Source organism: Salinisphaera hydrothermalis C41B8, assembly GCF_000732535.1.
In the GTDB taxonomy this organism is placed as follows: Bacteria; Pseudomonadota; Gammaproteobacteria; order Nevskiales; family Salinisphaeraceae; genus Salinisphaera; species Salinisphaera hydrothermalis.
This window is the reverse complement of sequence record NZ_APNK01000001.1, coordinates 230687-285034: the sequence shown is the minus strand read 5'-3', so window position 1 is coordinate 285034 and position 54348 is coordinate 230687. Positions and strand designations below refer to the sequence as shown.

The 54348-nt window shown below is 64.2% G+C and carries 62 protein-coding genes (2 of these 62 only partly in view); 31 read left to right on the top strand and 31 right to left on the bottom strand.

The annotated features are described in order from the left end of the window. The 4 genes from def to C41B8_RS01240 form a co-directional block, all read left to right on the top strand. Positions 1–439 carry the 3' portion of a peptide deformylase gene (gene def, locus C41B8_RS01255; protein WP_037332929.1) on the top strand. Its footprint begins 77 nt before the window's first position, so only the last 439 of its 516 coding nucleotides appear in the window; the start codon falls outside the window, past its left edge; its stop codon occupies positions 437–439. 4 nt (positions 440–443) lie between these two features. Beyond that, a complete protein-coding gene (gene fmt / locus C41B8_RS01250; RefSeq protein ID WP_037332928.1) occupies positions 444–1370 on the top strand; it encodes a methionyl-tRNA formyltransferase in 927 nt (308 codons plus the stop codon). Continuing rightward, positions 1363–2655: a 16S rRNA (cytosine(967)-C(5))-methyltransferase RsmB gene (gene rsmB / locus C41B8_RS01245; protein WP_037332926.1), complete on the top strand. Its 1293-nt coding sequence runs from the start codon at positions 1363–1365 to the stop codon at positions 2653–2655. Before fmt ends, rsmB begins: the two co-directional genes overlap by 8 nt. An 86-nt stretch (positions 2656–2741) precedes the next feature. Next, complete coding sequence (locus C41B8_RS01240) at positions 2742–3308, top strand: type 1 glutamine amidotransferase domain-containing protein (RefSeq protein ID WP_037332925.1); 567 nt, start codon at positions 2742–2744, stop codon at positions 3306–3308. Positions 3309–3385: 77 nt separating this feature from the next. On the opposite strand, the gene C41B8_RS01235 is transcribed toward C41B8_RS01240, so the two are convergent. The 10 genes from C41B8_RS01235 to trkA all read right to left on the bottom strand — a co-directional run bounded on the left by C41B8_RS01235 (position 3386) and on the right by trkA (position 12026). Continuing rightward, the gene (locus C41B8_RS01235; protein WP_037332924.1) at positions 3386–4102 is read right to left on the bottom strand and encodes an SIMPL domain-containing protein; all 717 of its coding nucleotides are present in this window, start codon (positions 4100–4102) and stop codon (positions 3386–3388) included. A gap of 339 nt (positions 4103–4441) precedes the next feature. Further along, positions 4442–5227, bottom strand: coding sequence for an imidazole glycerol phosphate synthase subunit HisF (hisF, locus tag C41B8_RS01230; RefSeq protein ID WP_037332922.1), 786 nt, complete (start codon positions 5225–5227; stop codon positions 4442–4444). 1 nt (position 5228) lies between these two features. After that, positions 5229–5969, bottom strand: a complete 741-nt coding sequence (gene hisA, locus C41B8_RS01225; RefSeq protein WP_037332921.1) for a 1-(5-phosphoribosyl)-5-[(5-phosphoribosylamino)methylideneamino]imidazole-4-carboxamide isomerase — start codon at positions 5967–5969, stop codon at positions 5229–5231. 58 nt (positions 5970–6027) lie between these two features. Further along, on the bottom strand, positions 6028–6672 hold the full coding sequence (gene hisH, locus C41B8_RS01220; protein WP_037332920.1) for an imidazole glycerol phosphate synthase subunit HisH: 645 nt from the start codon (positions 6670–6672) through the stop codon (positions 6028–6030). Positions 6673–6690: 18 nt separating this feature from the next. After that, on the bottom strand, positions 6691–7284 hold the full coding sequence (gene hisB / locus C41B8_RS01215; RefSeq protein WP_037332919.1) for an imidazoleglycerol-phosphate dehydratase HisB: 594 nt from the start codon (positions 7282–7284) through the stop codon (positions 6691–6693). Between the two features lie 100 nt (positions 7285–7384). Then, on the bottom strand, positions 7385–7822 hold the full coding sequence (dtd, locus tag C41B8_RS01210; protein WP_037332917.1) for a D-aminoacyl-tRNA deacylase: 438 nt from the start codon (positions 7820–7822) through the stop codon (positions 7385–7387). Between the two features lie 20 nt (positions 7823–7842). After that, on the bottom strand, positions 7843–8793 hold the full coding sequence (locus C41B8_RS01205; protein ID WP_037332915.1) for a homoserine kinase: 951 nt from the start codon (positions 8791–8793) through the stop codon (positions 7843–7845). A gap of 10 nt (positions 8794–8803) precedes the next feature. Then, on the bottom strand, positions 8804–9115 hold the full coding sequence (locus tag C41B8_RS01200) for a tetratricopeptide repeat protein (RefSeq protein ID WP_232225960.1): 312 nt from the start codon (positions 9113–9115) through the stop codon (positions 8804–8806). 44 nt (positions 9116–9159) lie between these two features. After that, positions 9160–10569 carry a TrkH family potassium uptake protein gene (locus C41B8_RS01195; RefSeq protein WP_232225967.1) on the bottom strand — a complete coding sequence of 470 codons (1410 nt, stop codon included), beginning with the start codon at positions 10567–10569 and terminating at the stop codon, positions 9160–9162. 77 nt (positions 10570–10646) lie between these two features. Beyond that, on the bottom strand, positions 10647–12026 hold the full coding sequence (gene trkA / locus C41B8_RS01190; RefSeq protein ID WP_037333159.1) for a Trk system potassium transporter TrkA: 1380 nt from the start codon (positions 12024–12026) through the stop codon (positions 10647–10649). 127 nt (positions 12027–12153) lie between these two features. Here trkA and hisI point away from each other — a divergent pair, with 127 nt between their 5' ends. The 15 genes from hisI to C41B8_RS01115 all read left to right on the top strand — a co-directional run bounded on the left by hisI (position 12154) and on the right by C41B8_RS01115 (position 23911). Continuing rightward, positions 12154–12561 carry a phosphoribosyl-AMP cyclohydrolase gene (gene hisI, locus C41B8_RS01185; RefSeq protein WP_037332911.1) on the top strand — a complete coding sequence of 136 codons (408 nt, stop codon included), beginning with the start codon at positions 12154–12156 and terminating at the stop codon, positions 12559–12561. Beyond that, the gene (locus C41B8_RS01180) at positions 12554–12922 is read left to right on the top strand and encodes a phosphoribosyl-ATP diphosphatase (RefSeq protein ID WP_037332910.1); all 369 of its coding nucleotides are present in this window, start codon (positions 12554–12556) and stop codon (positions 12920–12922) included. Before hisI ends, C41B8_RS01180 begins: the two co-directional genes overlap by 8 nt. A gap of 15 nt (positions 12923–12937) precedes the next feature. Then, positions 12938–13213 carry a twin-arginine translocase TatA/TatE family subunit gene (gene tatA / locus C41B8_RS01175; RefSeq protein WP_037332907.1) on the top strand — a complete coding sequence of 92 codons (276 nt, stop codon included), beginning with the start codon at positions 12938–12940 and terminating at the stop codon, positions 13211–13213. A gap of 12 nt (positions 13214–13225) precedes the next feature. Then, on the top strand, positions 13226–13663 hold the full coding sequence (gene tatB, locus C41B8_RS01170; protein WP_051882645.1) for a Sec-independent protein translocase protein TatB: 438 nt from the start codon (positions 13226–13228) through the stop codon (positions 13661–13663). A gap of 11 nt (positions 13664–13674) precedes the next feature. Beyond that, entirely contained in the window at positions 13675–14418 is a 744-nt protein-coding gene (gene tatC, locus C41B8_RS01165) for a twin-arginine translocase subunit TatC (protein WP_353213895.1), read from the top strand. A 370-nt stretch (positions 14419–14788) separates the two neighbouring features. After that, a complete protein-coding gene (locus C41B8_RS01160; RefSeq protein ID WP_037332905.1) occupies positions 14789–15532 on the top strand; it encodes an EF-hand domain-containing protein in 744 nt (247 codons plus the stop codon). A 166-nt stretch (positions 15533–15698) separates the two neighbouring features. Then, positions 15699–16574 carry an urease accessory protein UreD gene (locus C41B8_RS01155; RefSeq protein ID WP_051882643.1) on the top strand — a complete coding sequence of 292 codons (876 nt, stop codon included), beginning with the start codon at positions 15699–15701 and terminating at the stop codon, positions 16572–16574. Between the two features lie 173 nt (positions 16575–16747). Beyond that, positions 16748–17050: an urease subunit gamma gene (gene ureA / locus C41B8_RS01150; protein WP_037332901.1), complete on the top strand. Its 303-nt coding sequence runs from the start codon at positions 16748–16750 to the stop codon at positions 17048–17050. A gap of 7 nt (positions 17051–17057) precedes the next feature. Beyond that, positions 17058–17378 (top strand): urease subunit beta, encoded by a 321-nt coding sequence (locus C41B8_RS01145; RefSeq protein WP_037332899.1) that lies wholly within the window; start codon positions 17058–17060, stop codon positions 17376–17378. Next, the gene (gene ureC / locus C41B8_RS01140; RefSeq protein ID WP_037332897.1) at positions 17375–19078 is read left to right on the top strand and encodes an urease subunit alpha; all 1704 of its coding nucleotides are present in this window, start codon (positions 17375–17377) and stop codon (positions 19076–19078) included. The genes C41B8_RS01145 and ureC overlap by 4 nt, the downstream gene beginning before the upstream one ends. A 40-nt stretch (positions 19079–19118) precedes the next feature. Then, on the top strand, positions 19119–19667 hold the full coding sequence (gene ureE / locus C41B8_RS01135) for an urease accessory protein UreE (protein ID WP_051882641.1): 549 nt from the start codon (positions 19119–19121) through the stop codon (positions 19665–19667). Then, positions 19660–20355: an urease accessory protein UreF gene (locus C41B8_RS01130; protein WP_037332895.1), complete on the top strand. Its 696-nt coding sequence runs from the start codon at positions 19660–19662 to the stop codon at positions 20353–20355. Before ureE ends, C41B8_RS01130 begins: the two co-directional genes overlap by 8 nt. 23 nt (positions 20356–20378) lie before the next feature. Further along, positions 20379–20990 carry an urease accessory protein UreG gene (gene ureG, locus C41B8_RS01125; RefSeq protein ID WP_037332892.1) on the top strand — a complete coding sequence of 204 codons (612 nt, stop codon included), beginning with the start codon at positions 20379–20381 and terminating at the stop codon, positions 20988–20990. Positions 20991–21163: 173 nt separating this feature from the next. After that, entirely contained in the window at positions 21164–22786 is a 1623-nt protein-coding gene (locus C41B8_RS01120; RefSeq protein WP_051882700.1) for a purine-cytosine permease family protein, read from the top strand. A 105-nt stretch (positions 22787–22891) separates the two neighbouring features. Continuing rightward, complete coding sequence (locus tag C41B8_RS01115) at positions 22892–23911, top strand: HoxN/HupN/NixA family nickel/cobalt transporter (protein WP_198024987.1); 1020 nt, start codon at positions 22892–22894, stop codon at positions 23909–23911. A 61-nt stretch (positions 23912–23972) separates the two neighbouring features. Here the strand turns inward: C41B8_RS01115 and C41B8_RS01110 are convergent, their stop codons facing one another. From C41B8_RS01110 to C41B8_RS01100, 3 genes are all read right to left on the bottom strand, one after another. Continuing rightward, positions 23973–25082, bottom strand: coding sequence for an alkene reductase (locus tag C41B8_RS01110; RefSeq protein ID WP_037332890.1), 1110 nt, complete (start codon positions 25080–25082; stop codon positions 23973–23975). A 67-nt stretch (positions 25083–25149) separates the two neighbouring features. Further along, positions 25150–25605, bottom strand: a complete 456-nt coding sequence (locus C41B8_RS01105; RefSeq protein WP_037332888.1) for a plastocyanin/azurin family copper-binding protein — start codon at positions 25603–25605, stop codon at positions 25150–25152. Between the two features lie 111 nt (positions 25606–25716). Next, positions 25717–26841 carry a zinc-dependent alcohol dehydrogenase family protein gene (locus C41B8_RS01100; RefSeq protein WP_037333146.1) on the bottom strand — a complete coding sequence of 375 codons (1125 nt, stop codon included), beginning with the start codon at positions 26839–26841 and terminating at the stop codon, positions 25717–25719. 180 nt (positions 26842–27021) lie between these two features. Between C41B8_RS01100 and C41B8_RS01095 the strand changes: the two genes are divergently transcribed. Further along, positions 27022–27594, top strand: a complete 573-nt coding sequence (locus C41B8_RS01095) for a phosphoribosyltransferase family protein (protein WP_037332887.1) — start codon at positions 27022–27024, stop codon at positions 27592–27594. 363 nt (positions 27595–27957) lie between these two features. Here the strand turns inward: C41B8_RS01095 and C41B8_RS01090 are convergent, their stop codons facing one another. After that, positions 27958–28629 carry a dienelactone hydrolase family protein gene (locus tag C41B8_RS01090; RefSeq protein ID WP_037332886.1) on the bottom strand — a complete coding sequence of 224 codons (672 nt, stop codon included), beginning with the start codon at positions 28627–28629 and terminating at the stop codon, positions 27958–27960. Positions 28630–29001: 372 nt separating this feature from the next. On the opposite strand from C41B8_RS01090, the gene C41B8_RS20995 reads away from it, so the two are divergent. Next, positions 29002–29514, top strand: coding sequence for a pilin (locus C41B8_RS20995; RefSeq protein WP_084188358.1), 513 nt, complete (start codon positions 29002–29004; stop codon positions 29512–29514). A gap of 371 nt (positions 29515–29885) precedes the next feature. Then, positions 29886–30125, top strand: coding sequence for a hypothetical protein (locus C41B8_RS01080; RefSeq protein ID WP_037332884.1), 240 nt, complete (start codon positions 29886–29888; stop codon positions 30123–30125). A 31-nt stretch (positions 30126–30156) separates the two neighbouring features. Here C41B8_RS01080 and C41B8_RS01075 read toward each other — a convergent pair whose 3' ends face one another. Next, positions 30157–30573 (bottom strand): RNA-binding S4 domain-containing protein, encoded by a 417-nt coding sequence (locus tag C41B8_RS01075; RefSeq protein ID WP_037333143.1) that lies wholly within the window; start codon positions 30571–30573, stop codon positions 30157–30159. Between C41B8_RS01075 and C41B8_RS21085 the strand changes: the two genes are divergently transcribed. Further along, positions 30561–30893, top strand: coding sequence for a DUF3634 family protein (locus tag C41B8_RS21085; protein WP_156962362.1), 333 nt, complete (start codon positions 30561–30563; stop codon positions 30891–30893). The genes C41B8_RS01075 and C41B8_RS21085 overlap by 13 nt on opposite strands. A 54-nt stretch (positions 30894–30947) precedes the next feature. After that, a complete protein-coding gene (locus tag C41B8_RS01070; RefSeq protein ID WP_037332882.1) occupies positions 30948–31613 on the top strand; it encodes a glutathione S-transferase in 666 nt (221 codons plus the stop codon). A gap of 73 nt (positions 31614–31686) precedes the next feature. Here the strand turns inward: C41B8_RS01070 and C41B8_RS01065 are convergent, their stop codons facing one another. The 6 genes from C41B8_RS01065 to hemB form a co-directional block, all read right to left on the bottom strand. After that, a complete protein-coding gene (locus C41B8_RS01065; protein WP_037332879.1) occupies positions 31687–32229 on the bottom strand; it encodes a hypothetical protein in 543 nt (180 codons plus the stop codon). Positions 32230–32347: 118 nt separating this feature from the next. Continuing rightward, entirely contained in the window at positions 32348–33061 is a 714-nt protein-coding gene (nfi, locus tag C41B8_RS01060; RefSeq protein ID WP_084188371.1) for a deoxyribonuclease V, read from the bottom strand. A 132-nt stretch (positions 33062–33193) separates the two neighbouring features. Then, positions 33194–33679 carry a manganese-binding transcriptional regulator MntR gene (gene mntR, locus C41B8_RS01055; RefSeq protein ID WP_051882638.1) on the bottom strand — a complete coding sequence of 162 codons (486 nt, stop codon included), beginning with the start codon at positions 33677–33679 and terminating at the stop codon, positions 33194–33196. 20 nt (positions 33680–33699) lie between these two features. Beyond that, on the bottom strand, positions 33700–34542 hold the full coding sequence (gene aroE / locus C41B8_RS01050) for a shikimate dehydrogenase (protein WP_037332878.1): 843 nt from the start codon (positions 34540–34542) through the stop codon (positions 33700–33702). A gap of 65 nt (positions 34543–34607) precedes the next feature. After that, positions 34608–35687: a lipopolysaccharide heptosyltransferase II gene (gene waaF / locus C41B8_RS01045; RefSeq protein ID WP_051882636.1), complete on the bottom strand. Its 1080-nt coding sequence runs from the start codon at positions 35685–35687 to the stop codon at positions 34608–34610. Between the two features lie 7 nt (positions 35688–35694). Then, on the bottom strand, positions 35695–36696 hold the full coding sequence (gene hemB / locus C41B8_RS01040) for a porphobilinogen synthase (protein WP_037333136.1): 1002 nt from the start codon (positions 36694–36696) through the stop codon (positions 35695–35697). 247 nt (positions 36697–36943) lie between these two features. Between hemB and C41B8_RS01035 the strand changes: the two genes are divergently transcribed. Next, entirely contained in the window at positions 36944–37510 is a 567-nt protein-coding gene (locus tag C41B8_RS01035) for a sigma-70 family RNA polymerase sigma factor (protein WP_037332876.1), read from the top strand. Beyond that, the gene (locus C41B8_RS01030; protein WP_037332874.1) at positions 37507–38259 is read left to right on the top strand and encodes an anti-sigma factor; all 753 of its coding nucleotides are present in this window, start codon (positions 37507–37509) and stop codon (positions 38257–38259) included. The genes C41B8_RS01035 and C41B8_RS01030 overlap by 4 nt, the downstream gene beginning before the upstream one ends. Before the next feature lie 258 nt (positions 38260–38517). Here the strand turns inward: C41B8_RS01030 and C41B8_RS01025 are convergent, their stop codons facing one another. Continuing rightward, complete coding sequence (locus tag C41B8_RS01025) at positions 38518–39366, bottom strand: DUF547 domain-containing protein (protein ID WP_037332872.1); 849 nt, start codon at positions 39364–39366, stop codon at positions 38518–38520. A gap of 164 nt (positions 39367–39530) precedes the next feature. Beyond that, positions 39531–40505, bottom strand: coding sequence for a malate dehydrogenase (locus C41B8_RS01020; protein WP_037332871.1), 975 nt, complete (start codon positions 40503–40505; stop codon positions 39531–39533). Between the two features lie 235 nt (positions 40506–40740). Here C41B8_RS01020 and C41B8_RS01015 point away from each other — a divergent pair, with 235 nt between their 5' ends. The 4 genes from C41B8_RS01015 to C41B8_RS01000 are packed head-to-tail and all read left to right on the top strand — an operon-like array spanning position 40741 to position 45311. Then, positions 40741–41997 (top strand): NAD(P)/FAD-dependent oxidoreductase, encoded by a 1257-nt coding sequence (locus C41B8_RS01015; RefSeq protein WP_037332867.1) that lies wholly within the window; start codon positions 40741–40743, stop codon positions 41995–41997. Next, entirely contained in the window at positions 41994–42758 is a 765-nt protein-coding gene (locus tag C41B8_RS01010; RefSeq protein ID WP_037332865.1) for a DUF1365 domain-containing protein, read from the top strand. The genes C41B8_RS01015 and C41B8_RS01010 overlap by 4 nt, the downstream gene beginning before the upstream one ends. A gap of 10 nt (positions 42759–42768) precedes the next feature. Then, on the top strand, positions 42769–43989 hold the full coding sequence (locus C41B8_RS01005) for an SAM-dependent methyltransferase (protein WP_037332862.1): 1221 nt from the start codon (positions 42769–42771) through the stop codon (positions 43987–43989). Further along, on the top strand, positions 43986–45311 hold the full coding sequence (locus tag C41B8_RS01000; protein ID WP_037332860.1) for an MFS transporter: 1326 nt from the start codon (positions 43986–43988) through the stop codon (positions 45309–45311). The genes C41B8_RS01005 and C41B8_RS01000 overlap by 4 nt, the downstream gene beginning before the upstream one ends. 12 nt (positions 45312–45323) lie before the next feature. Here the strand turns inward: C41B8_RS01000 and C41B8_RS00995 are convergent, their stop codons facing one another. The 8 genes from C41B8_RS00995 to C41B8_RS00960 all read right to left on the bottom strand — a co-directional run bounded on the left by C41B8_RS00995 (position 45324) and on the right by C41B8_RS00960 (position 53703). After that, positions 45324–46073, bottom strand: coding sequence for an SDR family NAD(P)-dependent oxidoreductase (locus tag C41B8_RS00995; RefSeq protein ID WP_037332859.1), 750 nt, complete (start codon positions 46071–46073; stop codon positions 45324–45326). Continuing rightward, positions 46066–47001 (bottom strand): acyltransferase, encoded by a 936-nt coding sequence (locus C41B8_RS00990; protein WP_037333134.1) that lies wholly within the window; start codon positions 46999–47001, stop codon positions 46066–46068. The genes C41B8_RS00995 and C41B8_RS00990 overlap by 8 nt, the downstream gene beginning before the upstream one ends. A gap of 5 nt (positions 47002–47006) precedes the next feature. Further along, the gene (gene hemE, locus C41B8_RS00985; protein ID WP_037332857.1) at positions 47007–48050 is read right to left on the bottom strand and encodes a uroporphyrinogen decarboxylase; all 1044 of its coding nucleotides are present in this window, start codon (positions 48048–48050) and stop codon (positions 47007–47009) included. A 206-nt stretch (positions 48051–48256) separates the two neighbouring features. Beyond that, positions 48257–49822 (bottom strand): aldehyde dehydrogenase (NADP(+)), encoded by a 1566-nt coding sequence (locus C41B8_RS00980; protein WP_037332855.1) that lies wholly within the window; start codon positions 49820–49822, stop codon positions 48257–48259. A 149-nt stretch (positions 49823–49971) separates the two neighbouring features. Beyond that, positions 49972–50775, bottom strand: coding sequence for an NAD-dependent epimerase/dehydratase family protein (locus C41B8_RS00975; protein WP_037332853.1), 804 nt, complete (start codon positions 50773–50775; stop codon positions 49972–49974). A 25-nt stretch (positions 50776–50800) separates the two neighbouring features. Next, positions 50801–52081, bottom strand: coding sequence for a TRAP transporter large permease (locus C41B8_RS00970; protein WP_037332849.1), 1281 nt, complete (start codon positions 52079–52081; stop codon positions 50801–50803). Continuing rightward, on the bottom strand, positions 52081–52698 hold the full coding sequence (locus C41B8_RS00965) for a TRAP transporter small permease (RefSeq protein ID WP_084188357.1): 618 nt from the start codon (positions 52696–52698) through the stop codon (positions 52081–52083). Before C41B8_RS00965 ends, C41B8_RS00970 begins: the two co-directional genes overlap by 1 nt. Before the next feature lie 9 nt (positions 52699–52707). Beyond that, the gene (locus tag C41B8_RS00960; protein WP_037332847.1) at positions 52708–53703 is read right to left on the bottom strand and encodes a TRAP transporter substrate-binding protein; all 996 of its coding nucleotides are present in this window, start codon (positions 53701–53703) and stop codon (positions 52708–52710) included. A 167-nt stretch (positions 53704–53870) separates the two neighbouring features. On the opposite strand from C41B8_RS00960, the gene C41B8_RS00955 reads away from it, so the two are divergent. Continuing rightward, positions 53871–54348, top strand: the 5' portion of a protein-coding gene (locus tag C41B8_RS00955; RefSeq protein ID WP_198024985.1) for a FadR/GntR family transcriptional regulator. The gene runs 263 nt beyond the window's last position; only the first 478 of its 741 coding nucleotides appear in the window; the start codon lies at positions 53871–53873; its stop codon lies beyond the right edge, outside the window.

The following is a 54348-nucleotide window of genomic DNA, read 5'->3' as shown; positions in this document are numbered from 1 at the left end:
GGCGCTGTCGCGTTTCATCGACGACATGTTCGACACCATGTACGACGCGCCGGGCGTCGGCCTTGCCTCGACCCAGGTGGGCGATACGCGGCGTGTGGCGGTCATGGACTGCTCCGAGGACAAGAGCGAACGCATCGTGATGTGCAATCCGCGCATCCTGTGGGCCGAAGAAGACGAAGTGGTCGACGAAGGCTGTCTTTCGGTGCCGGATCACTACGACCGCGTCACCCGCGCCACGCGCCTGCGCTTCGCCGCCCAGGACCGCGACGGCACGGAATACGAAATGGACGCCGAAGGCCTACTGGCGCAGTGCGTGCAGCATGAGCTCGCTCATCTCGACGGCGGGCTTTATATCGACAAGCTCTCGCGGCTCAAGCGCGAGCGCATCCGACGCAAGCTGGCCAAAGCCGCCAAGCGCGACAGCGCCAAGGCCGACTGACGCGATGCGCATTGTTTTTGCCGGCACCCCTGAATTCGCGCTGCCCACGCTGCAGGCCATCGCCGACAGCGGCCACGAGCTGGTGGGCGTGTTCACCCAGCCGGATCGCCCGGCCGGCCGCGGCCGCAAGCTCAAACCGTCGCCGGTCAAGGCCGCCGCACTCGATCTTGGGTTGCCGGTATTTCAACCGGAAAAGCTCAAGAAGAACGCCGAGGCGCTGGAGCAGCTCGCCGCGCTCGAGCCGGACGTGATGGTGGTGGTCGCCTACGGGCTGATCCTGCCGAAAGCTGTGCTCGAGCTGCCGACCTACGGCTGTTTGAACGTGCATGCATCGTTGCTGCCGCGCTGGCGCGGAGCGGCACCAATCGCCCGCGCGATCGAGGCCGGTGACGCCGAAACCGGCGTGACCATCATGCAGATGGATGTCGGCCTGGACACCGGCGACATGCTGGCCGTGCGTCGATGGCCGATCGACGAAACCACGACCGCCGGCGCGCTGCATGACGCACTGGCCGCGCAGGGCGGGGCCGCGCTGGTCGAGGTGCTGGATGCGCTACCCGACGGTCTCAAGCCCGAACCTCAGGACGACGCGAAGGCGACCTATGCCGCCATGCTCGACAAGGCCGAGGCTGCGGTGGATTGGTCGCAGCCGGCGATGCGTATCGCTCGGCTGGTGCGGGCTTTTTCGCCGTGGCCGGTGGTGCATGCCGAGCTCGACGGCGATCGCGTGCGCTTCTGGCAGGCCGTAAGCCGGAACACATCGGCAGCGGCTGAGCCCGGCACGGTGGTTGCGGCCGGGCGCGACGGCATCGATATCGCCACGGTCGACGGCATCCTGCGCGTCACTGAGCTGCAGCTGCCAGGCAAACGCCGCATGAGTGCGGCCGATGCGGCCAACGGGCGCGACTGGATCGGGACCCGTTTTGGCTGAGTCGGCGGGAACGGCAGCCCGGGTCCACGCCACGCGCGCGGTCGCCGCAGTGATCGATCAGGGACGCAGCCTGGACGCCGCTATGGCCGTCTGGCCGCGTGAGTTGTCGGGCGCCGATCGATCGCTGGCGCGGCTGCTGGCCTACGGCACGCTGCGGGATCATCGCCGGCTGGGGGCGCTGTTGGCGCCGAAGCTCAAAAAGAAACCGCAGCCGTTGCTGGATGCGTTGCTGCGCGTCGGGCTCTACCAGCTCGAGGCCACACGCGTGCCGCCGCACGCGGCCGTGCACGCGACCGTGGCCGCGACGCAGAAACTCAAACTCGCCAAGGCCCGCGGGATGGTCAACGCTGTATTGCGAGGCCATCAACGTGAGCCGGTGCGGCTGGACGATGCCAGCGACGCCGTGGCGCAGAGCTATCCCGACTGGCTGGCGACGATGATCGCCGAGGACTGGGGCGAATACGCGCCGGCGGTCCTCGCTGCCGGCAACGCGCGCGCGCCCATGCATACGCGCGTGAATCGCCGACGCGCGACGCCGGCGGCACTGCGCGAGCGCTGGGCCGAGGCCGGCGTGGCGGCGTCGCCGATCGAGCACTGCGCCGATGGTCTGACTCTGGACGAGCCGGTCGCCGCCGAACGTCTGCCCGGTTTCACCGAGGGTGAGGTCTCGATTCAGGATGGCGCGGCCCAGCTCGCCGCCGATCTGGTTGGGCCCGTCGACGGCCAGCGCGTGCTCGATGCCTGTGCCGCGCCCGGCAACAAGAGCGCCCATTTGCTGGAGCGGGCCGATATTGCATTGACTGCGCTCGACATCGATACCGAGCGCGTAGCAACGCTCGAATCGACGCTGGCAAGGCTGGGACTTACCGCAACGGTTCAGGTCGGTGACGCGGGCGCGCCGGATGCGTGGTGGGGCGGTGAACCGTTCGATCGTATTCTGCTCGATGCCCCCTGCAGCGGCACGGGCGTGATCCGGCGCCATCCCGACATCAAATGGCTACGGCGAGCCTCCGATATCGCCACGGCGGCCGCGCGTCAACGCGCACTGCTGGCCGCCCTCTGGCCGTTGCTCGCGCCCGGTGGCCGACTGGTTTATGCCACCTGTTCGATCCTGCGTGCCGAAGGTGTGGATGTGGTGGCCGATTTCCTGAGCGCGACCGCGGATGCCCGGGCCGTCCCGATCCTGGCTGAATGGGGACGCCCCGAAGCCGTCGGCCGGCGCATCGCACCGGGCGACCAGGGTTTCGACGGTTTTTATTACGCGGTACTGGAACATACCGGGTAACCTGCGTAACTCTACTGATTGGCAACGTTTCGGGTAGGCGCCATGGTCTGCCGGGTAATGCATTCGCATGCCCCAAGGAGCAACCCATGGCAGGCCAACTTAACGGCAAGAAGATTGCTTTTCTCGCGGCGGACGGTTTCGAACAGATCGAACTGACCCGTCCGCGTAAGGACATCACCGACGCCGGTGCCGAAGTACATCTGATTTCGCTGGAATCCGGCGAAATCCAGGGCATGAACGGCGATATCAACAAGGCGGACACTTTCAAGGTCGATAAGACGATCGACGAGGTTTCGGCCTCGGATTATCACGGTCTGGTACTGCCGGGCGGCGTGGTTAATCCCGACAATCTGCGCACGAACGACAAGGCGGTCGCCTTTGTTCGTGATTTCTTCGCCCAACACAAACCGGTGGCCGCGATCTGTCACGCCCCGATCGTGCTCATTGAAGCACGCGTGCTGGATGGCCGAACCGTCACCTCGTTCCCGTCGATCAAGACGGATCTGCAGAATGCGGGCGCGACCTGGGTCGACCAAGAAGTCGTTTGCGACGAAGCGCTGGTCACCAGCCGTACGCCGGATGATCTGGATGCCTTCTGCGCGAAGGCGATCGAGGAATTCGCCGAGGGTCGGCACGAAGACCAGACGGTCTGATATTAATCTTCCGATCGAGTGATCGATCGTTGAAAAACCCGGGCTACGCCCGGGTTTTTTTTCGTGTAAATCCGCGTTTAGTTGTCGAGCGCATAGTCGATGGTCGTCACGACCCGCACTTTCTTGATCTCCGGGGTATAGCTGTCGAGATCGGAAATCGAGAAATAGCCTTGCGAGGCCTGCCGGATGGCGCCGACGTGGCTACCCGAGTCCTTGGCGAACTGGCGTGCGGCCGCGCGCGCATTCGCGGTCGCCTCGGCGATCATGCGCGGTTTGATCCGGTTGAGATCGGTGAACAGGAACTCGGTGCGATAGTTGTAGTTGGGAGACAGCAGTACGCCGCGCCCGATCAGTTCGCCCACACGCGGCATGGCTTTCTTTACGGCCTGGATCTTCGGCGTGCGCACCAGCATTGTGGCCTCGGCCTTGTAGCGATCGTCGGCGCTGCCACGCTGGCTCGCCGGGAGGTTCGCCCACTCGTCGCTCACTTGCGGCGAGGTGAGCGTGATTTCCTTGTCGACGAAGCCGGCGGCGTGCAGGAATTGACGCACGGTCTGGGCCTGGGCGTCGATTTTTTGCTGGGCTGCGCCGAGCGAACTGCTGTTGGTGGAGAAATGTAGCGGCCAGAGCGCGAGATTCGCGGGCACATCGCGTTCGGCCAGACCCTTGACCGTCACACTGTGGTTGGCCGCCTGCCAAGTTCGAGCGGCGGCCTGGAGGTAGTGTCCGCCGCCGACCAGGCCCACAATCAGGCACACGCCGAGAATAATAGCCGGGATCGTGTTATCGCGCATGAGATTCACTCCGATCTCATAGTCGGCATGACGCCGGCTGCACGTCTGGTATGACTACTGTAGGGCGTGTCGAGGTTTCGCGCGAGTATCGCGATGATTGTCGATGGGCGGTGCCGCGGCAGCACGGGCCCGTAAAGCATTTCGCCGCGGTTCTATGACGATGCGGCGCCGGGCACACGCCGGCCACGCGGGCCGTGGCGCGATCGCGCTATCGGCCACGCCTAAAAAACGAATGGCGGGTCGAGGGGAAGCCGTTCGGCGCCTCGACGCCGAGGCGCCCGCGGGCTGCCCGGCATGACACGGGCAGTGCAGATTGAACCGGGGGCGACAGAGACGGCGTCAGCGCAGAGCGGCGTCGCGCACGAGAATGCCGCGCTCCGCCAGATAGCTCTTGGCCTGTTGGATCGTGTAGGTGCCGAAATGGAAGATCGATGCCGCCAGCACGGCATCGGCATGGCCAGCCGACAGGCCGTCGTAGAGGTCTTCCAGGTCACCCACGCCGCCCGAAGCGATCACAGGGACCGGCACGGCATCCGAGACGGCCCGGGTAAGCTGGATATCGAAGCCCGACTTGGTGCCATCGCGGTCCATGCTGGTCAGCAACACTTCGCCGGCGCCCAGCGAGACCAGTTTCTTGGCCCAGCCGATGGCTTCGATGCCGGTGGACTTGCGGCCGCCGTGGGTGAAGATTTCGTAGCGTGGTTCTTCGTCCTTCTTGGCCGCGTTCTTCACGTCCAGGGCGACCACGATGCACTGGCTGCCGTAGCGATAGGCGGCCTCGGCCACGAATTCGGGATTGCCGATGGCGGCGGTGTTGATCGAGACCTTGTCCGCACCGGCCGACAGCAGCCGGCGGACGTCTGAGAGCGTACGCACGCCGCCACCGACGGTCAGCGGGATGAAGACTTCGCCGGCGACCTGCTCGACTACGTCCATGAGCGTGCCGCGATCCTCGGTGGATGCCGTGATGTCGAGAAAGACGAGCTCGTCGGCGCCTTGCTGGTCGTAGCGGCGGGCGATCTCGACCGGATCCCCAGCGTCGGCGATATCGAGGAACTTCACGCCCTTGACGACGCGCCCCTTGTCGATATCCAGGCAGGGAATGATGCGCTTGGCCAGGGACAAATCAGCCTCCCTTGCGCTCGTTGACGCGCTTGCGAGCAGCGGCGAGATCGAGCGTGCCTTCGTAGATCGCACGGCCGATCACCGCGCCGGCCACGCCGTCGGATTCGACTTCGAGCAGAGCATCGATATCGGCCATGTCGGTCACGCCGCCCGAAGCGATCACGGGGATCGTCAGCTCGGCGGCCAGTGCGCGCGTGGCTTCGACGTTGAGGCCCTGCATCATGCCGTCGCGGCTGATGTCGGTATGGATGATGGCGACCACGCCGTCTTCCTCGAACTGCTGGGCAAGATCGGCCACGGTGTGGTTCGACAGCTTGGACCAGCCGTCAGTGGCGACCATGCCATCGCGCGCGTCCAGCCCCACGATGATATGGCCGGGGAATTCAACGCCGACGTCGGCCACGAAGTGCGGTTCGGAGACGGCGCGGGTGCCGAGAATCACGAATTCGACGCCGCGTTCCAGGTAGGTCTCGATTGCGGCTTCATCGCGGATGCCGCCGCCGACCTGCACCGGAATCCGCCCGGCGGCGTCGACGATCTCGCCGATGACGCGATCGTTGACCGGGTAGCCGGCTTTGGCGCCGTCGAGGTCGACCACGTGGATACGATCGGCGCCTTCGTCGATCCAGCGCTGCGCCACGGCCACGGGATTATCACCGAATACCGTGACGTCGTGCATGTCGCCTTGACGCAGGCGGACGCACTGGCCGTCCTTGATGTCGATGGCAGGGATGAGTAGCACGCCGTTTCTCCTCGCTTTATTGACGGCAGATAACCGGACCGGGCGGCCGACGAAATCGTCAGGCCGCGCCGTTCCACTCCAGGAAGTTGGCAAGCAGCTGCAGCCCCGCGGACTGGCTCTTTTCGGGATGGAATTGAACGGCGAACACATTGTCGCGCAGAACCACCGACGTGAAGCGCACGCCATAGTCGGTGGTGCCGGCAATGTGCTTGGGATCGTCGGGCACGACATAGTAGCTGTGCACGAAATAGAACCAGGAATCGGGCGCAATATCCTTCCACAACGGATGGTGGCGCTCCTGATGGACCTGGTTCCAGCCCATATGCGGGATCTTGCGGCGCGAGCCGTCGGCCATGACCTCGGTTTCGGCGAACTTCACCGTGTCGCCCGGGAACGCGCCCAGACAATCCACGCCGCCGGACTCCTCCGAATGCGCCATGAGCGCCTCGATGCCGAGACATACGCCCATCAGTGGCGTCTTGCCGAGCACGCTGCGGATCATGTCGTCGAGTTCCAGGCGCTGGAGTTCATCCATGCAATGGCCGATCGCGCCCACGCCCGGTAGAACCAGCCGGTCCATGCGTGCGAGCGCGTCGGGGTCGAAGCTGACCTCGATCTGTTCGTCCGAAGCGACGTAGCGTAAAGCCTTGGCAATCGAGTGCAGATTGCCCATGCCGTAGTCGATGATGCCGACGGTTGCCATAAAACGACGAGTTGAGTTCTAGAGACTGCCCTTGGTGGAGGGCAGAGCGTCGAGAGCGCGTTCATCGCGGGCCACGGCGGCGCGCAGCGCCCGGCCGAAGGCCTTGAACAGCGTTTCCGCGATGTGATGAGCGTTATCGCCGGCCAGCGTATCCATATGCAGCGTCAATGCCGCGCCGCTGGCCACGCCCTGAAAAAATTCGCGCACCAGTTCGGTATCGAAGGTGCCGATCTTCTCCGCCGTGAACGGCACGCGGAAATGCAGGCCGGGGCGCCCGGAGAAATCCAGCACCACGCGCGATAGCGCTTCGTCGAGCGGCACATAGGCATGGCCGTAGCGCATGATGCCCTTCTTGTCGCCGACGGCTTGCTTGAGCGCCGCGCCGAGACAGATGCCGACATCCTCCACCGTGTGGTGGTCGTCGATATAGAGATCGCCCTTTGCGCGCACATCCAAATCCACCAGCCCGTGCCGGGCCAGTTGATGCAGCATGTGCTCGAAGAAGCCGATGCCGGTATCGGCGTCGAACTTGCCGGTGCCGTCCAGATCCAGGCTGAGCTGGATATCGGTTTCGGCAGTGCAGCGTTCGATCGTGGCGCGACGCGCTGTCATGGTCTCGCGGTGTACTCGGAATGCCCCTCAGGACGGTCGATCATACGCCGTTGATCACGCCGATGCGAGAGGGGGCGGGCAGGCCGGCGGATCACGGCGATCAGGCCGTTAGCCAGAACGTCACGGGGCCGTCGTTGACCAGTGAGACCTGCATATCAGCGCCGAATCGTCCGGTGGCGATGCGCGGATGGCGCGCCGCCAGCGCGTCGGCGAAATGCACGAACAACGGTTCGGCACGTTCGGGCCGGCACGCGGTGGAAAATCCCGGTCGGTTGCCGCGGCGGGTATCCGCGGCCAGCGTGAACTGCGGTACCGCCAGCACGGCCTTGTCCGCGGTGATCGCGCCCAGATTCATGCGCCCGGCGTCGTCGGCGAAGATGCGATAGGCGAGCACGCGTTCGGCCAGGCGCTCGGCGCGGGCCTCGGTGTCGTCCGGTTCGGCGGCCACCAGCGCAAGCACGCCGGCATCGATGGCCGCAATGCGCTCGCCGGCGACTGTAACCGAGGCCTGGGTGACCCGCTGAATGAGCGCGATCATCAGGTGTTCTCCGCGGCTCTTTACGGCGCCAGCGCCGGCGGATCGGCACGATGCGCCAGCAGCAGTCGTTTGAACGGGGCCGGGTCTTTGATGTGGACGACTTCGCCGCTCATCGGGAAATACGCATCAATCAGGCGCGAGGCCCAGAAACGCAGGGCGGCGGCGCGCAACATGGCCGGCCAGGCCGCGACTTCGGCGGCGTCGGGTGTACGGCGACGGGTATAGGCGGTCATGAACGCCTGCCAGTGAGTCGGGCAGTAGTGCTCGTCGTCGTCGAACGCCCAGTCGTTGCAGATGACGGCCAGATCGAACAATAGATAGTCGTGGCAGGCGTAGTAGAAATCGATCAGCCCCGAGACGCGGTTCTGGTCGAACAGCACGTTGTCCCGGAACAGGTCGGCATGGATGACGGCGGCAGGCAACTCGGCGTACAGATCCCCGGCTGCGGCCTGCTGGAATGCGATCTCGTCGGCGAGAACGGCATGCTCCTCGGCCGGCATCATGCCCTCGAGGCGCTCGGCGGCGGCGCTGATCCAGTCGAGATCGCGGGCGTTACGCTGAGCCGGCGTGAAACTGGCTACGGCCCGGTGCATTTCGGCGACCACGCCGCCGAGCGAGCGGCAGTGTTGCGCGTCGGGCGTTTCCACGCTGGCGCCATTCAGCCGATACACCAGCGCCGCAGGACGGCCACGCACACGGCTGAGAAAACCGCCATCGTTGCGCGCGACCGGATGCGCACAGGGCACGCCATGGCCGGCCAGATGATCCATGAGCTGCATGAAGAACGGCAGCTCGGCTTCATCGACCTGCTCGAACAGCGTGAGCACCCAGCGTCCGAGGCTGGTGTCGACGAAATAGTTGGTGTTGGTGATGCCGGCGGAGATGCCAGCGAAATCCTCGAGTTCGCCGACCGCATAGTCGGCGAGCAAGGCGCGCAGGTCGTCGGCTTCGACGCGGGTATAGACAGACACGAGCGACGCTCTAGGACGCGCGCCGCGCGCGTTTGAGAAACACCTGCATCTCCTTGGCGGCCTGATTGTCGCCGCGCTGTTGGGCGATCTCGATGCCGCGGGTCAGGGTATCGATGGCAGCGTCGGTCTGCCCGGTTTCAAGCAGCACGCGGCCGTAGAGCCTCCAGGCCGCGGAATACTGCGGGTCTTGTTCGACCGCCGCCGCCAGATGGACGAGCGCGGTCTCGTCATCGCCGTTTTTGTGCAATAGCTCGCCGAGCGTGAAGCGCGCCAATGGCGTATCGCGGCCGGCGTCGATCATGGCCTGAAGTTGATCCTGCATCGTCATGGCGGCGATTGTACCGAAACGGCGCGTGCGGCTGTCAGTCAGCGCCGCCAGAATGCCGGGGTGAGAATCACCAGCAGCGTGAACACTTCCAGGCGCCCGAGCAACATGGACATGCATAGCACCCACTTGGCGAGTTTGGGAATGCCGGCCATGTTGGAGGCGACCGCGCCCAGCCCTGGGCCCACGTTGTTGATTGTCGCGGCCACGGCCGAGAACGAGGTCAGCTCGTTGAGTCCGGTCGACAGCAGGATGAGAAACATCACCGCGAATACGGTCACATAGACCGAAAAGAAGCCCCAGACCGCATGCACCACCCGATCGGGGATGACCTTGCCGCCCATCTTGATGGGGATTTCGGCGTTGGGATGCACCAGGCGGCTGATCTCGCGCGTGCCCTGCTTGGCCAACAGGATGAAGCGGACGACTTTCATCCCGCCAGTGGTCGATCCGGCACAGCCGCCGATGAAACTGCCGAGCAGCAGAAACATGGGCAGGAAGCTCGGCCAGATGGTGTAGTCCGTGGTCGTGAAGCCGGTTGTGGTGCCGATCGATAAGACCTGGAACAAAGCCTTGATGACGGCGTCGGGGGCATCGACGTAGGTGCCCGAGGCCAGCAGGACGATCGTGGTCACGGCGGTGGCGGCCACGACCATGATCAGGAATGTGCGGGTTTCCGAGTCGCGCCAGTAGTTCAACGGGTTGGCACTGCGCCAGACCGAGAAATGCATGCCGAAGCTGATAGCGCCGATCAGCATCGACACGATCGCGGCCAGCTCGATAACCGGGCTGTCGTGATAGCCCAGCGAAAGATCGTGGTTGGAAAAACCGCCGGTGGCGATGGCCGAGAAGGCATCGCTGATCGCATCGAACGGCGTCGTACCGGCGGCCCAGAACAGCAATGCACAAAACGCCGTGAGCGAGACGTACAGATACCAGAGCGCTTTGGCCGTCTCGCGAATGCGCGGGGTGAGTTTGGAATCCTTGATCGGGCCCGGCGTTTCCGCGCGATACAGCTGCATACCGCCTACGCCCAGCATGGGTAGTACGGCGACCGCCAGCACGATGATGCCCATGCCGCCCATCCAGTGCAGCAGTACGCGCCAGAACAGAATGGCGTGGGGCAGGGTGTCGAGCCCGGTGAGTACGGTGGCCCCGGTCGTGGTCAGCCCCGACACCGATTCGAAGGTCGCGTCGGTAAAGCTCATGTCGGGGCGGGTGGCCAGCCACAGCGGGATGGCGCCGAACAGGCTCAGCACCATCCAGAACAACACGACCACCAGAAAGCCGTCGCGGATCTTGAGTTCACGCTGTACGTGGCGAGTCGGCAGCCACGCGGCCAGGCCGGTCGCCAGCGTGATGAAAAAGCCGATAATGAAGGCTTCCATCTCGCCGTCGCCGTAGATTAACGCGACCACCACCGGCGCCAGCATCGACACCGAGAAGATCATCAACAGCAGGCCGAGCACCCGCTGTACGACGGCATAGTAATAATTCAGGCGGCCCCGGACGATTGCAGACAACGACATCAGACGTACGACACGCCAACCTGGAAGAGTTGTTCGACCTCGGCCGTGTATTTCTTGTCGATGATGAAGATCATCACGTGATCGCCGGACTCGATCACCGTGTCGTGATGCGCGATCAGCACATCGTCGCCACGGGCGATGGCGCCTATCGAGGCGCCGGGGGGGAGCTTGATTTCGTCGATGCGACGGCCGACCACGCGAGAATTCGAGCGCTCGCCATGGGCGATCGCCTCGATGGCCTCGGCCGCGCCGCGGCGCAGCGTATGGGCGCGTACGACGTCGCCGCGCCGCACATGGGCCAGCAGCGCCGAAATCGTCGACTGCTTGGGCGAGATGGCGATATCGATCTGGGTGCCGGACGATTCGATCAGATCAACGTAGGCCAGCCGGTTGATCAACGACATCGCCTTGCGCGCGCCCAGACGCTTGGCCAGCATCGCCGACAAAATGTTGGCTTCATCGTCGTCGGTCACCGAGCAGAACACATCGACCGATTCGATGTTCTCCTCGCGCAACAGCGCCTCGTTGGCGGCGTCGCCCTTGAGCACGATCGATCGGTTCACGCGTTCGGACAGCCAGCCGGCGCGCTCGGGATTATGCTCGATCACCTTGACCTGGCACTGGTTTTCCAGCGCCAGCGCCAGACGGGTACCGATATTGCCGCCGCCGGCCAGCATCACGCGTTTGACCGGCCGGTCGATCTTGCGCAGCTCGCCGATCACTTGCTTGATGTCGCGGCGCGCGGCGACGAAAAACACCTCGTCGTCGGCCTCGACGATGGTGTCGCCCTGCGGAATCAGCGGTTTGCCGCGGCGATAGATCGCAACGACGCGAGTATCGACGTTCGGGATGTGCTGGCGCAGCGCGCGCAGTTCGTTGCCGACCAGGGGGCCGCCGTAATAGGCCTTCACGCCGACGACCTGCACCCGGCCCTCGGCGAAATCGACCACCTGCAAGGCGCCGGGATACTGAATCAGGCGCTTGATGTAGTCGGTGACGAGCTGTTCCGGGCTGATCGACATGTCGATCGGGATGGCGTCCTGATGGAACAGCCGCTCCTCAACCAGGTATTCCGCGGAACGAATGCGCGCGATCTTGGTCGGGGTATGAAACAGCGTATAGGCGATCTGGCAGGCGACCATGTTGATTTCGTCGACCGCGGTCACCGCGATGATCATGTCCGCGTCGTTGGCGCCGGCATCGCGCAACACGGCCGGATGCGCGGCATAGCCGTGTACGGCCCGGATATCGAGCCGGTCCTGCAGTGGTCGCAGCAATGATTCGTTGGTATCGACGACCGTGACGTCGTTCGATTCATGGGCGAGATTTTCGGCCAGCGTCGCGCCGACTTCGCCCGCCCCCAGGATGATGATCTTCATGCGCGGCAACAGTAGATCGCGCCCGCATGCGTTGCAATAGTGACGTCCTGCGAAGTTGCCCGGTCGCTGGGTTGTCTCGTCTGCGAACGGTAGGATACGGGCCCATGCCATCACAACGGAGTTCGCCATGAGTTCGAGCGAGGCCATAGATTGGCTCGCGGCCGTCGATTGGGACGATCGGGGGCTGGTGCCGGTGATTACGCAGTCCGTGGAGACCGGGCGCGTGTTGACTCTGGCCTGGATGAATCGGGAATCGCTCGCGGCCACGGTGGAATCGGGGTACGCCACCTACTGGTCGCGTTCGCGCGCGACGTTATGGCGCAAGGGCGAGACCTCCGGCAATCTTCAGCGTATTGTCGAAATCGCGCTCGACTGCGACAACGATGCGCTGTTGTTGCGCGTTGAGCAGATTGGTGGCGTCGCCTGCCACACCGGGCGCGAATCCTGTTTCTTCCAGATACTGGACGGCGATACCTGGGTCACCCGGGATCCCGTGCTCAAGGATCCCCAGCGAATGTATGGTCTGCATGAGTAAATCAGCCCCGAATTCAGCCCCGGCCGACAGCGACGTTTTCACCGCGCTGGATGCCGCCTTGGCCAAACGTCGAATGTCTGATCCCGCGCATAGTTACACCGCCTCGCTGTATGCTGGTGGTGTGGCCGCGATCAGCGAGAAGATCGACGAGGAAGCGGCCGAGGTCATAGAGGCCGCCCGCGGTGACGACGATTCGCATGTCGTGCACGAAGTGGCCGACCTATGGTTTCACTGCATGGTTCTGCTCCAGTCGAGAGGGCTGGATTCCACGGCGGTACGCGATGAATTGGCCCGGCGTTTCGGCGTATCAGGGCACGAGGAGAAAGCCGCCCGTGGAGGACACGGCGGGGACAACGCCTAACACGAAGAGGTTTATATGCTTTCCGGTATCAGTATTTGGCAGCTGCTCATCCTTCTGGTCATTGTGCTGCTCGTCTTCGGCTCGAAGCGGCTGCGCAATCTCGGACCGGATCTCGGCTCCGCGCTCAAGGGCTTCCGTTCCGCGATGAAGGACGACGACGACAGCAAGAGCGACGACAAGCACGATCCGAAGGTCGTGGATCACGCCAAGCGTGAAGACGGATCGAGCCACGGCGAACACCGTAGTCACGACACCGGTGCCGATAACGACACCGCCGGCCGTCGCGACTAAAGCGAGTACGCCATGTTCGACATCGGTTTCTGGGAACTGGCGGTTCTCGGCGTAATCGGGCTGATCGTGCTCGGTCCCGAGCGTTTGCCGGTGGTCGCCCGCACGCTCGGTCGCTGGGCCGGGCGCGCCCGACATTATGTCAACGCCTTGACGACAGAGCTCGAAAACGAGATTGCCGCCGAGGATATTCGCAAGGACGTGCGGCGCGCGCGCGAGCAGATCGAGTCCGAGACGCGGGAGTTTCGCGAGAGCACGGAACAGGCCGTCAGCCCGTTGATGGAGCCGATCGAGGGCGAAAGCGAACGGGCCGCGCCCGCCGGCCCGGACGACAGCGGAGGCGCACCGAGGGAGGCCAGCGAGTCCGATTCGATCGCCGCATCCGAGGCCCTCGATTCGAGCGCCGAGTCCGGCGCGCCGACAACGCATAGAAACGACGAGAATCGCCCGTGAGCGACAAAGAAATCGACGACAACGAACAGCCCTTGATGGCGCACCTGCTCGAGTTGCGCACCCGGGTGATACGCATCGCACTCGGCATCGTTGTCGTTTTTCTGCCCTGTTTCTATTTCTCGCGTTCGCTGTTCACCTACTTGTCGGGTCCGTTGCTCGTACACATGCCGAATCATTCCAGCCTTATCGCGACTGGGGTGACGGCGCCATTTCTGGTGCCGATGAAGCTCTCGCTCATGGTCGCGTTCGCGGTCTCGCTGCCGTGGACGCTGTATCAGGTGTGGATGTTCATCGCGCCCGGTCTGTATATGGCCGAACGTCGGCTGGTGACGCCTCTTCTGGTGTCCAGCACGCTGCTGTTCTATCTCGGCATGACGTTCGCTTATTACGTCATCTTCCCGATCGTGTTCGGCTTCTTTGTCTCGGTGGCGCCGGCCGGCGTGACGGTGATGACCGACATCTCGAACTACCTGGACTTCGTCCTGAAAATGTTCATGGCCTTCGGTATTGCGTTCGAGCTACCGGTGGCAATTTTCCTGATCGTTTGGGCCGGGTTCGTGACGCCGAAGCAGCTGGGCAGCTATCGGCCGTATGTGCTGGTCGCTGCGTTCGCTGCCGGTATGCTGCTGACGCCGCCGGACGTCATTTCGCAGACCCTGTTGGCGGTGCCGATTTACCTGCTCTATGAAGTCGGGCTGTTCACGGCGCGGATGTTTGCGCCCGGGGCGCGAGAGCGAGAACAGGAATCCAGCTGACGGGTGCTCGTTGCGGGCGCTTCGGTTAGGGCCTGTTAACCCTTCCGCGTGCGCCGCGCCGGCGATCATTTTTTGCAAGAGCAAGGCATAGGTCGCGTACCGCAGTCATTCTGCCGTAGCGAACGACAATGCCGGATTGCGGAAAAATGACCGCCGTCCGGTCGGGTTGCGCCCAAAAACCGGCCATGCGGCGTTGCACGGCTTGACCTTGGAATGACCAAGGCCGGCGCCATGCGCCTTGCTTGGCCGGTTTTTGGGCGGCAACGCGGTCACGGGGTCAAGGGCGAAGTGTTAACAGGCCCTAATTCAGTCTTAATTCATTGGCTGCGCGTAGGTTCGGGATGTTTCTTACAACCAAGTAGGACACCCTATGTTCAAGAAAACCGCTATTGCTTTGGGTCTGGCTATGGCGACCGGCGCAGCGTTTGCCGGTTCCGGCATGAGTGCGTCCGGCCAAGCCGGCGCGACGGCTGGCAATGGGCAGGCGAACATGTCCACAAGTGGTTCGTTGACGGCCGAGTTTCACAAGCTCGATACCAATAACGATGGTGTGCTGAGCCCCAGCGAAGCCCAGGCCAACCCGCGGGTGGCCAAACTCTACGACTCGATGGACACCAACGCGTCGATCAAGACCGATCCGCACGCCAAGAAAGGTGATGAAAGCGCGGGTGGCATTACGCTCAATCAGTTCAAGGCGGGCATGCAGGCCGCGAGCCGCGGCGCCGTGGGCCCGGCCGTATCGGGCGGCGAAACGTACACCGTGATGAAAAACGGCAGTAAGCGCGTGATATCGAACTCCGCGCAGAAGGCCGGCAATGCGATGCAGCGCACGCAGCAAGACATGCGTTCGGCCGGCCAGTCGATGCGCAACTCGGCATCGCAGATGAGCCAGAGCGCGCATGATCGTATGTCCGGTATGCAGAACAACATGCAGAATCAGGCCTCGCAGACGCAGCACAACATGCAGAGTCAGGCCGATCGTATGCGCAACAATGCATCGCAGACGATGCGGCGGGGCGACAACACGATGTCCGCCGGCGGCGGCATGAAGGCCAATGGCTCGATGCAGACGCAGACGCAGATGTCGTCGCAACCGCAGAAAAACAACCCGTAAGAGCCAGCGATCGAGGTGGGCGGCTGGCTTGATACCGGCGCCCGCGATCGACGCTGAATCGATCGGGATACCGCCCGCCAGCGCCGGACTCCGACCAGAGGAGTCTGGGTTGGCGGGCGGTTTCTTTTTGTGTAGAAGATGACGAGCCAACCCATGCCCGGAGCTCGTGATCGTCTCAACCGTCGATATTCAACCGGACAGCCCTTCGCTCGAGTTCGGGTGGCGCGCGCGGCTGGACCTGACCATCGCGCGGCGTGGCGAGCGCAGCGTGGCCGTGAGACGGCGCCATGTCGGGCCGGTGTATATCCAGCGCCCGCTGTATCCCGAGCTTGACGGTACCGCGCATGTGATGCTCCTGCATCCGCCCGGGGGTGTCGTTCAGGGCGACGAGATCGTGTTCAGCGTTGCCGTCGAACCCGGCGCCCAAGCCCTGATTACCACGCCCTCGGCGGCCAAACTCTATCGCTCGCCCGATCGAGCCAGCCGACAGAGCGTGCAGTTGTGTGTGGGCCGTGGCAGCAGCCTTGAATGGCTTCCGCAGGAAGCGATTGTTTTTGACGGGGCCCGTGCACAGACGTCGCTCGATCTCGATCTGGCGGCGGACGCGCGGGCGATCGCCTGGGATGTCTGGATGCTCGGGCGGCCGGCCTCCGGCGAGTCGTTCCAGCACGGCCGCTACGACGGACGCTTGAACGTACGCCTCGACGGACGACTGCTATGGCACGAGCGCACCGGCGTGCCCGGCGCTGGCGACTCGCCCATGCTGGATGCCACCTGGGGGATGGGTGGGGCGCGCGCAATGGGCACGCTCGTTGCTTATCGGCCAGAAGGGTTCGACGAAGCCACGGTGACCGATGTTCGAAGCGTGCTTGCGGTCTACGATCTTGCCGTCGGCGTTTCGGCGGTCGATGGTTTGCTGGTGGTTCGCGTGACCGCCCGTGAAGCACATGAAATACAGCCGCCGCTGCGCAACTTATGGGTATGGTTGCGGCCTTTGGTCTACGACAAATCGGCCGTTGCGCCCCGCATTTGGGCGACTTAGGCTCTGCTGCGCGGTTATTCCCCGCATTGAGCTATCGCCCGGCGCGTGTCGGCAGGCCGAGTATCGGCCGCCAGCGCGTGGTTTGCCGTGGCCGGCTCGCCCCGTTGTGCCGCGATTGTCAGATCAGGCGGGTTCGGAGTCTCACCGATCCGCCGCCAAACCCGGAATGCGTCATGGATCTCACGCCTCGTGAAAAAGACAAGTTGCTTATCTTCTCGGCCGGGCTGCTGGCGGAGCGACGGCGCGAGCGTGGTCTGAAGCTCAACTATCCCGAAGCCATGGCATTTATCGCGTCGGCACTGATGGAAGGCGCCCGCGAGGGGCGGTCGGTTGCTGAGATGATGGACTACGGCCGGACATTGCTCTCGCGCGACGACGTCATGGAAGGCGTGCCGGAGATGCTGACCGAGGTTCAGGTCGAGGCAACATTCATCGACGGCACCAAGCTCGTTACCGTCCACGATCCGATTGTCTGAGGTAGCCATGATTCCAGGCGAGATACTGCCCGCCGAGGGCGAAATCGAGATCAATGCCGGCCGCGAGCGGCATGAGATCGAGGTTTCCAATACCGGCGATCGGCCGATTCAGGTCGGTTCCCACTATCATTTTGCCGAGACCAATCCGGCGTTGTCGTTCGATCGGGCCGCGGCTCGCGGTTGGCGGCTCGACGTGCCGGCCGGGACCGCCGTGCGCTTTGAGCCGGGGGCTACGCGTCGGGTGACGCTGGTGCCGTATGTCGGCCGGCGCACGATCTATGGTTTTCATGGCGAGGTCATGGGGCCCTTGTCGGAGGATTCGGCATGACACGTATGGACCGCACGGCTTACGCCGAGATGTTCGGGCCCGCGGCGGGCGACCGCGTGCGGCTCGGCGATACCGCCCTGGTCATCCAGATCGAGTCCGATAACGGCCATTACGGCGACGAAGTGAAGTTCGGCGGCGGCAAGGTCGTGCGTGACGGCATGGGGCAGAGCCAGCACGGGAACGATGTCGCCGCCGATACGGTGATCACCAATGTGGTGATCCTCGACTGGTGGGGCATCGTGAAGGCCGATGTCGGCATCTCGGCCGGCCGTATATCCGGCATCGGCAAGGCCGGCAATCCGGACGTCATGGACGGCGTCGAGATCGTGATCGGGCCGGGCACGGAAATCATCGCCGGCGAGGGCCAGATTCTGACCGCCGGCGGCATCGACGCGCATATTCATTTCGTCTGCCCGCAGCAGATCGAGGAAGCGCTGGCCTCGGGCGTGACCACCATGATCGGCGGCGGTACGGGTCCGGCGACTGGGACCAAGGCCACGACGGCCACCCCGGGCCCCTGGCACATGCATCGCATGCTCGAAGCCGCCGATGCATTTCCCATGAACCTCGGTTTCCTCGGCAAGGGCAATGCCAGTCTGCCCGGCCCGTTGCACGAGCAGGTTCTCGCCGGCGCCTGCGGGCTGAAGCTGCACGAGGACTGGGGCACGACGCCGGCCGCCATCGACAACTGTCTGACCGTGGCCGACGAAACCGATGTCCAGGTGGCCATTCATACCGACACCCTCAACGAATCCGGCTTCGTCGAAGATACCTTCGCCGCCTTCAAGGACCGGGTGATTCATACCTATCACACCGAGGGCGCGGGCGGCGGCCATGCGCCGGACATCATCACCGCGGCCGGCAAACCCAACGTGCTGCCCTCGAGCACCAATCCGACGCGGCCGTATACGGCCAACACGGTCGACGAGCATCTCGACATGCTCATGGTCTGTCATCACCTGAGCCCGTCGATCGCCGAGGATGTGGCGTTCGCCGATTCGCGCATCCGGCGTGAAACCATCGCCGCCGAAGACATCCTCCATGATCTCGGCGCGTTCTCCATGATCGCTTCCGATTCCCAGGCCATGGGCCGCGTGGGCGAAGTCATCACCCGGACATGGCAGACCGCCCACAAGATGCGCGTCCAGCGCGGGCCCGCCCCGGGCGATTCCGAAAGGGCGGACAACGAACGCGTCAAGCGTTATATCGCCAAATACACCATCAACCCGGCGATCACGCACGGCATCGCGCACGAGGTGGGCTCGGTCGAGGTGGGCAAGCTGGCGGATCTCGTACTGTGGAAGCCGGCGTTTTTTGGCACCAAGCCGGCGACGATCATCAAGGGCGGCGCGATCGCCATGGCGCCGATGGGCGATCCGAACGCCTCGATTCCCACGCCCCAGCCGGTACACTACCGACCGATGTTCGGCGCCTATGGCCGCTCGCGCACCGCGACATCGGTGACGTTCACCTCGGCGGCCGCACTGGCGGCCGGCATCGGCGAACAGCTCGGCCTGCGCAAGCGGCTGGTCGCGGTGACCGGCACCCGGCAATTGTCCAAGGCCGATATGCGCAACAACGACGCCTTGCCCCATATCGAGGTCGACCCCCAGACCTACGATGTCCGGGCCGACGGCGAACTGCTGGTCTGTGAACCGGCGGCGGAACTGCCGCTGGCACAGCGTTATTTTCTGTTCTAGTTCGACGCTCGGCGTCGACCTCATAGCTCTCCATAACGACATGATTCGACTCGTTCACAAACATCACGACGGCGCCGTCCAGATCAATGCCACGGCCGTTCTGGACTTCGACGCCCGCCAGAAGTCGCGTCAGCGCATCGTGCTCGATAGCGGGGGCGCGGCGGGCGTCGTGCTGGCGCGCGGCACGACGCTGTCCGATGGCGACGTGCTCACCGACGCCGACCGACTTTTTTTCGTGCGGATCGTCGCCGCCGCCGAGTCGCTGTCGTACGTGCATTGCGTCGATCGCCTGCTGCTGAACCGCATCTGTTACCACCTCGGGAATCGGCATGTGCCGCTGCAGGTCCATGCCGATGCGGTCGCCTATCGGCACGACCATGTGCTGGACGCCATGGTGACCGGTCTCGGCGGTCGGCCGCAGTTCTGTCAATGCGCTTTTCATCCCGAGCCCGGCGCCTACGATCAGCACGGTCACGGTCACGGTCACGGTCACGGTCACGAGCACGAGCACGAGCACGAGCACGAGCACGAGCACGAGCACGCGGCGGCGCCGCTGCCGGACGGGAGCCTGACTCGCGCCCATGGCTGAAGCCGACGAGGCGCTCGCGCTGCAGCGATTGCTGCAACTCGCCAGCCCATCGCTGCCGGTCGGTGCTTTCGCGTATTCCGAAGGGCTGGAAGCCGCGGTCGAGCGCGGCTGGCTGCGCCATGAGCGCGATGTACGCGACTGGCTCGCGGCCAGTCTGGAGGCGACGCTCGTACCGCTCGATCTGGCGATCTATGGCCGGTTGCATGTGGCTTGGGAAGCCGGGGATATCGGGTGCGTGCAGGATTGGAGCCGATATCTGCTGACCTCGCGCGAGACCGCCGAACGCCGGGCTCAGGAACGTCATCTCGGACACGCGCTCGCCACTTTGCTCGACGGTATGGGCGAGGCGGGCGCTGCCGATTGGCGCATCGGCGGGGCGCAGGCCGATGATGTGTCGTTCGCAGCCCTCTGGGCTCTGGCGGCCACACGCTGGCGGATCGATGCCCGCAGTGCGGCGTCGGGGCTGGCATGGGCCTGGCTAGAAAACCAAGTGTTGGCGGCCGTGAAACTCGTGCCGCTGGGGCAGACGCGCGGCCAGATCCTGTTGTTCGAACTGGCACAGCATGTGCCGGCGGCGGTCGCGCGCGCCTTTGAGCTGACCGATAAGGAGTTGGGCGGATCGCTGCCCGGCGTCACTCTGGCCAGCACCGCTCACGAAACGATGTATTCACGGCTCTACCGGTCGTGATCGATCACCTGCAAGAGGTAAGTATGGACAAGCAATCGCCGCTGCGCGTCGGTATCGGTGGCCCGGTGGGATCCGGCAAGACGGCACTGACCGATGCGTTGTGCAAGGCCATGCGCGACAAGTATTCGATTGCCGTCGTGACCAACGATATCTATACCCGCGAGGACGCCGATTTCCTGATTCGCAGCGGCGCCTTGCCGGAAGAACGGATTCGCGGCGTGGAGACGGGAGGCTGCCCGCATACCGCGATTCGCGAGGATGCCTCGGCCAATCTGGCCGCCATCGACGAACTGACCGCGACGTTCGACGATCTCGACGTAATCCTGATCGAAAGCGGCGGCGATAACCTGGCCGCGACGTTCTCGCCGGAACTGTCGGATCTGACTCTTTATGTCATCGACGTCTCGGCCGGCGACAAGATCCCGCGCAAGGGCGGTCCGGGCATCACGCGTTCGGATCTGCTGGTGATCAACAAGACCGATCTGGCGCCATATGTCGGGGCCTCGCTCGACGTTATGGATCGGGACGCCAAGATGATGCGCGGCGATCGTCCAACGCTGTTCACCAACCTGCGTGCCGGCGATGGGCTGACTGACATCATGGCGTTCATCGAACGCGAAGGCGTGCTGGCATAGCGGGGATCAACGCTCCGCTCTGGTGCAAATGCACCGGGTCGGGGCGTCTGACGCGTTGTTGAGCGCTTGCGCAAGCACAGGGCCCGCCCCCGGTGCACGTCGATACAGGGCTGGCTGGTAGCTGGCATCAACATTGCTCTGAACACCACTCGAGTTTCCAACCGGTGATCGATGTGGCCAGTACGAGCGAAACGCTGTTCCGTCCCGAGGACGATGCCTCCGGCGCAAAGAACGAGACGCTGGAGGACTACACCCTGCGTTATGCGCCGCATTCCTTTCGGCGCTGGGGGCCGATGACGGTGGCCATCACGGCACTCGGCGGGATTGCCTATCTGGCCGATTTCTCGATCGGCGCGAGTATCGCGATCAGCTACGGCACGGCAAATGCCATTCTGGCGATCCTGTTTGCGGCCGCGCTCATCTTCATCACCGGCCTGCCGGTGGCGTATTACGCGGCGCGCTACAACATCGATCTGGATCTGATCACGCGCGGCGCCGGTTTCGGCTACTACGGCTCGGTGCTCACCGCGATCATCTTTGCGTCGTTTACTTTCATCTTCTTCGCCCTCGAAGGCTCGATCATGGCCCAGGGCTTGCTCGTCGGCCTCGGCATCCCGCTCTGGCTGGGTTACCTGATCGCCACGATGATCGTGCTGCCGCTGGTGATCTACGGCATGAAGGCACTGTCGAAACTCCAGCTCTGGACTACGCCGTTCTGGCTGGTCCTGATGGCGGCGCCGGTCATCTATCTGGTCTCGGCCAAGCCGCAGGTGGTGGGTGACTGGCTGCAATATACCGGCACGCAAGGCTACGGCGGTGTCAGTCTCGCAGCGGTCATGTTGGGCGCCGGTGTCGTGCTCGCCTTGATGGGCCAGATCGGCGAGCAGATCGATTATCTGCGCTTCATGCCGGCGAAAACGGCCGACAACCGTCGCCAGTGGTGGACGGCGGTGCTGGCGGCCGGGCCGGGCTGGGTCGTGCTCGGCGCGATCAAACAGATGATCGGCGCGCTGCTGGCGTTCTATCTGCTGTCGAAGGTCGCGGGCTCCGCCGCCACCGAGCCGGTCCGCCAGTTCGTCTCGATCTTTTCCGACATGGTGCCGATGTGGCTGGCACTGGCGTTGTCCGTGGTGCTGGTCGTGATCAGCCAGATCAAGATCAACGTCACCAATGCCTATTCGGGGTCGCTCGCCTGGACCAATGCCTTCACCCGCATCACGCGGCATTACCCGGGGCGCGTGGTGTTCGTGGTGGTCAACGTTAGTATCGCGCTGGCGCTCATGGAAGGCGATATGTTCGCCGTACTGAACAACATTCTGGGCTTTTACTCCAATTGCGCGATCGCGTGGGTGGTCGTCGTAGCCACGGATATCGTGATCAACAAGTACATGCTGGGTATTTCGCCCAAGCTACCGGAGTTCCGGCGTGGCATGCTGTACCCGATCAATCCGGTCGGCACGGTATCGTTCATCCTCGCCGCGGGACTGGCCATTGCGGCCTACTTCGGCGTGCTGGGCGCGTTTCTGTCGTCCTATCCGCCGTTGATCGCGGTGGCGGTCGGCGTGGTGTGTCCTCCGATTCTGGCGATCGCTACGCGCGGGCGGTTCTATCTGCGAAAGAGCGAAGACGGCGTCAATGCGCCGCGCTTCACCGAGGACGGCACGCCGTCCAGCGCGATATACGCCTGCACGGCCTGCAACGCCGATTTCGAACGGCCCGACGTGCTGTATTCGGCCCACCACAACGGGGTGGTCTGCTCCTTGTGTCGTGCCGTGGAGCCGCTCGGGGCGAGTTAGCGTGCACTAGCCATTGCACCGGGTGATCTGCGTAAAGAGCGCAGCCAAGGCGCTCGTCGCACGTTACGGTTGGACGGAGGGTTTCGATGTACAGGGATGTCCGGTTTGAAGCATGAACTTGACGCCGGGCGTCGCGGTGCGTCGGTTCGCGGTGTGGTTGTCGCGGTCGCGCTGCTGCATCTCGCCGGATTCGCGGTGTTGGCACTGGCCGCGACCCAGGGCGTGCTGTTGTTCGGTCTGGCCGGATTGGCCTATCTGTTCGGCTTGCGGCATGCCTTCGATATCGACCATATCGCCGCCATCGACAACGTCACGCGCAAGCTCGTGCGCGATGGTCGCCGCGCGACATCGGTGGGATTCGCATTCTCGCTCGGGCATTCGACCGTCGTGTTCCTGTTGTGTTTGCTGACGGCGCTATTTGCCCGCCAGGTCAACGCACATATGGGGGATATTGCCGGCCTGGGCGGGGTGATCGGCACCATCGTGTCGGCCACGTTTCTCGGCCTGATCGGCGTGCTCAATCTCCAGGTCCTGCGGGGCCTGTGGCGCCAGCGCCGAATGCCGGCTTCCGATCGCGATGCAACGGTCGAGGCGTTGCTGGCTCGGCGTGGTGTCATGTCGCGATGGATCGGCCGCGGCTATCGCTGGGTCGACGCCGGATGGAAGATGTATCCCGTGGGCGTGGCCTTTGGCCTGGGCTTCGATACGGCCACAGAGGTCGCGTTGCTGGGCCTGTCTGCCACGGCGGCACAAAACACGCTGTGGTCGCCCTGGATGATCATGGCGCTGCCGTTGCTGTTCGCCGCCGGTATGACGCTGATGGACTCCGCCAACGGCTATTTCATGCAACGGGCTTATGGCTGGGGGCAGGCCGGGGCCGGCCGGCGCCTGGGCTTCAATATTGCGGTCACCGCGTTTTCCGTGACGGTTGCGCTGTTGGTAAGTCTGCTGGAATGGGGCGAGCTGATCGTCGACCAATGGGCGCCAGGCGGTTGGCTCGCCCGTAGCTTGGCCTTGTTGCCCAGTGGATTGATGGGCGCGGCCGTGGTGCTGGTTTTCTTGCTGGCGTGGGCGCTGTGGTATCGCCGGCATCGACGTGCCCCGAGCGTGATGCCGACGGGGTGACCCGGTCCGGCGACGCGATTAGACGCGCCGCCGGGTCCGTTGTCGATCAGCCCCAGGCCCGTTACTGAGCCTGTTCGAGGGTCGGGTAATCGGTATAGCCGTGCTCGTCGCCGCCATAGAAGGTCGACGGGTCCGGCTCGTTCAGCGCCGCATCCCGAGCGAAGCGGGCCACGAGGTCCGGATTGGCGATGTAGGGCCGGCCGAAGGCGGCACCGTCGCCGTAATCGTCCTCGATCAGCTTTTCGGCACGCTCGGCCGTGTAGTGGCCACAGTAGATCAGCGCGCCGCTGGCGAAGCGCTGGCGCATCGCGGCCCGGAAATCGTCGGTGAGCTTGATATCGCCGCCGGCCCAGTCCGGTTCGTTGATGTGCAGATAGGCCAGGCCGCGTTGTTCGAGCTGCTCGGCCAGATGGAAGGCCATGGCTTTGGGCTCGTCGTCGGTCAGGCCGAAGATCTCGATGAACGGGGAAATGCGGATACCGACCCGATCGGCGCCCATCACCTCGACCACGGCATCGACGACTTCGAGCGTCAGCCGTGCACGGTTTTCCACCGAACCGCCGTAGGCGTCCGTGCGTTTATTGGCGCCGGTGGCCATGAACTGCTGCAGTAGATAGGCGTTGGCGGCATGCACTTCCACCATGTCGAAGCCGGCCCGCTTGGCACGGATCGCTGCCTGGCGGTATTCGTCGATGACGTCCGGAATTTCTTTGGTTTCCAGGGCGCGCGGGGTCGATGTCGGATGATTCCCCGAGCTGCCGTCCTCGAACTCGACGTAGCATTCCGCGCCTTCGGCCTTGAGCGCGCTGGGCGCGACCGGCTTGCGGCCGTCCGGATGCACCATTCCATGGCCGATGCGGCCGACGTGCCAGAGCTGCAGGCACATGCGCCCACCGGCGTCGTGCACCGCGTCGACCACCTTCGACCAGCCGGCCTCCTGTTCGTCGGTGAAAATGCCCGGGGTATAGACATAGCCACGGGCCGATTCGGAGATGTTGGTGGCCTCCGAGATGATCAGCCCGGCATTGGCGCGCTGGGCATAATAGGTCTGCTGCATCTCGCCCGGTACCAGATCGGGGCAGCGGGCGCGCGTGAGCGGCGCCATGACAACGCGATTAGGCAGTTCCAGCGAGCCGAAGCGAATCGGTGAAAGCAGTTTGTCGTAAGGCATGAATATCCTTGATGAACACTAACGCGTTTGATTTGACGGCGTTTTTCGCAAAATCAACGGGGCGCGATCAATTCGTGCTCGATACAGTCAGCGTGCCTTTCATGCCGGCCCGGAAATGGCCCGGGAACGTACAGATGTATTCATAGTCGCCGGTCTTTTTCGGCGCGGTGAAGGTCACCGTGTCGCTATGGCCGCCGCCGACCATGGCGGTATGCGCAATGATGCGATTGCTCATGGATTTCGGAATGTAATCGTTGTTCGCGGCGCTTCGGGCCGCGTTGTCGAAGGCGCCGGCATCGGTGCCTTGCTTGAGCAACACCCAGTTGTGCGACATGGCCGAGGCCGGCAGATGCGATTTGTTCACCAGCTTGATCGTGACTTTCTGGCCAGGCGCAACGGTGATGTGGTCCTGAGAGAAACGCAGATCATTGCGTCCCACAATGGTGAAGCTCTGGGCCGGGGCCGCGACGGCGGTCGCGGCGACGAACAGCAGAACACTGGCGACAATCAGACGACGAAACATCGAGAACTCCTTTGAGGGCCGATTAGCCCGGCCCGTCGAGCGCATGAGGATCGGACATCGCAATGGGCGCGACGTTCCGGCGCGGTGTCCGGAACTTATACGAACGAGCGCTCAGAATTGGATCACCTGTCGAATGGCTTCGCCCGCGGCCAGACGCTCGAAGCCGAGGTTGATCTCGTCGAGCGTCAGACGATGGGTGAGCAGCCGATCGACCGGCAGCCGGCCTGCCTGATAGAGCGCGATATAGTCCGGGATATCGAGCTTGGGCACGTGGCCGCCGAGGTAGGAGCCGAGCAGGCGGCGCTCCTGTGCCACCAGCGTCAGCGCCGGCAGCGACATGCGCGAATCGGGATGCTGCAGGCCGGCGGTGACGGTCGTGCCGCCCTTGCCGGTAGCGGCAAAGGCGAATTCGAGCGCCTTGTCGACGCCGGCGAACTCCGCGGCCAGATCCACGCCCCCACCGGTGAGATCACGAATCTGTTCGAGCGCGTGTTCGTCGCGGGTATCGACGGTCGCGGTGGCGCCCAGCGAGCGCGCGGTTTCCAGCTTGTCCGGCGCGATGTCGGCCGCGATGATCTGCGATGCGCCGCCGGCGATGGCCCCCAGTACGGCCGACAGCCCGACACCGCCCAGGCCAACCACCAGCACACTCTGACCGAGCCGCATCCGTGCGGTCTGCAACACGGCCCCGACGCCGGTCAGCACCGCACAACCGAAGACCGCGGCGATATCGAAATCCAGCGATTTGTCGATCCGGATCAGCGACTCGGTGGCGACCACGGCATATTCGGCGAAACCGGAGACACCGAGATGGTGATGCACTTCATGGCCGTTCTGCGACAGCCGGCGTCCGCCCGACAGCATCACGCCGGCGTTGTTCGCCTCGGCCCCGGGCGTGCAGAGTGCGGCGCGGCCGTCGGCACAGTACGGGCAATGGCCGCAGCTGGGCACGAAGGCACACACGACATGATCGCCGATCGCGAAATCGGTCACGCCTTCGCCGAGTTCCACGATCTCGCCGGCGGCCTCGTGGCCTAGCACCATCGGCGTGGGCCGCGGGCGATTGCCATCGATGCTCGACAGGTCGGAATGACACAGCCCGGCGGCATGCATTTTGACCAGGACTTCGCCCCGAGCCGGGCCGGCCAGCTCCACGGTCTCGATCGACAACGGTTTGGATTCGGAATACGGGCGTTTCGGACCCATTTCGTGCAGTACGGCGGCACGGGTTTGCATAGCGACCTCGCGAGCTGCGCCGGCGGCGCGGGCATAGGCACGTGCCGCCGCGTTGGTATAAATCAATCGGAGCCAGACTACATGAGCCCGGCATGCAGCGCCGAGACACAGCGGATTTAGATTTGTCGCCCCGCCTGTTGCACAATGCAGCGCTGACTCCAATCCAGCTCGCTCGAACCGATGGAAGCCACGCAACGCACCTATCCCGTCGAAATCGCCGGACTCAAGCGCGACCTGCCCCTGTTCCAGGTGGCGTCGGGCGTCCGCATCGCCGTGCTCAACGTGCTGGGCGACACCGCGTTGGTGCAGGCGGCCGCGAGCGGGCTGGCCAATCGGCTGGCGGCACTCGACTACAGCGTGCTGGTGACCGCGGAAGCCAAATCGATTCCGTTGGTGCATGCGTTGTCGGTGGCAACGGCGCGTCCCTATGTGGTGCTGCGTAAGAGCTACAAGCCTTATATGGGTGATGCGCTGTCGGCGACGACGCGGTCGATTACCACCGGCGACGAGCAGACGCTGTATCTGGATGCCAAGGATCGAGAGCTGGTGTCCGAGGCGCGCATCGTGCTGGTCGACGACGTGATCAGCTCCGGTTCCACGCTGGAAGCAATGCGCAAGATCATGGGTCATGCCGGGGCCATCATCGCCGGCGAGGCCGCCATCATGACCGAAGGCGATCGCAGCGACTGGTCCGATGTCATCGCGCTCGGTCATCTGCCGATCTTCGACGGCAGCGAGGCGGCCGTCGACTGACGTCATCGGGCCAGTGACCCGACCGGCGGGCTAGGGCGTGTTGAGGTTTCGTGCGAGCGCCGCGTTGGCGTCCGCAAATCGTGTCCGGCAAGGCGCGAGCCGCCGTGTCGTGGCGCGTCACGATCCAGGCTCGCAACGCCGCCGGGCGGGATTTGCGGCCCAACCCGAAGGGACAAGCGCCCTTAAATTAACGACACGACGGCAATACAGCGTTGTAGCTCTCTCGCGTAGAACGACTACGCCACGTTCGCTACGCCTCGTCTTGCCGCAAAACAGCGCTTGGCGCGGGCTCGCCCGAAACCTCAACACGCCCTAACACGCTATAAAAAAGGGCGGCCCTGAGGCCGCCCTGATGACTGAACTTCAGCCCTTCAGATGGCGCTCGAAAAACGCCATGCTGCGCTGCCAGGCCAGCTTGCTGGCTTCGGGATCGTAGTAGTCCCATTCTTCGTTGCCGAACGCGTGCTGGGCATCGTAGCGATAGCATTCGTGCTCGACGTTGCCGGCTTCGAGTTTCTTCTCGAAGGCATCGGCCTGTTCGATCGGAAAGAACGTGTCCTGCGTGGCGAAATGACACTGCAGCGGCACGTCGATCGCGCTGGCATCCCCGGCCTCGTCCGGCGGAATGCCGTACCACGACACGGCCACGTCGGTTTCCGGCACGTGCATGGCCGCCAGCACGGCCAGAACGCCACCCATGCAGAAACCGATCACGCCGACCGACTCGCTATCGGCCTTGAGATATTGGACGGCGCCGCGCACGTCCTGCGTGGCCGCGTCGGTGAAATCCAGATCGTCCATCTTGTGTTCGGCTTCGGCCGCGTCCAGGGCCTTCTCGCCGCGATACAGATCGGGAATCAGGACGCGATAGCCGGCGTCCGTCCACTGTTTGCCGACCCGCTTGATCTGGTCGTTCAGGCCCCACCATTCCTGGATCACGACGATCCCGGGCGCGTTCGATTGGCCCTCCGGCTCGGCGTAAAAGCCCGGCGCCTTGGCGCCGTCCGGTCGGGTGAATTCGATCTGTTGACCCATCAATAATCCTCGTTGTCGTTCAGTGCACTCATCCTAGGGCGTGTTGAGGTTTCGTGCGAGCGCTGCGTTGGCGTCCGCAAATCGTGTCCGGCAAGGCGTGAGTCGCCGGCTCTGGGTGTGCTGCGGCTCAGAGTCGCAACGCCGCCGCGCGGGACCAACCCGAGCCGTGCGCGCGGCAATACGGGCATATGCCGCCGCGCCAGCGCTCTGACATGGGCCCCGAGTGCAGCATCCAAGTCAAAAAACGGCGACAGGTCAGCTGGATGAATCATATCGATCGATCGTGACGTGGATTGTTGCGGGCGCGTGTTTTGACAGGACGTGCGATAGCCGGCAAAAAAACGGATTCCGGGGAAGCGCACGGGACAAACTATGCAGGGCGGAGCGGTTGAGCGGCCACGCCGGAGCCAAGTCGCGGGCGAAAGCGGCTTCACGTTGATCGAGCTGATGATCGTCGTCGCGATCATCGGCATCCTGGCGTCGATTGCCGTACCGTTGTATCGCCACTACGAGACGCGCGCCAAGGTCAGCGAGGGCCTGATACTCGCCCAGCCGCTCAAACAGGCCGTGGCCGAGTACTACAGCACGCATGGGCACCTACCGAAGAGCAATTCCTGGAACGGCGTGCTGGCGGAGCTGAACATGCCCAGCGGCAACGACGGGGCGGCGAGCGGCCGTTACGTCCAGCGTATCTGGTGGCACAACGATCCGGACGCACCCGGGATTTATATCAAGTACAGCGGCGGCTCGATCCAGGACCGGGTGGTCTATCTGAATGCCGATTTCGGTTCAGGCGCGATCCGTTGGGATTGTACGGCCCCGGCAGAGGACGACAGCACCAATCCGGGCGTGCCCGCGGACGATCTGCCTGCCAGCTGTCGTTGAGGGCGGGTCCTGCCATGTTGTATCGCGATCGCTTGATCGAACTCTCCGACCGAAGTCTGACGATCAAGCACTACTACTTTCCCCTAGGGCGTGTTGAGGTTTGGTGCGAGTCCGCGCCAAGCGCTGTTTTGCGGCAAGACGAGGCGTAGTGCGCGCGGTGCAGTCACTCTGCATAAGCGTGCTACAACGCTGGATTGCCGCAAAACAGCGCTTGTCCCTTCGGGTTGGGCCGCAAATCCCGCCCGGCGGCGTTGCGAGTCTGGGTCGTGGCACGCCACGACGCGGCGGCTCGCGCCTTGCCGGACACGATTTGAGGACGCCAACGCGGCGCTCGCACGAAACCTCCACACGCCCTGGCAACCGCCAAGATCGTGCCGCTGAACGATATCGTGCGCGTGCAGGCGTTCAAGCCTGGTTTTGGCCATGGTCGCTTCCGGCTCTGGGGGACGGGCGCACCCGATGTGTGGTTCGCGTGCGACTGGCGACGTCCGGCGCGCGATTGCTTGTTCCGAGTCAGGCTCCGCAGCCAGCGCATCGAACCGGCCTTCAGCGCCGAGCGGCCCGAGCAATTGAAATCCATTCTGGCCGCCCGGGGGTTGCTGGCGACCTGACGCCGGCCGCGCGCGGGCCCGGAGATGGTTCTTAATCGCCATGCTTGAAGCGGCGTAGCTGGCGGCGCTGTTTCTTATCCGGTCGCGTCGTGGGGCGCGGCATCGAGATCCTCGCGGCACGCCGTTCGGCAGCCCGCTCGGCGCGTCGTTCACGGCTGGCCTCGGTTTCGCTATACAGCGTCTCAGCCTGGGTGGCCGGGCCGCGCTTGTCCGACACGTCGACGATATCGATCTCGAAAACGACTTCGCCCTTGGTGATCCGCAGCTGTTGCCCGGCGCGCACGTTGGCGCTGGGTTTGGCCTTGTGTCCGTCGATCTCGACCTTGCCGCCCTTGACCGCGGTCGACGCCAGGCTGCGCGTCTTGAAAAAACGTGCGGCCCAGAGCCATTTGTCGACCCGAACGGCAGGGGCGGCCGTGGATTCCGACTTGCGTGATGCCTGATTCATGTCGAGACTTTGACAGGCCATGCCCTTCAGGCCAAGACGTGCTCGATCGATTTCGTCTCTATTACCGGCTCGCCGTCGAGGGTGACGGCCGTGTGACCACTCGGGTGGGGCGGCCTCCTGCGGGCTTCGTGTCCGCTGTGGCTGATATCGTGCGCCTGCACGGTATCGAACGGGGCACGATCGAATGCCGGGGCGGCGGATCGGCAGCGCGACTGCGGTTCAGCGGGGGATTCCCGGAGCGCGGCCGACAGGCCATCCGCAATGTCTGGAAACCGCCAGTTGGCCCGGGCCCTGGTGGCGGGCGGCGCGCGACCGGCTGACGCATCGCGATTGTCGGGTTATGGTCAAAGTCTTCACCATCAATCCGACCGGCCATGATTACGGTCCATCATCTTGCCGATTCGCGTTCCCAGCGCGTGTTGTGGTTGCTCGAAGAACTGGAGATTCCCTACGAGGTCGAGCGTTACGCTCGGGATCCCAAGACGATGCTGGCGCCAGAGGCCCTCAAGCGCGTGCATCCCCTCGGGAAATCGCCGGTGATCACGGATGCGCATCGCACGGTGGCCGAGACCGGGCTGATCGTCGATTACATCGTGCGCGAGCACGGCGGTGGCCGCCTCGCCCCAGCCCCGGGGAGTGAGGAGTACTTGCGCTATCAGTACTGGCTGCACTACGCCGAGGGCTCGCTCATGCCGCCGTTGTTGCTGCAATTCGTATTCGATACCGTCGAAACGAAAGCGCCATGGCTGGCTCGGCCGATGGCGCGCGCCATCTCGGGACAGGTCAAGAAGCAGTGGATCCGGCCGCAGCGGTTGCTGCATTTCGACTATCTGGAAAACGAACTACGCAGCCACGAGTGGTTCGTCGGCGACACGTTCAGCGCGGCCGATATCATGCTCAGTTTTCCGATCGAGGCCGCGGTATCGCGGGGCGGGGCGGGCGAGCGTTGTCCGAAGCTGCGTGAATTCGTTGCGCGGATTCATGCTCGGCCGGCCTATCGGCGCGCCCTTGAGCGTGGCGGGCCCTACGCGTATGCATAAGCGCCGCGCATGAAAAAGCCCGGCCGGAGCCGGGCTTGATATCGATCGCGAGATCGAACGGGCTCGGCGCTTATTAGCTGCCGCTGTTCGAACCGGCCGACTGCTGCAGCTTGCCGCGCACGCTCTTCATCTCGGAGATGAGCTGCTGGGTCTTCGGATTCTGCTTGTTCATGGCCGAAATAGTGTCCTTTTCGAGCTTCTGACCCGACTTCTGGACATCCGGCTGCGACAGCGCGGCGTTGCGTGCCTTAACCATCTTCTGGCGTTCTTCCTGGAAGTTCTGCATGACCTGCTTGCGCTGCTTGTCGCTCAGCTTGCCGGACTGCAGCTTCTTGGCCATCGACTGCATGCGCTTCTGGCCTTCATTGATGTCGTAGCCCTGCTTCTTGATGGCGCTCTTGACCTGATCCTGGAACTGCTGCTGCTCCTTGGCCAGCCCCGGATTGTTCTTGATGGTCTTGTCGTGAATCTGCTTGAGCTGCTGCGCGTCCGAGCGGTACGTCTTCATCAGCTGCTGTGTGTTGTTCTGGCCGCTGCTGTCGGCCGCGACGGCCATGCCCGTGAAGGACAGCGCGGCAATCGCCAGCGCGCAGAGGGTGCAAACACGTTTGATCATAGAAAAACCTGTTGGTATGAAATTAGCCGAATCGCTTGTGACCGCAGAAAAGCATAACAGTTGCATTAAGACGGCCAAAAAATTGCGATCAGTGCGTCTGAGCCGCGCATGCGCGATATCAACGCCGTGAAGCGAGCCGATCGGCGGCTCGCGTCGTCTCCGGCAGGCGATAACGAGTCAGCGTACGCGCCGTCCATTCGATCGCCGTACCGAGATCGATACGATGCCCGGGCGATATGAAGATCGGCTTAACGCCGACCCGCGACCGTAGCACCGCCCCTATGGTCTCATGCCCGTCCATGAGTGGGGTCCAGGCCAGCCGTTGTTCCGGGGCGGGATCGTGGCGACCGGTCAGGCGTTTCTTGCCGACGCCGATCGTGGGCAGCCCGCTGACCAGACCCAGATGCGTCGCGACGCCCAGGCGCTTGGGATGCGCAATACCGTGGCCGTCCACCATCAACAGATCGGGTAGGGCGGAAAGTTGTTCCAAGGCATCGAGCGCGGCCGGAATTTCGCGAAACGACAGCAGGCCCGGGATATAAGGCATGCGCGTCGGGCGCCGCACCAGCGCCTGTTCGACCACGCTGAGATCGGACGGGTCAAGCACGACGATGGCGGCACGCGTCGTCTCGCCGCCATCCTCGAAGCCGATATCCACGCCGGCCACGGTCCGAATATCGGCCGGTAGCGAGTTGTGGGTATCCACATGTTCGGCGATTGCGTCCTGAATCGCGCGCCCGGCCCGCGCCTCGCGCGGCCAGGCATGCTCGATTCGTCGGCGGCCATCGGCGGTTTCCCGGAGGGTCGGGGTCGGAGTCGGTTCTGCTTCCATACGAATTCTCGAGGCTCGGCCCGCAGCGATGGCGGCATCGCGATGATCGGGCGAAGGACGGCGGGCGATCATGCATCGTGCCGCTTGATGCCCGTCGACGTGAATCCGGATGAAACAGGACCGAGGTCGGGGTTATCCGGACTCGCGATCGTCTGCGAAGCGGCGCATGATCTCGATCGTCTCGTCGGAGACATGGTGTTCCATGCCCTCGGCGTCCTGACGAGCCGTGTCTTCCGACACCCCCAGCGCCCGCAAAAAACGCAGCACCACGATATGGCGCTCACGCGACAGGCGGGCCATCTCGTGGCCGGCCTCGGTGAGAAAGATCGAGCGATAAGGCTGGCTGGTCACGAGACCGGACTCGGTCATGCGCCGGATCATCTTGCCCACGGTGGCCTGGGTGACGCCCATGCGCTGGGCCAGTTCGACTGCGCGTGCCTCGCCCTTGGCATCGATCAGATCCGCGATCAGCTCGACGTAGTCTTCGATCAGCTCGGTCTCGTGCGCCTTGCGCACATTGCTGTACTGCCGCGCGTGGATCTGCGGGTCGAGGAGTTCGCCCGACGTATCGTCGCGCAGGACGTGATCCAGCTCTTGTGCCGAGGGCCGTGCATTCATAGTGGCGTCATTATAGCGGTTCAGCCGGGGCCACGTGTGGCCGGCCCGCGCAGGGTGTCCATCACCGCTTTGGTGCTCGGGCGCATGCCGCGCCATAGCGCGAACGACTCGGCGGCCTGTTCCACCAGCATGCCAAACCCGTCACGCCCGGCCGCGACGCCGTGCTCGGCGGCCCAGCGTAAAAACGGCGTCGGCGCGTCGGCATAGATCATGTCGTAGACCGCGCCAGCGCGAGCCAGGATGCGCGGGTTCAGCGCGGGCATCGTGCCTTCAGTGAGTCCGGCGGAAATCGCGTTGATCACCAGATCGGCGTCCTCGGGCAGCGCGTCCAGCCCGCAGGCGATGACCTCGCCCATGCCGGCACAGGCGGTGGCGATCGCGCGGGCCTTGTCGATGCTGCGATTGGCGATCGTGATGCGTGCTGCCCCGGCAGCCAGCAGACTTGGCACGACCCCGCGTACCGCGCCGCCGGCGCCCAGAATCAACACATGGCGTCCGGCGACCGTCGCCCCCAGGTTGTCGACCAGATCGGCGACCAGCCCGGCGCCGTCAGTATTGTCGCCCAGCAGGCCATTAGGTGTGGTTTTCAACGTGTTCACCGCGCCCGCGCGTTCGGCCCGCTCGGTCAGCCGATCGGCGAACTCGGCCGCGGCCAGCTTGAAGGGCAGGGTAACGTTCAGGCCGGCACCGCCTGCGCCGAAGAATTCGCCTGCGACGCGCTCGAAACCGTCTGTAGGCGCCGGCAAGCGCGTGTATTCCATGACCTGGCCGCACTGCTCGGCGAACAGGCGATGAATATCGGGCGAGCGGCTATGGTCGACCGGATGGCCGATAACGGCATAGCGATCGGGAGCTGACGACATGGAATGAATGCTCGCTGCGGGCACGGGCGGCTATCGTGACCAAGCCGCCGACCGCGCGCAAACATTTACCGGGTCGCGGGCGTCGGACCGTAATGGGTCAATGCATGCAGCGAGGCGATGCTCGCCGAGCCGGGCACCGTACAGGCAGCGAACACATCATGCACCGGCAGGTCCTCCAGGCAGGCATGATGTGCCAACGGGCATTCGCGCTCGCGACAGGGCGAACAGTCCATGCCGCGCCATAGCCGCTGCGAGGTGGCGGCCAACGGCGGGGCATAATCCGGATCGGTCGAGCCGTATAGGCCGATCACGCTCGGAGCGGTCGCCGCGGCGAGGTGCATGACGCCGGTATCGTTGCCGACAAACTGTGTAGTCAGCGCGGCGAGATCGACGATATCGAGCAGGCTCGTACGTTCGGCCAGGTTCACGCCGTAGCGCGGAGCGGCCGCAGCCATGGCTTCGGCCACCTCGCGATCCGCCGCGCTGCCGAAGATCCAGCAAGCCTGGCCGGCCGCATCGAGGCGGGCGGCGAGCGCGGCGTAGTGACGCATCGGCCAGGCCTTGGCGCCGCCATAAGCCGCGCCTGGGGCAAAACCGACGGTCGGCCGCTCGAGACTCAGCCCCAGCTCAGCCACGAGTTCCTGCTGGCGCGCGGCATCGACGGTCAGACGCGGCCAGTGCATCGTATCGAGCGAGTCGCCGTCGGCCGCCAGACCGAGCAGGGCGTAATGCTCGGCCTTGAGCGGATAACGGGTGTTGTCGAGCGTGCGGACATCGTTGATCAGGCCAAAGCGCAGTTCGCCACGATAGCCGGTACGCCAGGGGATCCCGGCGAGCCACGGCACGAGCGCGGCCTTGGCGCTGCGCTGAAGCACGATGGCCTGGTCGTAGCGGCGTTCGCGTAGTGCCCGCGCGGCTTCGCGGCGCCGGCGCCAGGCCAATTCGCCGTGTTCGATGTTCATGATCACGGCGTCATCGACTTCCGGCATGCGCGCAACGAGCTGTGCGGTCGATGCCGGTGCCAAGACATCCAGGGTTGCCGAGGGTAGCCGCGCGCGCAGACCCATGAACAGGCTCTGGGCCATCACCATATCGCCGATCCAGGATGGACCGACGACCAGAACACGCTCCGGCTGCCGAATCATCGCGACGTTATTCGGCCAGCCAGCGCGCGGCGTCCTTGGCGAAATAGGTCAGTACGCCATCGCAACCGGCGCGCTTGAAGCTCATCAGGCATTCCAGCACGGCGGCGCGTTCGTCCAGCCAACCGTTGTTGATGGCTGCCTTGAGCATCGCGTACTCGCCGGAGACGTGATAAGCGAAGGTGGGCACGCCAAAGGTTTCCTTCACGCGATGGATGATGTCCAGATACGGCATGCCCGGCTTGACCATCACCATGTCCGCGCCTTCCTTGAGATCGAGCGCGACCTCGCGCAGCGCCTCGTCGGTATTGGCCGGGTCGACCTGATAGGTGCGTTTGTCGGCCTTGCCGAGATTGGCCGCGGAACCGACCGCTTCCCGGAACGGGTTGTAGTAGCAGGAGGCGAACTTGGCCGCGTACGACATGATGACTGTATTGACGTGACCATCGCCCTCGAGTGCTTGGCGCATGGCGGCGATGCGACCGTCCATCATGTCCGACGGCGAGACGATATCGGCGCCCGCCTCGGCGTGAGCCCGCATCTGCTCGGCCAGGATGCCGATGGTTGGATCGTTGATGACATAGCCGTCCTCGTCGATCACGCCGTCCTGGCCGTGACTGGTATAGGGATCGAGGGCGACATCGGTCATGACGCCGAGCTGCGGGAATTCGGCCTTGATGGCTCGGATCGACTGCGGGATCAGACCGTCCGGATTGGCCGCCTCGGCGGCATCGGGGGTCTTCTTCGACGGGTCGATGACGGGGAACAGCACGAGGGCCGGGATGCCGAGCTCGACCGCTTCGGCGGCCTCGCGAATCAATCCGTCAAGCGTATGCCGGCGTACGCCCGGCATGGCGGCGACGTCCACGGCCTCGCCCTCGGTGACGAACACGGGATAGATCAGATCGTCGACCGACAGACGGTTTTCGCGCGCGAGACGCCGAGTGAAATCGTTGGCGCGGGCGCGACGCAGACGGGTGGCCGGAAAATGGCCGGGGAAAGTGTGTGGCATGACAAACCCTTCGGGTGCAATGTTGGCGCCGACGATAGAACCGCCCGGGCAGCGATTCAACTCCGGGCCGGCGGCGCGCGGCGATATCGGTGTAATATACAGGATTCTAGCCGCCTGGCCGGCCGATGGCACGCGATTGAGTCGCGCGCCGTAAGCGGTCACACTAGGACGATCGATTGGGGATCGTGGTCGACGATGGCAGCCCTATATTTGTTTGAAGTGCGCTCCGCTGGTGCAGGGCGGCAGGATGGCTGAACGCGAACAGCTGGCCGAATGGCTCGCGGCTACGGCGCGTGGCGACGAGCAGGCGTTCAAGCGCTTGTATGCCGCGACGTCGCCGCAACTCTATGCGTTGCTGCTGCGTATTCTTCGTAGCCCGGAAAGGGCACAGGATGCACTGCAGGATGCGTATGTGCGTATCTGGCAGAAAGCCGATACCTACTCGCCGGAGCGTGGCGCGCCCTTGACCTGGCTGTTGTCGATTGCGCGTTATCGGGCGCTGGACCTGCTGCGGCGTCGGCGGCCGGAAGTCGCCATGCCGGAGGAGCCGGACCGCGTCGCCACGCTTCTGGAGGACGAACAGAGCTTGTCGCCCGCACAGGAAAACGAGAATCAGCAGTCGTTGGCTGCGATCAATGCCTGTCTGGCACAGCTGTCCGACGAGCAGCGCGAGAGCGTGCTTCTGGCTTATTACGAGGGATTGACGCACCAGGAACTGGCCGAGCGTATGAATGCGCCACTCGGCACGGTCAAGAGTTGGATCCGACGTGGCCTTCTGCGTCTGCGTGATTGTCTGGCGGAGGGTTCGTCATGACGATGCCCGAGCACGACGAGCTGGATCTGATCGCGGCCGAGTATGTCCTCGGCACGCTCGATCCGGAAGAGGCCCGCGCCTTCCAGCAGCGTCTGGTGGACGACGCCGCGGCGCGTACTCGCCTGGCCGCCTGGGAGCAGCGCCTGGCCCGCCTCGGTCTGGATTTGGAGCCGGTCGAGCCGCCCGCGCATGTCTGGGAAGGCGTAGCGCGTCATACCGGTATCGCCCGGACGGAATCTGCCGTGTCGAGCCCGGCCGTGGCACCTGCGGCGGCGGCCAACGACGCACCTCGGGTGCGGCGTTGGCGGCGCTTGGCCATGGCGGCCTCGGTGGCGGCGGTACTGCTCGCCGGACTGGCGGTCTACGAACTGCCGCTCTGGCACGAAGGCGCTACGTCCGCTCCCAGCTATGCCAGCGTCATCTACGACAAGCCTACGGGCATGAGCTGGCTGGTGACCTCCACCGCCGACGGACGCAAACTGTCGGTGGAGGCCATGGGCGATTTCAACGTGCCCTCCGGCAAGATGCTGCGCATGTGGATCAAGTCGGCGAATGGTAAACCGGAGCTGATTGGTCAGTTGCCGCATACGCGCGGGCACTACACGATGCCGCTGTCGGCCAAGCTGCGGGCGCAGCTCGGCGATCACAGCGAGATCATGGTCTCGATGGAAGACACCTCGCGCGCCGGTACCACTACGCCGGGCGGCAAGCTGATGTGGGTGGCACCGGTGGCGCATCGCACCGGTTGATCGGTCCAGCGCCGAGTGGTCCAGAGCCTATTGGAATGGGCTCTGGGCCTGTTAGGGACTGTTGCCGTTTCGTGCGCGCGCCGCGTTGGAGCCCGCAAATCGCGCCCGGCAAGGCGCGAGTCGCGCCCTGCGGCGTTGCGCGGCTTAGAGCCTATTGAAATAGGCTCTTAGTCTGCGAATAACAAAGCCCGCGCTACGCGCCTTGCCGGATCACCATTGGGGCAGCAACGCGACCGGCGCGGGGCGTGTCAGCAGATCCTAATCGGTGCCGGCCTGTTGGTGGGAGATATTGGCTTCGGAGTTTAGCGCCCAGTCGAAGTCGTAGCCATCAATATGCTGCGTCACTTCCAGATGCGCCGACAGGCCCGGCGAAGCGTAGCGACGGATCTGATTGATCACGCCACGCGGGTCGCCGCCGAAGTCTTGCTTGTACCAGTCGTAGATTTTCGAAAGCTTCAGCTGGCCATTGTCGAAATGCACGCCTTCCGGTGAGTCGACGTAGTCCTCGGCGTTCAAGTAAAGCGCTGTGTAGACATTGCTGCCGGTATAGGCGCTCTGGCGGATACTGGGACAGGATATAGCGCCGCAGCTCAGACCATAGAGCGTCAGACCGTCGGTCCAGATCGGGCGCAGGATACGCCGGGCGATGTCGTTGAGTGTCAGCTTCTGGCCTTCGACCTTCAAAACCTTTTTCTGCCACGGTCCGTGGTGTAGCAGCGTGCCGACATCGCGGATCGAATCGACCGGGTAGTGCTGTAGCACCAGATCGATCGTTTCCGCGTTGTAGAGATTCAGCCAATACGCCCGCTGCACCTGGCGGTTGTAGTGATCGATATCGACCTTCTCCAGCGTCTGGATGTATTGCTCGAGCTTTTGTCGATCGGCAGCGGAGACGTCGCCGTAACGCACGCCGTTCGGGCCGTCCTGATGCACCACCACGTACTTCTTCAGGAAAGCATCGTAGGCGCTGTTGTCGATCGTGGCCGTCGATTTGTCATCGTGGGCTTTCCAGCGCGCCCATAGATCGGCCTTGGATTCGGATTGTGCCTGGGCTGCGACACTGATCAGGCTCAGGCCGAATGTAACGATCCAGAACAGGCGGCGCATGAAGGTCTCCGGTAAAAAAACAAGGCAGGAACACGTCGGGTGTAACCCAGATTAGCCGGGCGACGCGCGGCTTACAAATTGCAGAAATAGTGTGCCAACGTTTTGATATCGATAAAAAAAGCCGGCGCGAGGCCGGCTTTGTCTAACGCAACGGATACCCGTGCTTACAGCAGATGGGCGACCGCTTCGCGCTCGCTGCGCAGTTCGTCCTCGGTCGCCTGCATGCGTTCGCGGGCGAAGTCGTTGATCTCCAGATCCTGGACGATCTTGAACTCGCCGTTGTCGCAGGTGACCGGGAACGAATACATGATGCCCGGCTCGATGCCGTAGCTGCCGTCGGCCGGAATGCCCATGCTCACGATCTGGCCATTGGTGCCGGACACCCAGTTGCGCATGTGGTCGATGGCGGCACTCGCGGCCGATGCGGCACTGGAGGCGCCGCGGGCTTCGATGATCGCCGCCCCCCGTTTTTGCACGGTTGGGATGAAGTCGTTCTCGTACCAGTCCTGATCGACCAGATCGAGCGCGGCCTGACCCTTGACCGTGGCGTGCGACAGATCGGGGAACTGGGTCGAGCTGTGGTTGCCCCAGACCATCATGCCGTCGATGTCGGTCACCAGCGTGCCGGTCTTTTGCGCCAGCTGGGACAACGAACGGTTGTGGTCCAGGCGCATCATGGCCGTGAACTGATTGCGATTCAGATCGGGCGCGTTTTCGGCCGCGATCAGCGCGTTGGTGTTGGCTGGATTGCCGACCACCAGCACCTTCACGTCGCGCGCGGCGTAGTCGTTCAGCGCCTTGCCCTGCACCGAGAAAATATCGCCGTTGGCCTTGAGCAGGTCCGAGCGCTCCATGCCCTTGCCGCGCGGCTTGGAGCCGACCAGCAGGGCATAGTTGGCGTCATAGAACGCTTCTTCGGGGTTGTCGGTGCCGTGGATTTCGGTCACCAGCGGGAACGCACAGTCGTTGAGTTCCATGATCACGCCCTTGAGCGCGTCCATGGCCGGCGGGATTTCCAGCAGTTGCAGGATGATCGGCTGGTCGTGCCCGAGCATTTCGCCGGTGGCGATACGAAAGATCAGGGAATAGCTGATCTGGCCGGCGCCCCCGGTCACGGCAACGCGTACGGGATCTTTCATGGCGGCTCCTTGATTGAACGACTTGGCGTGGTTGCGAATCGGCGGGCCGGCATCGCGAAGCCGGCCACGGCAATGAACGGCAAGCCGAGGCGCCCGGAAACGGGCCGCGTCTTGCCCATAATGCGCGACAGAGCATAGCCCAAACCCAAAATACGGTCCAAAGCCTCCGCCTTCGGCTCGGTGACGTACCCGCTCGTGGCACTATGAGCACAATTCAATCTTGGGAACGCAGAGCATGCAGACAATCGCGATTATCGGCGGTGGCATCGCGGGCATGGGGGCAGCCTGGCTGCTGCGCGATACAGCCGACGTCACGTTGTTCGAGGCCGCCGACGAGCTGGGCGGTCATGTCTGCACGATCATGGACGGCGAGCAGCCGGTGGATACGGGTTTCATCGTGGCCAACGATCGCAATTACCCGTACTTCAATCGCTTTCTTGACGAGCTCGGCGTGGCCACGCAGCCCAGCGACATGTCGTTCGGGGTTTCGATCGGCGATGGCGCAATCGAATGGGCCGGCGACAATCCGGCCAAGCTGTTCGCCCAGCCCGGCCTTGTGCGCGATCCCGGCCACTGGCGCATGATTATCGATATTCTGCGCTTCAACCGCCGGGCCAAGCGCATGCTGGCGACCGATCAGGTGCCGGATATGGCGCTGGGCGAGTTTCTCAGTACCTATCGGTTCAGCGAAGCGTTCGCGGCGCGCTATCTGTTGCCGATGGCGGCGGCGATCTGGTCCACGCCGACGGCCGGCATCCGGCTTTTCCCGCTGGCCGCATTTCTGCGCTTTTTCGACAACCACGGGCTGCTCGACGTTCAGAACCGGCCGCAGTGGCATACGGTGGTGGGCGGCAGCCATGCTTATGTTCACGCCGTGGCGGCGGTGCTGGGCGACCGGGTGCGCTGTGCCACGCCCATTCAGCGCGTACGCCGCCAGGCCGATGGCGTCACCCTCATCACTGCGCGCGGTCGGACCCTGCATTTCGATCAGGTCATCTTTGCTTGCCACGCCGATACGACCGTGCGTCTGCTGGTGGATGCCGAACCACTGGAACGCGAGCTGCTCGGGGCGTTCGCGTTCCAGCCGAACCGGGCGGTGCTGCACAGCGATGCCAGCCTGATGCCCAAGCGCCGGCGCGTGTGGTCGTCGTGGAACTACATGGCGGATCGGGCCGAGGTGTCCGATCAGCGGGTGGCCGTGACCTACTGGATGAACCGGCTACAGTCGATACGCGGCCCGCGCGAGTATTTCGTCAGCCTCAATCCGCTCACCGAGCCGGATTCGGCCCGGGTGATTGCCGACATCGGCTATTCGCATCCGGTGTTCGATCGCGCGGCGCTGGCGGCCCAGAAGCGCCTGTCGACGATCCAGGGCAACGGCGGCGTCTGGCATGTGGGTGCGTGGTCTGGCTATGGCTTCCACGAGGATGGGCTCGCGTCGGCGACCCGTGTCGCCGAGGCCCTGGGCGTCCGGGCGCCGTGGTTGGGGTGAATACGCCGGCGCTGTATCGCTGCCGGATCATGCACCGGCGGCCCGGCCCGCCGCGCTATCGCTTCGCTTATCGGGCGTTCTTCTTGCTGCTCGACATTGATGCGATCGATGCGGCCTGTGGCGTATCGCCACTGATCTCGCGTAATCGGTTCAATCTGCTGTCGTTTTATGACGCTGACCACGGCCCGCACGACGGCAGCGATCTGCGGACTTGGATCGACGGCGTGCTCGCCGAACACGGCGTCGCACTGGCCGGCGGCCGTGTTCGACTACTTTCGATGCCGCGCGTGCTGGGCTATGGCTTCAACCCGATCAGCCTGTACTACGCCGAACATCGCGACGGTACGCTGCGGGCCATCGTCGCCGAGGTACACAACACCTTCGGCGAGCACCATGTCTACGTGCTGCATGAGAACGGCGAGGCCATGGACTGGCGCGCGACTCGCGAGAAAGCGAAGCAGTTTCATGTCTCGCCGTTCTTCGATCGCAGTGGCACGTATCGGTTTCACGTCATGGCGCCGGGCGAGCGCGTGGGACTCGGCATTCGGCTCTACGACGAGGCCGGAACGTTGCGTATCGCGACCGCGTTATCGGGCACGCACCGGCCATTGAACACGCGAAGCATCGGAATCGCCGCCTGCCTCGTACCTCTGATGACACTCAAGGTCACGGCGGCAATCCATTGGCAGGCTCTAAAGATCTGGTTGCGCGGGGCGACATTCCATACCAAGCCCAAGCCGCGGCGGCCGAACCGATCGTAAGAACAACAACATGAATTCGACTTCCTACCACGCGACCGTAAATTCCGGTTGCCCCGTCGGATGGCGCGAGCGCGCCGTGGTCAAACGGCTGGACCGGCTGATTTGCGGCCGGTTGGACGTGACGCTGCCCAGCGGCAGCGTGGCGCGTTTCCAGGGCGAGGCGCCCGGGCCGACGGCGACACTGACCATTCATTCGCCGCGCATGGTGACGCGTCTGTTCAAGGCCGGGTCGGTCGGCTTTGCCGAAGGCTATATGGCCGGCGAGTGGGACTGTGACGATCTCCCGGGACTGATTTATTTGCTGCATCTGAACACGGCCGCGCTCGAGCCCGACTTCTCGCGGTTGCAGTGGGTCTACACGCTGTTGTCGGCCGTGCGGCATCGTCTGCGCGCCAACAGTCGAGCCGGCTCACAGCGCAATGTCGCCTATCACTACGATCTGGGTAACGATTTTTATGCCCGCTGGCTGGACGAAACCTGGACTTATTCCGCGGCGGTTTTCGCCTCGGCCGACGAACCGCTGGCCGCAGCTCAGCGACGCAAGTACGACGTGCTGCTCGACCGGATCGACCCCGCGCCGGGCGAGCATATTCTCGAGATCGGTTGTGGTTGGGGCGGCTTCGCGCGGCATGCCGCGACGACGCGCGATGTCCGCGTTACGGGTATCACCCTGTCGAAGGAACAGCTGAATTTCGCACGTGAGCGGGCCGAAATGACCGGATTGGCCGATCGCGTCGATTTTCAGCTCTGCGACTATCGCGACGTCAGCGGCCGCTACGATCACGTGGTCTCGATCGAAATGTACGAGGCGGTCGGCGAGGCCTATTGGCCGACTTATTTCAAGGCTATTCACGATGCGCTCAAGCCCGGCGGTCGTGCCGCGATCCAGGCGATCACCATCGAAGATGCGCGCTTCGACTATTATCGCCGGAACGTGGATTTCATCCAGGAATACATTTTTCCCGGCGGCATGCTGGCGTCGCCCGCGATCTTCATCGAGCACGCCGAGGCTGCGGGGCTGGCCGAACGCAATCGAGCGTTCTACGGTGCGGACTATGCGCGTACGCTCATGCGCTGGGACCAGGCCGTGGTCGCGGCCGGCGCCGAGATCCGCGCCCGGCGCGGCGAATCCTTCTATCGTATGTGGCGCTACTACCTGGCCTACTGCGCCGCCGGTTTCACCTCCGGCAATATCGATCTGATGCAGATCGGTCTACAACGGCCGCAATGAGCACGCGCTATCCGCTGTCGCGGCTGGCGCCCTACGGCGGGCTCGGCCTGCCGCTTGCGGCGTTGGGCCTGCCGCTGACGGTGTTTCTGCCGCCGTTCTATTCGCAGATGCCGGGACTCAATACCGGCATCGTGGGTATTCTCATCTTCGCGGCGCGTTTGTTCGATGTGATCACCGATCCGTTAATCGGCACGATGTCCGATCGTACCCCGGCACGCTTCGGCCGCCGTCGGCCGTACATCGCCGTGGGCACGCCGATCCTCATGCTAGCGGCCTGGTTTCTGTTCGTGCCCGGCGAGCGCGCCAGCGCGGCCTATCTGCTGATCTGGAGCATGACGGCCTATCTCGGCTGGACGCTCATCTATCTGCCGTACACGACGATGGGCGCCGAGCTGTCGTCCGACTACGATGAGCGCACGCGTATCACCGCCTGGCGCGAAGGGTTTTTCGTGCTCGGCACCATGGCGGCGATTGTGCTGCCGGCGGGCGTCGGCAAACTGGCCGGCGGCCAGGCCGCCGGGCTGGAGGCGATCGCAATGTTCTTGCTGGTCGCGCTACCGGTGGCGGTCGGCTTGTTTCTCTGGCGCGTGCCGGAGCCGGGCGGAGCACCCTCCCACGTACCCTGGGCGGACAGTGTGCGACTGCTGGCCGCGAATCAGCCGTTTCGCCGGCTCGTGACCGCTTATCTGCTCAACGGCGCCGCCAATGGCCTGCCGGCCGCGCTGTTCCTGTTCTTCGTGCAGTCCGTGCTGGGGGCCAGCCAGGCGACAGCGGGGATATTCCTGGCGATCTACTTCCTGTCCGCCGTGGCCGGATTACCGGTCTGGTTCCGGATCGGCCGTCGCTGGTCCAAGCATCGGCTCTGGTGTGCCTCGATGGCGTTCGTGGCGGGTGTCTTCGTCTTTACGATCACGTTGTCCGACAATACTTACAGTTACGCGGCCTATACGCTGATCTGTATTCTGGGCGGCTCCTGCCTGGGCGTGGATCAGGCAGCGGCCGCCTCGATCCAGGCCGATGTGGTCGACGAAGACACGGCGGCCGGCGGCGACGGCCGGGCCGGGCTGTATTTCGGGCTCTGGGGTATGGCGACCAAGCTGGCGTTCGCGGTCGCGCTCGGTATCGCGTATCCGGTGCTGTGGCTGGCCGGTTTCGATGCCGGCCAGCCCAACGACGCGACCGCACTATGGACGTTGGCCGCGCTCTATGGCTTGTTGCCGGTCGTGATCAAGATCGGCGTCATCATCCTGATGTGGGATTTTCCGCTCGATCGCAGCCGCCATGCCGAATTGCAGCGCACGATCGGCCGCCGCAACGGCTGACCGGCCCGGGTCTCAGGCGCCGGTCACGCGGCGGATGATCGGAAAATACGCCGCGTAGGGCAGGCGTTGGAAAGTTTTCAGCAACCAGACGAGACGCCGCGGGAAGGCGATCTCGAACCGGCCGGCCTCCAGGCCCTGGCGAATACGGCGGGCGGCGGCCTCGGCGCTGATCACGAACGGCATGGGGTGCTTGTTGTCCGCGGTCAGCGGTGTCGTGACATAGCCGGGGCAGATCACGCTCACGTCCACGCCACTGCCGGCCAGATCCAGATGCAGGCTTTCGGCCAGCGAGATCATGGCGGCCTTGGAAGCCGCATAGGGCGCGGCACCGGGCAGGCCGCGATAGCCGGCCACACTGGCGGTCATGGCAATGCGACCGGCGCCGCGGGCGTGCATGGCCGGCAGGACGGCGCCGATACCGTTGACCGTGCCGCCGTAGTTGACGCTCATGCGCCGGTTCACGTCCGCGGCATCGAAATGCCGGATATCGAAGCTTGCCCCGATGCCCGCATTGAACACGGCCAGATCGATCGGGCCCATGTCCGCGGCGATCCGCCCGGCGACGTCTTCGCAGGCCGCTGCATCGGTCACGTCGAGGGCGTAAGCGACGAGTTGTTCGGGGCGCCGGGCACAGAGCTCGGCCAGGGCGTCGCTGCGTCGGGCCGACACCGCAACACGCCAGCCGTGATCGGCCAGTTCCAACGCCAGCGCGGCGCCGATGCCGGAGCTGGCGCCGGTGATCCAGGCAATGCGTTCAGGCATGGGCCGCCTCCGTTCTCAAGTCGACGAACGTGCGTTGTGGATTGTCCGGGTTCTGGATCGCCGCGACTTCGGCGTCTTTTTCGGCCCAGAGCTCGCCCAGCCAGGCCTTGAACCGTTCCCGATATTCCGGATCGGCGCCGTAGTCGCCCTCGGCCAGCCCCTGTGGTACGGGCAGGTAACGCACGCGCACCGCGACTTCCGGGATACGCCCGCACAGCAGATCCCAGAACTGCGGCTCGGGGGTATCGATATAGGCGACGGTCATGTCCAGAATGCCGTCGAGCACGTCACGCATGGCGTTGACGGCGAACGCGGTGCCGCCGGCCTTGGGCGGCAGCATCGTGCGATAGGGCGAGTTCGCGGCGGCGCGCTTGGCCGGCGTGGAGCGGGTGCCCTCGGCATAGTTGACCAGCGAGACCGGCAGGCGACGAAATACCTGGCACGCGCGGCGCACGGTGTTCATGTCCTCGTCGCGCAGCTGCGGATTCTTCTGGATGGCGGCCCGGCTGTGGCGCTTCATGAACGGAAAATCGAGCGCCCAGCAGGCCAGCCCGATCACCGGCAGCCAGCGCAGCTGTTCCTTGATGAAGAAGCGCGGGAAGGGCAGCTGCGGGTCGATCGCCTTGATCAGGGCCATCACGTCGGCCCAGCACTGATGATTCGAGATCAGCACGTAGCGCCCGTTCGGATCGTCGGCCATCTGCTGTTGGTAACGCAGGCGCGTCCCGCTAATGCCGAAGATGAGGCCGTTGGCGCTGCGGGCCCAGGTCTTGGCAATGCCGAGCACCACGGCGGTCATGCGATCCCGCGCGCGCCCTTCGGGCAGAGACAATTTGATGACGCTGGCCGGAACCAGCGGAATGCCGCCGATGATCGTCAGCCCGATCAGGCCCACGATAATCGCGACACCCCGGATGGGCCCCGGCATGGCCATCAACGTGCCGAGAACTCGTGCACGGCGTCGACCAGCGCGGCCACGTGATCGGGCTCGACCTGCGGCGTGACGCCGTGGCCCAGATTGAACACATGACCGGGCCGATCACCGAAGCGATCGAGAATATCGCGCACCTCCGCGCGAATACGCTCGGGCCGGGCGAATAGAATGGCCGGATCGGCATTACCTTGCAGCGCGACGCGGTCGCCCACGCGGGCCGCGGCATCATCGATGTCGATGGTCCAGTCCAGGCCGATCGCCGAGGTGCCGGTGGCCGCGATGTCTTCCAGCCACGGGCCGCCGCCCTTGGTGAACAGAATCGTCGGCACCGCGCCGTCGGGCCCGGGTTCGAGCTGCGCCACGATCTTTTCCATATAGGCCAGCGAGAATGCCCGATAGTTGGCCGGCGATAACACGCCGCCCCAGGTATCGAAGATCTGCACGGCCTGGGCGCCAGCCGCGATCTGGGCATTGAGATAGGCCGCCGTGGCGCGCGCCAGCAGATCGAGCAGCCGATGCAGCGCGTCCGGCGCGTTGAACATCAGGGCCTTGATGTGCTGGTAGTTCTTCGACGGCCCGCCTTCGACCATATAGGTCGCGAGCGTCCACGGGCTGCCCGCGAAGCCGATCAGCGGCGTCTTGCCGTCCAGCTCGCGTCGGATCAGGCGCACCGCGGCCGGCACGTAGCCGAGCTCTTCCTCGATGTCGGGCATGACCAGCCGGTCGATCGCCCCCGGCGTGCGCACCGGGTGCGCGAAGTGCGGGCCTTCGCCGGCGACGAAATGCAGCCCGAGACCCATGGCCTCCGGCACCGTGAGGATGTCCGAGAACAGGATGGCAGCGTCCAGATCAAAACGGCGCAGCGGTTGTAGCGTGACTTCGCAGGCCAGTTCGGGGTTCTGGCAGAGATCGAGAAAACTGCCGGCTTCCTCGCGCAGCTTGCGGTATTCGGGCAGATAACGCCCGGCCTGACGCATCAGCCATACCGGGGTGGCATCCACCGGCTCTCGTCTGAGCGCCCGCAGCAAACGATCGTGGGACATGGGTAACGAGGCCGCCAATAAGTGATCCCGCGATTCTACCGACTGCCGCGGGGCCGGCGATAGCGCGGCCTGGCGCAGGCGCGAATTCCGGGCGGGCCGACCGCCGTCCTATTGCAATAGGCTCTCAGGAGCTGGAGACGATGGACGCATAAAGAAAAGGCCGGCAAGAATGCCGGCCGTTTCAATACGCCTATTGCGTTGCGGGATCAGAGTGCCGCCGTCGTCATATCGCCATTGACCAACCGCCGGATGCCCAGCGGATTGTCATCGGCGAGCGCCTTGGGCAGCACGGCGGCGGGTGCATTCTGGTAGCACACGGCGCGCAGATAACGATTGATCGCCAGCGTGCCCACCGACGTGCTGTGGAAATCGGTGGTGGCCGGATACGGCCCGCCGTGGACCATCGCATCGTTGACCGCCACCCCGGTCGGGAAGCCGTTGAACAACACCCGGCCGGCGCGACGCGTCAGCTCGGTGACGAGCGCCTTGTGCTGGGCCACCTCGGCGTCCTCGCCGGTGACCGTCGCCGTCAGCTGGCCGTTGATCGCTCGGGCCGCAGCTTCCAGCTCGTCTTCGCTGTCCAACTCGACCACCACCGTGCTCGGACCGAACACTTCTTCCATCAGCGGCTGGGCGTCATCGAACAACACCGACTTGTCGGCGCTGAACAGTCGAGCCGCTGCCTGGTTGGACTCGGCCGCGCCGACCACGACTTCCGTCACACCCGACAGACCCTTCAACCGGTCGACGCCGCGCTGATAATTCTCCAGCAGGCCGTGGTTGAGCATCACCTGACCGGGCTTGGCCTTGAGCTGTTCGCCCAGCGTCTCGACAAAACGCGTCATCGCCGGCGACTTCACGCCGATGATCACCCCCGGGCCGGTACAGAACTGGCCCACGCCCAGGCACACCGAACCGGCCAGGCCTTCGGCCAGCTGCTCGCCGCGGCTCTCGATGGCTTCCGGCAGCATGAACATCGGGTTCACGCTCGACATCTCGGCATAGACCGGGATCGGCTCGGGCCGCTGCGAGGCCATATCGAACAGGGCGCGCCCGCCGTTCTGCGACCCGGTGAAGCCGACCGCCTTGATCGCCGGTTCCTGCACCAGCTGGGCGCCGACCTTGTCGCCGAAGATCATGTTGAAGGTCCCGGCCGGCATGCCGGTCTTGGCCACCGCGGCTTCGATTGCGTTGCCGACCATCTCCGAGGTCACCATATGCCCCGGATGGGCTTTCACCACCACCGGGCAACCGGCCGCAAAAGCAGAAGCCGTATCGCCACCGGCGACCGAGAAGGCAAACGGGAAGTTGGAGGCGCCGAATACGGCGACCGGGCCGATCGCCTGCTGGATCTGGCGCAGATCCGGGGCGGCGTCGGTGGCCGTATCGATGCGTACGCCCAGATAATCGCCGCGACGCAACACCTTGGCGAATAGCCGCAGCTGGCCGGTGGTACGGCCGACTTCGCCGGTCAGCCGGGCTTCCGGCAGGGCGGTCTCGCGCATGGCCTCGCGGATGACGGCATCGCCCAGCGCCTCGATCTCGTCGGCACAGGCTTCGAGAAACTGCGCCCGGGTCTCGGGATCGGTGGTGGAGAAGCTGTCGAAGGCGTCATGGGCGGCTTTAGCGGCCGCGGTGACTTCGGCCGGGGTGGCTTCGAAGAAATCCTGCTTGTAGGGGGCGTTGTCCTCGGCTGCACGGCTGGCAAGCGTGTTCTGGCCGGCTGCCACGCGGGCGCCGCCGATGAATTGCTGGCCGGTGAGTTCGGGCATGGGGGACTCCTTTCACTGACGAAAGACGTGACAAGACGACGATCATCCCGGATAGCGGGACGAATCGCCCTATAGTTTTTGATTGCTGGACAATAGATATTGACTGCCGGGCTTGAATACAACCCCGGCAAGCGATGACGGCGATGGGCTCAGGCGTCGTCGTCGGGATGGCCGGCGGCCGCGAAGCCGCCGCCCTGGTAGATCACGGCGGGATCGTTCGGATCCTCGGGGGCGGCGTTGGCCAGCACGGTTTCGCGCCAGCGGTTCGAGCTGTAGCGGGGCCGCCACCCAAGAAAGGCCACGGCCGAGTTGTCCCACCAGATCTCGTCGTTGTCGGAAGCGCCATAGACCACGGCGTTGCCCAGTCGGGGCGCTTCGAACGCGCGGGCGCAGAGATCGGCGAGATCCTCGGCCGCCAGCCAGGTCGCGAGCATGCGCGGATTCTTCGGCTGCTCGAAACAGGAGCCGATACGAATCGACAGACATTCCTGGCCGAACTTGTCGAAATACAGGCTGGCCAGATTCTCGCCGAAGGCCTTGGAGACACCGTATAGCGAATCGGGGCGCGGCAGTGCGTGGGCATCCAGCCGCTGGTCGCGCCGGTAGTAGCCGATCACGTGGTTGGAGCTGGCGAACACGATGCGCGGCTGGCCTTGGGCGCGGGCGGCCTCGAACAGGTTATAGGCGCCGACGATGTTGGCGTCGAGGATCTGGTCGAAGGGTTTTTCCACCGACACGCCGCCGAGATGGATTATACCGTCGCAGCCGGCGACCAGATCGGCCACGGCCGAGCGATCGGCCAGATCGCAGGCGGCCGAGCTTTCGTGATCGGCCGTGTCGGTGATCGGTTGCCGGTCCGAGAGCACGACGTGGTTCGCGAAGCGCGAGACGAGCGGTCGGATCGCGGTGCCCACACCGCCCGCAGCGCCGGTCAGCAGAAGCCGTTCGAGCATGGCTGTTTCCTTCAAACGTTGCGAATCAATTCAGCAGATGGGGCAGCGTCATGGAGATCGGCGCGATATAGGTCGTCAGCATCAGCGCCACGAAGATCGCCAGATAGAACGGCCAGATGGTCTTGGCCGCCTGCTCGATGCGGATATCGCCGATCACGCAGCCCACGAACAGACAGGAGCCGACCGGTGGCGTGCACAGCCCGAGGCCCAGATTCATCATCATCACCACGCCGAACTGGATCGGGTCCATGCCGATATCGGACACCACCGGCAGAAAGATCGGCGTACAGATCAGAATGAGGGCTGCCATATCCATGATCATGCCGAGCACCAGCAGCATGAGATTAAGCAGCAGCAGAATCACGTACGGATTGCTGGAGACCGAGGTCAGGAACGTCGCCAGATGATCCGGCACCCGGTAGAGCGCGAGCAGATAGGCGAACGCCGACGCACAGCCGACCAGGATCATGACCAGCGACGTGGTGCGCACCGCGCGGGCCACGGCGGTCTTGAACGCATCCCAGGTTAGCTCGCGATAGACGAGCAGGGTGACCACGACGGCATAGATGGCCCCGAAGGCACCGGATTCGGTCACGGTGAGCACGCCGGAGAGCACGCCACCGACGATGATCACCGCCGTGAGCAGGCCCGGCAGCGAGACGATGAAACTCACCAGCAGGGCCATCCAGCCCGGAAACGGCTCGGAACCATAGCCGCGCTTGACTGCAACCAGATAAGCCGCCACCGCCAGACACAGGCACATCAGGATGCCCGGCACGATGCCGGCGATGAACAGCTTGCCTACGGAAATGCCGCCGCCCGCGGCCACGACATAGAGCAGCATGTTGTGGCTCGGCGGGATCACCACGCCCGCGGTCGACGAGGTGACGGTGACGTTGACCGCGTAGTCTGCGTCGTAGCCTTTTTCCTTCATCACCGGCATCAGGATCGAACCGAGCGCGGAGGTATCCGCTACGGCCGAACCGGAGATGCCGCCAAACAGCATCGAGGACACCACGTCCACCATGCCGAGCCCGCCGCGCATGCGGCCCACCGCCGCGGCGGCAAAGCGGACCAGCCGATTGGCGATACCGCCGTGCAGCATGAGTTCGCCGGCAAAGATGAAGAACGGGATCGCCAGCAGCGAAAAACTCGCAATGCCGGACAGAATGCGCTGGAAGGCCACGAACAGCGGCAGCCCTTCATAGATGAAAGTCGCAATCGAGGCCAGCCCGAGGGCGAAGGCCACAGGCGCACCGGCGATCAGGCCGAGAAAGAACAAGCCGAAGAGAATGGTCAGCCCCATCAGTGTAGCTCTCCCGGGTTGGTGAACAGGCGTTCGATGAAGTCGAAGACCGTGAAGACGACGATCAGCGCGCCGCAGAGCACGAGCGGCGCAGCGCGCCAGGAGGCAGTGACGCCGAGCATCGGCAGCTGGTGGTCGGCGTTGGTCAGCGTCAGCACCCAGCCCTGCCAGAGCATGATCACGCCGAAGGCGACGACCATCAGATCGGCCAGGACATGCAGGATGCGGCGCGGCCAGCGGGGCAGGCCATCGCGCACGAAGTCGATGCTCAGATGGGTATGGCGATGTACGCCGACCGCGGTACCCAGACACACGATGTAGATGATCAGCAGCAGCGAGAGCTGCTCGATCCAGGTCGGCGTGTTGTTGAGTATGTAGCGGCCGTAGACCAGCCAGCCGAAGCTGGCGACGATAAACACCAGGCCGAGCCCGGCGGCCAGCATGCAAAGCCAAGCGATGCCGTCGAGTACCCGACGGGCGACGGCCAGGCCGGCCGGCACGGTATGTCCGGTCGACGCTTCGGCGGAATTCGACGAACCCTGGCGATCCAAGCCGGCCGATCCTCGACCCGAATCGGCCGGCTCGGCGCGTGCATCAGCAACGGGTCGTACGCTCATGGCGACCGATCACTGCGTGTTGCGGATCTTCTGTACCAGGGCCTTCTGGTCCGGGTGCGCCTTGTAGAACTTGGCGTAAACCGGCTTCATGGCATCCTGGAACGGCTTGAGGTTCTTGATCTTGTTGATCTTGGCGCCGTGGTTCGCCACATATTTCTTGGCTTCGCGCGAATCCTTGGCCCAGAGCCGACGCTGTTCCTTGGCGGCGGCGACTGCAGCCTGGCGCACGATCTTCTGATCCTTGGCCGACAGCGCGTCCCAGCTAATCTTCGAGATGCACAGGCACTCGGGAATGATCAGGTGATCGTCCTCGGAGTAGTACTTGGCCACTTCGTAGTGGTTGGTTTCCTTGTAGGACGGGTAATTGTTCTCGGCACCGTCGATCACGCCGTTCTTGAGCGCTTGATAGACATCGCTGAACGGCATAGGCGTGGCGTTGCCGCCGAGTGCTTCGACCATGTCGACGTACAGGTCGTTGTCCTGTACGCGGATCTTCATGCCCTTGAGGTCCGACGGCTTGGTGATCGGGTGCTTCGAGTTGTAAAAGCTGCGCGCGCCGGAGTCGAACCAGGACAGCACGACCAGGCCCTTTTTCTTCATGTCGGCGGCGAACTGATCACCGATCGGCCCGTCCATGACGTGATGCATCTGTTTCACGCTGTTGAACAGATAGGGCAGCGACAGGATGTCGGTCTTGGGCACGTACTGGCCCATCGGACTCATGTTGAAGTTGGCGAAATTGATCGCGCCGTTGCTGACCTGCTGGATCGCGTCAGTCTGATCGCCCAGCACGGCGTTGTTGTATACCGTGGCCTGGATGTCGCCGTGCGTTTTCTTCGTGATGGTCTGGGCGAAATGCTTGAGCGCTACCGAGTTGGGATAGCCCGGACTGTGGATATTCCAGCCGCGCCAGGTCGTCGCGGAGGCCGATGCAGCGACTGACAGACCGACGGCCAAACCGGCGGCGAGCAGCGTACGGTGGGTGATTGTTCTCAGTGTCTTCATGCTATTCCTTCCTCGGTGCGTGCCGATCGCAGTTGTTGTAAGATGACAGAGCGATAGTGCTCATACAACTGAGACGTTGGTCGAAAACATTCGAGTAATCGGCAGAGGTGAGAATGGGTGGATCCAACGCCGGAAAGGGCTCGAACCATGCAAGGGGGAATAGCGACGTGAACGATTCGGAAACCCGGACAGATACGCCGCCGAAGAAGAACAAGAATCGCCGCAATCTGGTGGCCGAGGTCAGCGGTCGATTGCGCGAATTCATTGCCGGCGGCGACTTGCAGCCCGGCGACAAGCTGCCCAGCGAAGCGGGCCTGACCCGGGAATACAACGTCAGTCGTACGGTCGTGCGCGAGGCCATCGCCTCGCTGCGGGCCGACGGGCTGGTGGATGTGCGCCACGGGGTCGGCGTGTTCGTGCGTGAGCCCACCGAGCCGGCGTCGGTTTTCAAGCCGGTGGACCGGGCGCGGATATCCTCGATGATCGAAGTGCTGGAACTGCGCTCGGCGATCGAGATCGAGGCGGCCGGCCTGGCGGCCGAGCGGCGATCGCCGGCGCAGGAAGAGATCCTGTTCGAACGCTTCGACGATCTGAATCGGCTGATCGAGACGAACGAGCCGACGGTCGCGGCCGACATGGCCCTGC

What these genes read in the sequence shown, in the direction of transcription:
- fmt (WP_037332928.1), top strand. Translation starts at nt 444, where the DNA reads ATGCGCATTGTTTTTGCCGGCACCCCTGAATTCGCGCTGCCCACGCTG.
- C41B8_RS01240 (WP_037332925.1), top strand. Translation starts at nt 2,742, where the DNA reads ATGGCAGGCCAACTTAACGGCAAGAAGATTGCTTTTCTCGCGGCGGAC.
- C41B8_RS01235 (WP_037332924.1), bottom strand. Translation starts at nt 4,102, where the DNA reads ATGCGCGATAACACGATCCCGGCTATTATTCTCGGCGTGTGCCTGATT.
- hisH (WP_037332920.1), bottom strand. Translation starts at nt 6,672, where the DNA reads ATGGCAACCGTCGGCATCATCGACTACGGCATGGGCAATCTGCACTCG.
- hisB (WP_037332919.1), bottom strand. Translation starts at nt 7,284, where the DNA reads ATGACAGCGCGTCGCGCCACGATCGAACGCTGCACTGCCGAAACCGAT.
- dtd (WP_037332917.1), bottom strand. Translation starts at nt 7,822, where the DNA reads ATGATCGCGCTCATTCAGCGGGTCACCCAGGCCTCGGTTACAGTCGCC.
- C41B8_RS01200 (WP_232225960.1), bottom strand. Translation starts at nt 9,115, where the DNA reads ATGCAGGATCAACTTCAGGCCATGATCGACGCCGGCCGCGATACGCCA.
- C41B8_RS01195 (WP_232225967.1), bottom strand. Translation starts at nt 10,569, where the DNA reads ATGATCTTCTCGGTGTCGATGCTGGCGCCGGTGGTGGTCGCGTTAATC.
- trkA (WP_037333159.1), bottom strand. Translation starts at nt 12,026, where the DNA reads ATGAAGATCATCATCCTGGGGGCGGGCGAAGTCGGCGCGACGCTGGCC.
- hisI (WP_037332911.1), top strand. Translation starts at nt 12,154, where the DNA reads ATGAGTTCGAGCGAGGCCATAGATTGGCTCGCGGCCGTCGATTGGGAC.
- C41B8_RS01180 (WP_037332910.1), top strand. Translation starts at nt 12,554, where the DNA reads ATGAGTAAATCAGCCCCGAATTCAGCCCCGGCCGACAGCGACGTTTTC.
- tatA (WP_037332907.1), top strand. Translation starts at nt 12,938, where the DNA reads ATGCTTTCCGGTATCAGTATTTGGCAGCTGCTCATCCTTCTGGTCATT.
- tatB (WP_051882645.1), top strand. Translation starts at nt 13,226, where the DNA reads ATGTTCGACATCGGTTTCTGGGAACTGGCGGTTCTCGGCGTAATCGGG.
- C41B8_RS01160 (WP_037332905.1), top strand. Translation starts at nt 14,789, where the DNA reads ATGTTCAAGAAAACCGCTATTGCTTTGGGTCTGGCTATGGCGACCGGC.
- ureA (WP_037332901.1), top strand. Translation starts at nt 16,748, where the DNA reads ATGGATCTCACGCCTCGTGAAAAAGACAAGTTGCTTATCTTCTCGGCC.
- C41B8_RS01145 (WP_037332899.1), top strand. Translation starts at nt 17,058, where the DNA reads ATGATTCCAGGCGAGATACTGCCCGCCGAGGGCGAAATCGAGATCAAT.
- ureC (WP_037332897.1), top strand. Translation starts at nt 17,375, where the DNA reads ATGACACGTATGGACCGCACGGCTTACGCCGAGATGTTCGGGCCCGCG.
- ureE (WP_051882641.1), top strand. Translation starts at nt 19,119, where the DNA reads ATGATTCGACTCGTTCACAAACATCACGACGGCGCCGTCCAGATCAAT.
- C41B8_RS01130 (WP_037332895.1), top strand. Translation starts at nt 19,660, where the DNA reads ATGGCTGAAGCCGACGAGGCGCTCGCGCTGCAGCGATTGCTGCAACTC.
- ureG (WP_037332892.1), top strand. Translation starts at nt 20,379, where the DNA reads ATGGACAAGCAATCGCCGCTGCGCGTCGGTATCGGTGGCCCGGTGGGA.
- C41B8_RS01110 (WP_037332890.1), bottom strand. Translation starts at nt 25,082, where the DNA reads ATGCCTTACGACAAACTGCTTTCACCGATTCGCTTCGGCTCGCTGGAA.
- C41B8_RS01105 (WP_037332888.1), bottom strand. Translation starts at nt 25,605, where the DNA reads ATGTTTCGTCGTCTGATTGTCGCCAGTGTTCTGCTGTTCGTCGCCGCG.
- C41B8_RS01100 (WP_037333146.1), bottom strand. Translation starts at nt 26,841, where the DNA reads ATGCAAACCCGTGCCGCCGTACTGCACGAAATGGGTCCGAAACGCCCG.
- C41B8_RS01095 (WP_037332887.1), top strand. Translation starts at nt 27,022, where the DNA reads ATGGAAGCCACGCAACGCACCTATCCCGTCGAAATCGCCGGACTCAAG.
- C41B8_RS01090 (WP_037332886.1), bottom strand. Translation starts at nt 28,629, where the DNA reads ATGGGTCAACAGATCGAATTCACCCGACCGGACGGCGCCAAGGCGCCG.
- C41B8_RS20995 (WP_084188358.1), top strand. Translation starts at nt 29,002, where the DNA reads ATGCAGGGCGGAGCGGTTGAGCGGCCACGCCGGAGCCAAGTCGCGGGC.
- C41B8_RS21085 (WP_156962362.1), top strand. Translation starts at nt 30,561, where the DNA reads ATGCCTGATTCATGTCGAGACTTTGACAGGCCATGCCCTTCAGGCCAA.
- C41B8_RS01075 (WP_037333143.1), bottom strand. Translation starts at nt 30,573, where the DNA reads ATGAATCAGGCATCACGCAAGTCGGAATCCACGGCCGCCCCTGCCGTT.
- C41B8_RS01070 (WP_037332882.1), top strand. Translation starts at nt 30,948, where the DNA reads ATGATTACGGTCCATCATCTTGCCGATTCGCGTTCCCAGCGCGTGTTG.
- C41B8_RS01065 (WP_037332879.1), bottom strand. Translation starts at nt 32,229, where the DNA reads ATGATCAAACGTGTTTGCACCCTCTGCGCGCTGGCGATTGCCGCGCTG.
- nfi (WP_084188371.1), bottom strand. Translation starts at nt 33,061, where the DNA reads ATGGAAGCAGAACCGACTCCGACCCCGACCCTCCGGGAAACCGCCGAT.
- mntR (WP_051882638.1), bottom strand. Translation starts at nt 33,679, where the DNA reads ATGAATGCACGGCCCTCGGCACAAGAGCTGGATCACGTCCTGCGCGAC.
- aroE (WP_037332878.1), bottom strand. Translation starts at nt 34,542, where the DNA reads ATGTCGTCAGCTCCCGATCGCTATGCCGTTATCGGCCATCCGGTCGAC.
- waaF (WP_051882636.1), bottom strand. Translation starts at nt 35,687, where the DNA reads ATGATTCGGCAGCCGGAGCGTGTTCTGGTCGTCGGTCCATCCTGGATC.
- hemB (WP_037333136.1), bottom strand. Translation starts at nt 36,696, where the DNA reads ATGCCACACACTTTCCCCGGCCATTTTCCGGCCACCCGTCTGCGTCGC.
- C41B8_RS01035 (WP_037332876.1), top strand. Translation starts at nt 36,944, where the DNA reads ATGGCTGAACGCGAACAGCTGGCCGAATGGCTCGCGGCTACGGCGCGT.
- C41B8_RS01030 (WP_037332874.1), top strand. Translation starts at nt 37,507, where the DNA reads ATGACGATGCCCGAGCACGACGAGCTGGATCTGATCGCGGCCGAGTAT.
- C41B8_RS01025 (WP_037332872.1), bottom strand. Translation starts at nt 39,366, where the DNA reads ATGCGCCGCCTGTTCTGGATCGTTACATTCGGCCTGAGCCTGATCAGT.
- C41B8_RS01020 (WP_037332871.1), bottom strand. Translation starts at nt 40,505, where the DNA reads ATGAAAGATCCCGTACGCGTTGCCGTGACCGGGGGCGCCGGCCAGATC.
- C41B8_RS01015 (WP_037332867.1), top strand. Translation starts at nt 40,741, where the DNA reads ATGCAGACAATCGCGATTATCGGCGGTGGCATCGCGGGCATGGGGGCA.
- C41B8_RS01005 (WP_037332862.1), top strand. Translation starts at nt 42,769, where the DNA reads ATGAATTCGACTTCCTACCACGCGACCGTAAATTCCGGTTGCCCCGTC.
- C41B8_RS01000 (WP_037332860.1), top strand. Translation starts at nt 43,986, where the DNA reads ATGAGCACGCGCTATCCGCTGTCGCGGCTGGCGCCCTACGGCGGGCTC.
- C41B8_RS00995 (WP_037332859.1), bottom strand. Translation starts at nt 46,073, where the DNA reads ATGCCTGAACGCATTGCCTGGATCACCGGCGCCAGCTCCGGCATCGGC.
- C41B8_RS00990 (WP_037333134.1), bottom strand. Translation starts at nt 47,001, where the DNA reads ATGCCGGGGCCCATCCGGGGTGTCGCGATTATCGTGGGCCTGATCGGG.
- hemE (WP_037332857.1), bottom strand. Translation starts at nt 48,050, where the DNA reads ATGTCCCACGATCGTTTGCTGCGGGCGCTCAGACGAGAGCCGGTGGAT.
- C41B8_RS00980 (WP_037332855.1), bottom strand. Translation starts at nt 49,822, where the DNA reads ATGCCCGAACTCACCGGCCAGCAATTCATCGGCGGCGCCCGCGTGGCA.
- C41B8_RS00975 (WP_037332853.1), bottom strand. Translation starts at nt 50,775, where the DNA reads ATGCTCGAACGGCTTCTGCTGACCGGCGCTGCGGGCGGTGTGGGCACC.
- C41B8_RS00970 (WP_037332849.1), bottom strand. Translation starts at nt 52,081, where the DNA reads ATGGGGCTGACCATTCTCTTCGGCTTGTTCTTTCTCGGCCTGATCGCC.
- C41B8_RS00965 (WP_084188357.1), bottom strand. Translation starts at nt 52,698, where the DNA reads ATGAGCGTACGACCCGTTGCTGATGCACGCGCCGAGCCGGCCGATTCG.
- C41B8_RS00960 (WP_037332847.1), bottom strand. Translation starts at nt 53,703, where the DNA reads ATGAAGACACTGAGAACAATCACCCACCGTACGCTGCTCGCCGCCGGT.